Source organism: Stenotrophomonas maltophilia, from assembly GCF_013464915.1.
Classification (GTDB): Bacteria; Pseudomonadota; Gammaproteobacteria; order Xanthomonadales; family Xanthomonadaceae; genus Stenotrophomonas; species Stenotrophomonas maltophilia_AT.
Genome location: NZ_RAVT01000011.1, coordinates 1 through 54,391, shown reverse-complemented (window position 1 = coordinate 54,391; position 54,391 = coordinate 1). Strand labels below are relative to the sequence as shown.

The 54,391-nt window shown below is 65.0% G+C and carries 66 protein-coding genes and 6 tRNA genes (1 of these 72 cut by a window edge); 57 read left to right on the top strand and 15 right to left on the bottom strand.

The window, feature by feature from the left end; all coding sequences use genetic code 11:
• From clpX to D7T59_RS04020, 6 genes are all read right to left on the bottom strand, one after another.
• Positions 1–972 carry the 5' portion of an ATP-dependent Clp protease ATP-binding subunit ClpX gene (gene clpX, locus D7T59_RS04045; protein WP_004154600.1) on the bottom strand. 318 nt of this gene lie to the left of the window's left edge, so 972 of the gene's 1,290 nt are visible here — the first part of the coding sequence; it begins with the start codon at positions 970–972; its stop codon lies beyond the left edge, outside the window.
• Between the two features lie 126 nt (positions 973–1,098).
• On the bottom strand, positions 1,099–1,725 hold the full coding sequence (clpP, locus tag D7T59_RS04040) for an ATP-dependent Clp endopeptidase proteolytic subunit ClpP (protein ID WP_004146318.1): 627 nt from the start codon (positions 1,723–1,725) through the stop codon (positions 1,099–1,101).
• 76 nt (positions 1,726–1,801) lie between these two features.
• The gene (gene tig / locus D7T59_RS04035) at positions 1,802–3,097 is read right to left on the bottom strand and encodes a trigger factor (protein ID WP_106550097.1); all 1,296 of its coding nucleotides are present in this window, start codon (positions 3,095–3,097) and stop codon (positions 1,802–1,804) included.
• A 189-nt stretch (positions 3,098–3,286) separates the two neighbouring features.
• A tRNA-Leu gene (locus D7T59_RS04030) sits at positions 3,287–3,371 on the bottom strand.
• A gap of 318 nt (positions 3,372–3,689) precedes the next feature.
• Positions 3,690–3,765, bottom strand: a tRNA-Lys gene (locus D7T59_RS04025).
• 196 nt (positions 3,766–3,961) lie between these two features.
• Positions 3,962–4,037: transfer RNA gene (locus D7T59_RS04020), tRNA-Lys, on the bottom strand.
• A gap of 444 nt (positions 4,038–4,481) precedes the next feature.
• Here D7T59_RS04020 and D7T59_RS04015 point away from each other — a divergent pair.
• From D7T59_RS04015 to D7T59_RS03920, 21 genes are all read left to right on the top strand, one after another.
• Positions 4,482–6,917: a DNA-directed RNA polymerase gene (locus D7T59_RS04015; RefSeq protein WP_005412423.1), complete on the top strand. Its 2,436-nt coding sequence runs from the start codon at positions 4,482–4,484 to the stop codon at positions 6,915–6,917.
• 44 nt (positions 6,918–6,961) lie between these two features.
• On the top strand, positions 6,962–7,105 hold the full coding sequence (locus D7T59_RS04010) for a hypothetical protein (RefSeq protein WP_005412422.1): 144 nt from the start codon (positions 6,962–6,964) through the stop codon (positions 7,103–7,105).
• Positions 7,098–7,382, top strand: a complete 285-nt coding sequence (locus D7T59_RS04005) for a hypothetical protein (protein WP_049397849.1) — start codon at positions 7,098–7,100, stop codon at positions 7,380–7,382. The genes D7T59_RS04010 and D7T59_RS04005 overlap by 8 nt, the downstream gene beginning before the upstream one ends.
• Positions 7,382–7,540: a hypothetical protein gene (locus tag D7T59_RS04000; protein WP_154267700.1), complete on the top strand. Its 159-nt coding sequence runs from the start codon at positions 7,382–7,384 to the stop codon at positions 7,538–7,540. The genes D7T59_RS04005 and D7T59_RS04000 overlap by 1 nt, the downstream gene beginning before the upstream one ends.
• Positions 7,540–8,205, top strand: a complete 666-nt coding sequence (locus D7T59_RS03995) for a hypothetical protein (RefSeq protein ID WP_004154595.1) — start codon at positions 7,540–7,542, stop codon at positions 8,203–8,205. The genes D7T59_RS04000 and D7T59_RS03995 overlap by 1 nt, the downstream gene beginning before the upstream one ends.
• Positions 8,189–8,626 (top strand): RusA family crossover junction endodeoxyribonuclease, encoded by a 438-nt coding sequence (locus D7T59_RS03990; RefSeq protein ID WP_160314062.1) that lies wholly within the window; start codon positions 8,189–8,191, stop codon positions 8,624–8,626. The genes D7T59_RS03995 and D7T59_RS03990 overlap by 17 nt, the downstream gene beginning before the upstream one ends.
• Complete coding sequence (locus D7T59_RS03985; RefSeq protein WP_004154593.1) at positions 8,627–8,989, top strand: N-acetylmuramoyl-L-alanine amidase; 363 nt, start codon at positions 8,627–8,629, stop codon at positions 8,987–8,989.
• An 11-nt stretch (positions 8,990–9,000) separates the two neighbouring features.
• The gene (locus D7T59_RS03980) at positions 9,001–9,387 is read left to right on the top strand and encodes a helix-turn-helix domain-containing protein (RefSeq protein WP_004154592.1); all 387 of its coding nucleotides are present in this window, start codon (positions 9,001–9,003) and stop codon (positions 9,385–9,387) included.
• On the top strand, positions 9,384–9,563 hold the full coding sequence (locus tag D7T59_RS03975; protein ID WP_049434079.1) for a hypothetical protein: 180 nt from the start codon (positions 9,384–9,386) through the stop codon (positions 9,561–9,563). The genes D7T59_RS03980 and D7T59_RS03975 overlap by 4 nt, the downstream gene beginning before the upstream one ends.
• Positions 9,564–9,714: 151 nt before the next feature.
• Positions 9,715–11,181, top strand: coding sequence for a toprim domain-containing protein (locus tag D7T59_RS03970; RefSeq protein ID WP_005412418.1), 1,467 nt, complete (start codon positions 9,715–9,717; stop codon positions 11,179–11,181).
• 165 nt (positions 11,182–11,346) lie between these two features.
• The gene (locus D7T59_RS03965; RefSeq protein WP_005412417.1) at positions 11,347–11,595 is read left to right on the top strand and encodes a hypothetical protein; all 249 of its coding nucleotides are present in this window, start codon (positions 11,347–11,349) and stop codon (positions 11,593–11,595) included.
• Positions 11,596–11,605: 10 nt separating this feature from the next.
• The gene (locus D7T59_RS03960; protein WP_049434078.1) at positions 11,606–12,256 is read left to right on the top strand and encodes a Gabija anti-defense Gad2 family protein; all 651 of its coding nucleotides are present in this window, start codon (positions 11,606–11,608) and stop codon (positions 12,254–12,256) included.
• A gap of 12 nt (positions 12,257–12,268) precedes the next feature.
• Positions 12,269–14,143: a DNA polymerase gene (locus D7T59_RS03955; protein WP_180851852.1), complete on the top strand. Its 1,875-nt coding sequence runs from the start codon at positions 12,269–12,271 to the stop codon at positions 14,141–14,143.
• The gene (locus D7T59_RS03950; protein WP_050483582.1) at positions 14,125–14,463 is read left to right on the top strand and encodes a hypothetical protein; all 339 of its coding nucleotides are present in this window, start codon (positions 14,125–14,127) and stop codon (positions 14,461–14,463) included. The genes D7T59_RS03955 and D7T59_RS03950 overlap by 19 nt, the downstream gene beginning before the upstream one ends.
• Positions 14,460–14,825, top strand: a complete 366-nt coding sequence (locus tag D7T59_RS03945; RefSeq protein WP_005412414.1) for a hypothetical protein — start codon at positions 14,460–14,462, stop codon at positions 14,823–14,825. Before D7T59_RS03950 ends, D7T59_RS03945 begins: the two co-directional genes overlap by 4 nt.
• Before the next feature lie 28 nt (positions 14,826–14,853).
• Positions 14,854–14,979, top strand: coding sequence for a hypothetical protein (locus tag D7T59_RS21235; protein ID WP_258013034.1), 126 nt, complete (start codon positions 14,854–14,856; stop codon positions 14,977–14,979).
• Positions 14,976–15,224: a hypothetical protein gene (locus tag D7T59_RS03940; RefSeq protein ID WP_004154585.1), complete on the top strand. Its 249-nt coding sequence runs from the start codon at positions 14,976–14,978 to the stop codon at positions 15,222–15,224. Before D7T59_RS21235 ends, D7T59_RS03940 begins: the two co-directional genes overlap by 4 nt.
• Positions 15,221–15,511, top strand: coding sequence for a hypothetical protein (locus D7T59_RS03935; protein WP_049434075.1), 291 nt, complete (start codon positions 15,221–15,223; stop codon positions 15,509–15,511). Before D7T59_RS03940 ends, D7T59_RS03935 begins: the two co-directional genes overlap by 4 nt.
• Positions 15,508–15,657, top strand: a complete 150-nt coding sequence (locus tag D7T59_RS03930) for a hypothetical protein (RefSeq protein WP_160314061.1) — start codon at positions 15,508–15,510, stop codon at positions 15,655–15,657. Before D7T59_RS03935 ends, D7T59_RS03930 begins: the two co-directional genes overlap by 4 nt.
• A complete protein-coding gene (locus D7T59_RS03925; RefSeq protein ID WP_004154583.1) occupies positions 15,654–16,487 on the top strand; it encodes a hypothetical protein in 834 nt (277 codons plus the stop codon). The genes D7T59_RS03930 and D7T59_RS03925 overlap by 4 nt, the downstream gene beginning before the upstream one ends.
• Positions 16,475–16,681 (top strand): hypothetical protein, encoded by a 207-nt coding sequence (locus tag D7T59_RS03920; protein ID WP_049397854.1) that lies wholly within the window; start codon positions 16,475–16,477, stop codon positions 16,679–16,681. The genes D7T59_RS03925 and D7T59_RS03920 overlap by 13 nt, the downstream gene beginning before the upstream one ends.
• 3 nt (positions 16,682–16,684) lie before the next feature.
• Here D7T59_RS03920 and D7T59_RS03915 read toward each other — a convergent pair whose 3' ends face one another.
• Entirely contained in the window at positions 16,685–17,002 is a 318-nt protein-coding gene (locus D7T59_RS03915) for a hypothetical protein (protein WP_150359514.1), read from the bottom strand.
• A 95-nt stretch (positions 17,003–17,097) separates the two neighbouring features.
• Here D7T59_RS03915 and D7T59_RS03910 point away from each other — a divergent pair, with 95 nt between their 5' ends.
• The 23 genes from D7T59_RS03910 (at position 17,098) to D7T59_RS03800 (ending at position 40,097) form a co-directional block, all read left to right on the top strand.
• The gene (locus tag D7T59_RS03910; RefSeq protein ID WP_049434072.1) at positions 17,098–17,634 is read left to right on the top strand and encodes a deoxynucleotide monophosphate kinase family protein; all 537 of its coding nucleotides are present in this window, start codon (positions 17,098–17,100) and stop codon (positions 17,632–17,634) included.
• A 64-nt stretch (positions 17,635–17,698) separates the two neighbouring features.
• Positions 17,699–17,878, top strand: a complete 180-nt coding sequence (locus tag D7T59_RS03905; protein WP_049434071.1) for a hypothetical protein — start codon at positions 17,699–17,701, stop codon at positions 17,876–17,878.
• A 20-nt stretch (positions 17,879–17,898) separates the two neighbouring features.
• Positions 17,899–18,051, top strand: a complete 153-nt coding sequence (locus tag D7T59_RS03900) for a hypothetical protein (protein ID WP_005412406.1) — start codon at positions 17,899–17,901, stop codon at positions 18,049–18,051.
• Positions 18,044–19,600, top strand: coding sequence for a portal protein (locus D7T59_RS03895; RefSeq protein ID WP_005412405.1), 1,557 nt, complete (start codon positions 18,044–18,046; stop codon positions 19,598–19,600). The genes D7T59_RS03900 and D7T59_RS03895 overlap by 8 nt, the downstream gene beginning before the upstream one ends.
• Positions 19,601–19,616: 16 nt before the next feature.
• A complete protein-coding gene (locus D7T59_RS03890; protein ID WP_004154577.1) occupies positions 19,617–19,760 on the top strand; it encodes a hypothetical protein in 144 nt (47 codons plus the stop codon).
• Positions 19,760–20,545 carry a capsid assembly protein gene (locus D7T59_RS03885; protein ID WP_005412404.1) on the top strand — a complete coding sequence of 262 codons (786 nt, stop codon included), beginning with the start codon at positions 19,760–19,762 and terminating at the stop codon, positions 20,543–20,545. The genes D7T59_RS03890 and D7T59_RS03885 overlap by 1 nt, the downstream gene beginning before the upstream one ends.
• Positions 20,546–20,571: 26 nt before the next feature.
• Complete coding sequence (locus tag D7T59_RS03880; RefSeq protein WP_005412403.1) at positions 20,572–21,525, top strand: major capsid protein; 954 nt, start codon at positions 20,572–20,574, stop codon at positions 21,523–21,525.
• Between the two features lie 99 nt (positions 21,526–21,624).
• Positions 21,625–22,215, top strand: coding sequence for a hypothetical protein (locus D7T59_RS03875; RefSeq protein WP_005412402.1), 591 nt, complete (start codon positions 21,625–21,627; stop codon positions 22,213–22,215).
• Complete coding sequence (locus D7T59_RS03870; protein ID WP_143565846.1) at positions 22,203–24,347, top strand: phage nozzle protein; 2,145 nt, start codon at positions 22,203–22,205, stop codon at positions 24,345–24,347. The genes D7T59_RS03875 and D7T59_RS03870 overlap by 13 nt, the downstream gene beginning before the upstream one ends.
• Positions 24,344–24,817: a hypothetical protein gene (locus D7T59_RS03865; protein ID WP_005412400.1), complete on the top strand. Its 474-nt coding sequence runs from the start codon at positions 24,344–24,346 to the stop codon at positions 24,815–24,817. Before D7T59_RS03870 ends, D7T59_RS03865 begins: the two co-directional genes overlap by 4 nt.
• Before the next feature lie 32 nt (positions 24,818–24,849).
• Positions 24,850–25,248, top strand: coding sequence for a virion core protein, T7 gp14 family (locus tag D7T59_RS03860; RefSeq protein WP_032961812.1), 399 nt, complete (start codon positions 24,850–24,852; stop codon positions 25,246–25,248).
• A 3-nt stretch (positions 25,249–25,251) separates the two neighbouring features.
• Positions 25,252–27,426: a hypothetical protein gene (locus tag D7T59_RS03855; RefSeq protein WP_180851850.1), complete on the top strand. Its 2,175-nt coding sequence runs from the start codon at positions 25,252–25,254 to the stop codon at positions 27,424–27,426.
• 6 nt (positions 27,427–27,432) lie between these two features.
• Complete coding sequence (locus D7T59_RS03850) at positions 27,433–30,597, top strand: hypothetical protein (protein ID WP_180851848.1); 3,165 nt, start codon at positions 27,433–27,435, stop codon at positions 30,595–30,597.
• A 39-nt stretch (positions 30,598–30,636) separates the two neighbouring features.
• Entirely contained in the window at positions 30,637–33,174 is a 2,538-nt protein-coding gene (locus D7T59_RS03845; RefSeq protein ID WP_005412396.1) for a phage tail fiber domain-containing protein, read from the top strand.
• Between the two features lie 25 nt (positions 33,175–33,199).
• On the top strand, positions 33,200–36,004 hold the full coding sequence (locus D7T59_RS03840) for a tail fiber domain-containing protein (RefSeq protein WP_180851846.1): 2,805 nt from the start codon (positions 33,200–33,202) through the stop codon (positions 36,002–36,004).
• A complete protein-coding gene (locus D7T59_RS03835; protein WP_180851844.1) occupies positions 36,004–36,237 on the top strand; it encodes a hypothetical protein in 234 nt (77 codons plus the stop codon). The genes D7T59_RS03840 and D7T59_RS03835 overlap by 1 nt, the downstream gene beginning before the upstream one ends.
• 278 nt (positions 36,238–36,515) lie before the next feature.
• On the top strand, positions 36,516–36,785 hold the full coding sequence (locus tag D7T59_RS03830; protein WP_005412393.1) for a phage holin family protein: 270 nt from the start codon (positions 36,516–36,518) through the stop codon (positions 36,783–36,785).
• Positions 36,782–37,027, top strand: coding sequence for a hypothetical protein (locus D7T59_RS03825; protein ID WP_032961803.1), 246 nt, complete (start codon positions 36,782–36,784; stop codon positions 37,025–37,027). Before D7T59_RS03830 ends, D7T59_RS03825 begins: the two co-directional genes overlap by 4 nt.
• Before the next feature lie 8 nt (positions 37,028–37,035).
• On the top strand, positions 37,036–38,700 hold the full coding sequence (gene terL, locus D7T59_RS03820; RefSeq protein WP_223846474.1) for a phage terminase large subunit: 1,665 nt from the start codon (positions 37,036–37,038) through the stop codon (positions 38,698–38,700).
• Between the two features lie 8 nt (positions 38,701–38,708).
• On the top strand, positions 38,709–38,900 hold the full coding sequence (locus D7T59_RS03815) for an LPXTG cell wall anchor domain-containing protein (protein ID WP_049434054.1): 192 nt from the start codon (positions 38,709–38,711) through the stop codon (positions 38,898–38,900).
• Positions 38,897–39,343 carry a lysozyme gene (locus tag D7T59_RS03810; RefSeq protein ID WP_049397868.1) on the top strand — a complete coding sequence of 149 codons (447 nt, stop codon included), beginning with the start codon at positions 38,897–38,899 and terminating at the stop codon, positions 39,341–39,343. The genes D7T59_RS03815 and D7T59_RS03810 overlap by 4 nt, the downstream gene beginning before the upstream one ends.
• Positions 39,340–39,648 (top strand): hypothetical protein, encoded by a 309-nt coding sequence (locus D7T59_RS03805; protein ID WP_049397869.1) that lies wholly within the window; start codon positions 39,340–39,342, stop codon positions 39,646–39,648. The genes D7T59_RS03810 and D7T59_RS03805 overlap by 4 nt, the downstream gene beginning before the upstream one ends.
• Entirely contained in the window at positions 39,645–40,097 is a 453-nt protein-coding gene (locus D7T59_RS03800) for a hypothetical protein (protein WP_004154560.1), read from the top strand. The genes D7T59_RS03805 and D7T59_RS03800 overlap by 4 nt, the downstream gene beginning before the upstream one ends.
• A gap of 21 nt (positions 40,098–40,118) precedes the next feature.
• Here D7T59_RS03800 and D7T59_RS03795 read toward each other — a convergent pair whose 3' ends face one another.
• Positions 40,119–40,505, bottom strand: a complete 387-nt coding sequence (locus D7T59_RS03795; RefSeq protein ID WP_049397870.1) for a response regulator — start codon at positions 40,503–40,505, stop codon at positions 40,119–40,121.
• A gap of 1,914 nt (positions 40,506–42,419) precedes the next feature.
• Here D7T59_RS03795 and D7T59_RS03790 point away from each other — a divergent pair.
• From D7T59_RS03790 to D7T59_RS03740, 11 genes are all read left to right on the top strand, one after another.
• Complete coding sequence (locus D7T59_RS03790) at positions 42,420–42,581, top strand: hypothetical protein (RefSeq protein ID WP_154267699.1); 162 nt, start codon at positions 42,420–42,422, stop codon at positions 42,579–42,581.
• Between the two features lie 68 nt (positions 42,582–42,649).
• Positions 42,650–42,820: a hypothetical protein gene (locus D7T59_RS03785; RefSeq protein ID WP_004154558.1), complete on the top strand. Its 171-nt coding sequence runs from the start codon at positions 42,650–42,652 to the stop codon at positions 42,818–42,820.
• Between the two features lie 64 nt (positions 42,821–42,884).
• On the top strand, positions 42,885–43,484 hold the full coding sequence (locus D7T59_RS03780) for a DNA polymerase III subunit beta family protein (RefSeq protein WP_005412385.1): 600 nt from the start codon (positions 42,885–42,887) through the stop codon (positions 43,482–43,484).
• A 52-nt stretch (positions 43,485–43,536) separates the two neighbouring features.
• Complete coding sequence (locus D7T59_RS03775; protein WP_005412384.1) at positions 43,537–43,860, top strand: hypothetical protein; 324 nt, start codon at positions 43,537–43,539, stop codon at positions 43,858–43,860.
• The gene (locus D7T59_RS03770; protein ID WP_005412383.1) at positions 43,860–44,300 is read left to right on the top strand and encodes a hypothetical protein; all 441 of its coding nucleotides are present in this window, start codon (positions 43,860–43,862) and stop codon (positions 44,298–44,300) included. Before D7T59_RS03775 ends, D7T59_RS03770 begins: the two co-directional genes overlap by 1 nt.
• A complete protein-coding gene (locus tag D7T59_RS03765) occupies positions 44,297–44,479 on the top strand; it encodes a hypothetical protein (protein ID WP_032961794.1) in 183 nt (60 codons plus the stop codon). Before D7T59_RS03770 ends, D7T59_RS03765 begins: the two co-directional genes overlap by 4 nt.
• A complete protein-coding gene (locus D7T59_RS03760; RefSeq protein WP_032961791.1) occupies positions 44,476–44,736 on the top strand; it encodes a hypothetical protein in 261 nt (86 codons plus the stop codon). Before D7T59_RS03765 ends, D7T59_RS03760 begins: the two co-directional genes overlap by 4 nt.
• Before the next feature lie 63 nt (positions 44,737–44,799).
• A complete protein-coding gene (locus tag D7T59_RS03755; RefSeq protein ID WP_180851842.1) occupies positions 44,800–45,420 on the top strand; it encodes an antirestriction protein ArdA in 621 nt (206 codons plus the stop codon).
• 241 nt (positions 45,421–45,661) lie between these two features.
• Positions 45,662–45,802, top strand: coding sequence for a hypothetical protein (locus D7T59_RS03750; RefSeq protein ID WP_005412379.1), 141 nt, complete (start codon positions 45,662–45,664; stop codon positions 45,800–45,802).
• Between the two features lie 739 nt (positions 45,803–46,541).
• Complete coding sequence (locus D7T59_RS03745) at positions 46,542–46,916, top strand: helix-turn-helix domain-containing protein (RefSeq protein WP_005412378.1); 375 nt, start codon at positions 46,542–46,544, stop codon at positions 46,914–46,916.
• 65 nt (positions 46,917–46,981) lie between these two features.
• Complete coding sequence (locus D7T59_RS03740) at positions 46,982–48,220, top strand: tyrosine-type recombinase/integrase (RefSeq protein WP_180851841.1); 1,239 nt, start codon at positions 46,982–46,984, stop codon at positions 48,218–48,220.
• 62 nt (positions 48,221–48,282) lie between these two features.
• Here the strand turns inward: D7T59_RS03740 and D7T59_RS03735 are convergent.
• From D7T59_RS03735 to D7T59_RS03725, 3 genes are all read right to left on the bottom strand, one after another.
• Positions 48,283–48,359: transfer RNA gene (locus tag D7T59_RS03735), tRNA-His, on the bottom strand.
• A gap of 175 nt (positions 48,360–48,534) precedes the next feature.
• Positions 48,535–48,611, bottom strand: a tRNA-Arg gene (locus D7T59_RS03730).
• A gap of 39 nt (positions 48,612–48,650) precedes the next feature.
• Positions 48,651–48,727 (bottom strand) — tRNA-Pro (locus D7T59_RS03725).
• A gap of 181 nt (positions 48,728–48,908) precedes the next feature.
• On the opposite strand from D7T59_RS03725, the gene D7T59_RS03720 reads away from it, so the two are divergent.
• The gene (locus tag D7T59_RS03720) at positions 48,909–49,667 is read left to right on the top strand and encodes a Bax inhibitor-1/YccA family protein (protein WP_164137471.1); all 759 of its coding nucleotides are present in this window, start codon (positions 48,909–48,911) and stop codon (positions 49,665–49,667) included.
• Between the two features lie 69 nt (positions 49,668–49,736).
• A complete protein-coding gene (locus tag D7T59_RS03715) occupies positions 49,737–50,357 on the top strand; it encodes a flavin reductase family protein (protein WP_180851839.1) in 621 nt (206 codons plus the stop codon).
• A 3-nt stretch (positions 50,358–50,360) separates the two neighbouring features.
• Here D7T59_RS03715 and D7T59_RS03710 read toward each other — a convergent pair whose 3' ends face one another.
• The 4 genes from D7T59_RS03710 to D7T59_RS03695 all read right to left on the bottom strand — a co-directional run bounded on the left by D7T59_RS03710 (position 50,361) and on the right by D7T59_RS03695 (position 54,101).
• Complete coding sequence (locus D7T59_RS03710; RefSeq protein ID WP_180851838.1) at positions 50,361–51,122, bottom strand: sulfite exporter TauE/SafE family protein; 762 nt, start codon at positions 51,120–51,122, stop codon at positions 50,361–50,363.
• A 25-nt stretch (positions 51,123–51,147) separates the two neighbouring features.
• Positions 51,148–52,056: a LysR family transcriptional regulator gene (locus D7T59_RS03705; protein WP_180851837.1), complete on the bottom strand. Its 909-nt coding sequence runs from the start codon at positions 52,054–52,056 to the stop codon at positions 51,148–51,150.
• Positions 52,057–52,109: 53 nt separating this feature from the next.
• The gene (locus tag D7T59_RS03700) at positions 52,110–52,853 is read right to left on the bottom strand and encodes a cysteine hydrolase family protein (protein ID WP_180851835.1); all 744 of its coding nucleotides are present in this window, start codon (positions 52,851–52,853) and stop codon (positions 52,110–52,112) included.
• Between the two features lie 243 nt (positions 52,854–53,096).
• Entirely contained in the window at positions 53,097–54,101 is a 1,005-nt protein-coding gene (locus tag D7T59_RS03695; protein ID WP_164137476.1) for an isocitrate dehydrogenase, read from the bottom strand.
• Between the last annotated feature and the right edge of the window lie 290 nt (positions 54,102–54,391).

Genomic DNA, 54,391 nt, shown 5'->3' with positions numbered 1-54,391 from the left:
CAGGGCCGGCTCGTCCAGCTCCTCCAGGGTCGCCACCACCGGCAGGCGGCCGACGAACTCGGGGATCAGGCCGAACTTGATCAGGTCTTCCGGCTCGACTTCGGCCAGCACCTTGCCCACTTCCTGCTTGCGCTCGCTGCTCTTGACCTTGGCGCCGAAGCCGATGCTGCCGACGTCGGTGGAACGGGCCTGGATCACCTTGTCCAGCCCGGCGAACGCGCCGCCGCAGATGAACAGGATGTTCTTGGTGTCCACCTGCAGGAATTCCTGCTGCGGATGCTTGCGGCCGCCCTGCGGCGGAACGCTGGCCACGGTGCCTTCGATCAGCTTCAGCAGGGCCTGCTGCACGCCTTCGCCGGACACATCGCGGGTGATCGACGGGTTCTCGCTCTTGCGCGAGATCTTGTCGATTTCATCGATGTAGACGATGCCCTGCTGCGCCTTCTCGACGTCGTAGTCGCACTTCTGCAGCAGCTTCTGGATGATGTTCTCCACGTCCTCGCCCACGTAACCGGCTTCGGTCAGCGTGGTGGCGTCGGCCATGGTGAACGGCACGTTGAGCAGGCGGGCCAGGGTCTCGGCCAGCAGGGTCTTGCCCGAACCGGTCGGGCCGACCAGCAGGATGTTCGACTTCGCCAGTTCGACGTCGTCGTTCTTCTGCCGGCTCTCGATGCGCTTGTAGTGGTTGTACACGGCCACGGCCAGGGTGCGCTTGGCGCGGTTCTGGCCGATCACGTACTGGTCGAGCACCTCGAGGATCTCGCGCGGCTTCGGCAGCGAACTGCGCGCCGACTGCGCCTTTTCCTCAAGCTCCTCGCGGATGATGTCGTTGCACAGCTCCACGCATTCATCACAGATGAACACGCTCGGACCCGCAATCAGCTTGCGCACTTCATGCTGGCTCTTGCCGCAGAAAGAGCAGTAGAGGATCTTGCCGGTGTCCGTGGAACGACCTTGGCGGTCTTCGCTCATGCTTCGCTTACCCAGTTACCCCACCCGCTGAACGGGGGTTCGATTCGAGAATAGCACAGGGCCGAGGGGACACCAGTCCCGCCCGACCCTGCAGGAACGGGGCCTCCATGGCCCCGTGAAGGCCGGTCAGCCGGCCTGGATCGACTCATCCGGACGACGCTCCAGGACCTGGTCGACCAGACCGTAGGCCTGCGCCTCGAAGGCGCTCTTGAAGTTGTCGCGCTCGGTGTCGCGGGCGATCGTCTCCAGCGACTGACCGGTGTGCTTGGCCAGCACCTCGTTCAGGCGCGAACGCAGGGTCAGGATCTCACGCGCATGGATGTCGATGTCGGTGGCCTGGCCCTGGTAGCCGCCCAGCGGCTGATGGATCATCACGCGCGAGTTCGGCAGCGCATAGCGCTTGCCGGCCTCGCCCGCGGCCAGCAGCAGGGCGCCCATCGAGGCGGCCTGGCCGATGCAGGTGGTGCTCACATTCGGCTTGATGTACTGCATGGTGTCGTAGATCGCCATGCCGGCGGTGACCACGCCACCCGGCGAGTTGATGTAGATGTTGATGTCCTTTTCCGGGTTTTCCGATTCCAGGAACAGCAACTGCGCCACCACCACGTTGGCCATGTGATCGTCGATCGGGCCCACGAGGAAGATCAGGCGCTCCTTCAACAGGCGCGAATAGATGTCGTAGGCACGCTCGCCGCGGCTGGTCTGCTCGACCACCATCGGAACCAGGTTCAGGGCTTTGGTTCGGTTGTCCATTACGTGAGGTACCTATCTTGGGGGGCAACAACCCCGCGCCGGCAAAGGCGCGGGGCATCCGGTGATCCGCCCGGGCTTACTGGCGGATCGCGTCCTGGAACGACAGCTTCTCTTCGGTGTGCTGGGCACGCTCGGCGATCCAGTCGATCACCTGCTCTTCCATCACACGGTTCTGCAGGCCAGACATCAGCTGGGGATCGTTGCGGTACATCTCAATGACCTGCTCCGGCTCTTCGTAGGTCGAAGCGATCAGACGCATCGTTTCGTTCAGGCGCTTGGCTTCCAGGCGCAGGTCGTTGATGCGGGCCACTTCACCGACCAGCAGGCCGACCAGCACGCGCTTGGCGGCGGCGTCCTTGAAGCCTTCGTGGGCATCGGCCGGGATCTCGCCGACGTTCTGGCCGTTGCGGCGGATCTGCTCGACCTGCTGGGCCAGCATGGCGCGGGCTTCGTTCTCGACCAGGCGCGGCGGCATTTCCACCGAGGCGTAGGCGGCGATCAGCTGCTCGCCGACTTCGCGGCGCAGGCGGTTCATCAGGGCGCCCTTCAGCTCGCGCTCCAGGTTGGCGCGGATGTCGCTGCGGAACTGCTCCACATCGCCGCCCTTCACGCCGAAGCTCTTGATGAAGGCTTCGTCGACCGCCGGCACGACCGGCTCGGACACTTCGGCAACCTTGACGGTGACCTGCACGGTCTTGCCGGCCAGCACCGGCACGCGCCAGTCAGCCGGGAATTCGACGTCCAGGGTCTTCTCTTCGCCCTTGGCCAGGCCGACCAGGCCCTTTTCGATGGTTTCGAACATCATGCCCTGGCCAAGCACGATCGAACCCTTCTCGGTGCCCTCGGCCGGCAGGCGCTCTTCACCGGCCTGCGACCAGGTTTCCACCGCGACCAGGTCACCGTCCTGCGCGCCACGGCTGACCGGGGCCCAGGTGCGACGCTGGTTCTGCAGGTTCTCGATCATCTGGTCGATGTCGGCGTCGGTGATTTCGGCGCTGTGGCGCACGACGGTCAGCTTGCTGACGTCGATGTCGCCGAAGTCCGGCACCACTTCCACGGTGGCCACGAAGGAGAACTCACCCTCGTCGCCCTTGTCGATGCGCGGGCTGCCGACGATGCGCAGGTCGTGCTCGCGCACGGCGGCGTCGAAGGTTTCGCGCAGCAGGCCGTCCAGCGCCTCGCCACGGACCTGCGCGCCGAAGCGCTGCTCGATCACCTTGGCCGGCACCTTGCCCGGGCGGAAGCCCTTGATGCGGGTGGTACGGGCGATTTCGCCCAGGCGGCCGACGATGTGGCTCTGCAGACGCTCTTCCGGCAGCGAGAAGCTCAGGCGGCGTTCCAGGTTGCCGGTGGATTCGATCGAAGCTTGCATGTTGACTCCTGCCACCGGTGGCCCAGGCCCCCGGCTCGATGATTGGGATGAAACGGTTGTAAGGACACGACGTCTGGGACGCGCCTGCTTGCCGCAGCCCTTTAGTTTCGCCCAATTCGGCCTGCACTGCCAGCGCGTGCCGGTCAAGGGGGCGCAGATGGCCCGATCAGGGCGGGGACAGGCCGGCACTGGTGCGAAAGGGGGGACTCGAACCCCCACGCCTTGCGGCACTGGAACCTAAATCCAGGGCGTCTACCAATTCCGCCACTTTCGCGTGGCCGGCACAGGCGTTCATTGTCGCAGGCGATGCAGGGAAGCGAAAGGCCTGCACAAAGCTGAACATGAAAACTCGTGCACAACCAGCGCTTCAGGACCACTCCGGCGGGTGTGCGTCCCTCCGCGACCGCGGTGGTTCGGTGCTGCAGCCAGCCCGGGACGGCGCCGCATCGCCCCCCTGACCAGCCGCAGAATCCACCATGCGGATTCCGCTGATTTCAGTAGTGCTTCAGTTGATCCACGCCATGCGTGGATGAAGGCCGGGGCGACGCACAGGCAAGAAAAAAGCCACTTGGCGAACCAAGTGGCTTTCGTCTGGTGGGCTGTCAAGGATTCGAACCTTGGACCTATTGATTAAGAGTCAACTGCTCTACCAACTGAGCTAACAGCCCGAAATCGGGGCGCGAATTATGACCTGATCCGCTCGGTGGGTGCAAGCACTTTTTTCAACATCGTTGAAACCAGCACTGCTTCCCGCTGCCGCTGCAGAACACCGCCAGGCGGAATTCTTCAGCGCGTGATCCATCGAAACGATGGGGTCACACTTATAAGAAAAAAGCCACCTGGCATACCAGGTGGCTTCCGTCTTGGTGGGCCGTCAAGGATTCGAACCTTGGACCTATTGATTAAGAGTCAACTGCTCTACCAACTGAGCTAACGGCCCGTGAAACTCAGACGCACATTGTAGCGTGCATTCTGTTTATTGCAATACCGTTTCGGCTGCGCCGATGCGGTTGAATCAGTGGGGTGGCTGAGGGGATTCGAACCCCCGACCACCGGAATCACAATCTGATTCCGCTGATCTTGAACCCCAGCAAGTGCAAGCACTTACGAGACGCACATCGTAACAGGTGACATCACGGGTGACAACTAGGTGACGCCTAGTGCCGTCACAGGTGACGCGAGGTGACGCCGAATAAAGTGGTCATCTTCGGCGGACCTCTCCTAGGACAACCATTCAGAACTACTCATTGCTGTTCACCACCGAGGACTACTACAGTTCCACATAGGTCCACCCAGGACCAACAACCGAACCACTCAGGACCGTACCGGGCAGCCCCCGGTGCGGTCCTCCCGTTTTGACTTTTGCATCCCCCGAGGGCAAACGATGACGACTTGGCAAGAGAACGACCTGCACGCCGCCCAGCTCGAACTGGAGAAGGAAAGCACCAGCCTGGGCATTGCCCGCTACGAGAAGATCAGGGAGCAGCGCCAGGAGGCCGAGACCGGCCCCGGCCGCAAGCTGGTCATGGAGAGCATCGACGCCACCGCCGCCGCGATCATGGCGTTCGTGGCCGAAGCCGACACCGGCAAGCCGGGCAAGCGCCACGCCGCCCTCAAGTTCATCCGCCACCTGAACCCCCACGCCCTCGCCTATCTGACCAGCTTCACCTGCGTCAACGCGCTGGTCGCCGATCACCGCAAGGCGGTGTCCGTGGCGATCACCCTGGGCCACGAGGTAGCCAACGAGATCAACTTCTCCCTGCTCCGCGAGAAGCACCCCGGCCTGTACCGGGTGGTCCAGGAGCAGCTCAAGAAGTCCACCTCGGCCCGGCACTCCACCGCCGTCATGCGGCACGTCATCGCCGACGCCGAGTTCGCCCCCGAGGACGACAAGCGCCTCTACCTGTCCGACAAGGACGCGCTGCTGGTGGGCATGAAGCTCATCGAGCTGTTCGTCGAGGCGACCGGGCTGGTCGAGCTGGTCACCGTGGCCGAGCGTGGCAAGCGCCACCTGCTCATCGCCGGGAATCAGAAGGTGCTCGACTGGCTGACCAAGGCCCACGACAGCGCCGCCCTGTACCAGCCGGTGCTGATGCCGATGGTCGTCCCGCCCCGTCCGTGGACCACGCCCCGCGACGGCGGCTACCTGACCGACATCGGCGGCCGGGCTGACCTCGTGCGTACCCGCAACCGCGCCTACAAGCGCGAGCTGGCGCTGGTCGATATGCCCAACGTCTACCAGGCCCTCAACGCCATCCAGGCAACCGCCTGGAAGGTGAACGTGCCCGTCCTGGAGGTCATGCGCGAGCTGTGGAACGCAGGCGGCGGTGTCGCCGGGCTGCCGGAGCGCGAGCTGATGGACCTGCCGAGCCGCCCTGCCCTGCTGGAGACCGACCCGGACTACTTCAAGGAGCACCACGCCGACGAGTTCAAGGAATGGAAGCGCGACCGCGCCAAGGTCTACGAGGCCAACGCGCGCAGCGTGTCCACCCGCCTCGCCGCCGCGCAGAAGATCGCCCTTGCGGAGAAGTTCGCCGAGTACCCCGCGATCTACTTCCCGCACAACCTCGACTTCCGCGGCCGGTGCTACCCCCTGCCCCCGACGCTGACCCCGCAGGGTGATGATGCGGCCAAGGGCCTGCTGACGTTCGCCCAAGGCGTGCCGCTCGGCGAGGACGGTGCCTACTGGCTCGCCATCCACGTCGCCAACTGCTTCGGCGTGGACAAGGTGTCGTTCGAGGAGCGCGTGGCCTGGGTGCGCGAGCACGAGGAGCAGATTCTCGACAGCGCCCTCGATCCGCTGGACGGCCAACGCTTCTGGATGGACGCCGACAGCCCGTTCTGCGCGCTGGCCGCGTGCTTCGAGTGGCTCGGCTACAGCCTCAACGGCCGCGATCACGTCTCCCATCTGCCCATCGCGCTCGACGGCTCCTGCAACGGCCTCCAGAACTTCTCGGCCATGCTCCGCGACTCCGTGGGCGGCGCAGCCACCAACCTGATCCCGCAGCCGAAGCCCGCCGACATCTATTCGCGCGTGAAGGACGTGGCCCAGGAGAAGCTGCGCGCCCGTGCCGAGAGCGGCGACCCGCTGGCGATCAAGCTGGACGGCCAGCTCACCCGTGACATCGTGAAGCAGCCGGTGATGACGCTGCCCTACGGCGTCACGAAGTCGGGCATGCGCGCCCAGGTGCTCTCCAAGTTCAAGAAGCTGGGCATGGAGGACGATTGGGAGACCGCCGAGTACCTGGCGACCCTGCTGTGGGAGTGCATTGGCGAGGTGGTGATCGCAGCCCGCGCGGCGATGGACTGGCTGCGTGACGCCTCCAAGGTCGCCTCGTCGGCCGACCTGCCGGTGAGCTGGACGACCCCTGCCGGCTTCCCGGTCCTCCAGGAGTACCGCGAGGAGGAAGGCGTCCGCATCCGGCCGCACGTCGGAGGCCGCGAGGTGAATTTAGTGGTCAACATCGGCGGTACTAAGCTCGACCGTCGCAGGCAGACCCTCGGGATCAGCCCGAACTTCGTCCACTCCTGCGACGCCAGCCACATGATGCTGACCACCTGCCTCGCGGCAGAGAACGGCATCGAGTCGTTCGCAATGATCCACGACTCCTACGGTACGCACGCAGGCCAGGCAGCAATCCTCGCCGCCGCACTCCGACAGGCGTTCGTCGATCAGTACAGCGGCGACGTACTGGCCGACTTCCGACAGCAACTCGTCGAGCAGCTCCCGCCAGAAGCGGCAGAGAAACTCCCACCCCTCCCGCCGCATGGCGACCTGGACCTCAGCCTGGTGCTGGAGTCGCGCTATTTCTTTGCCTAGTCCATCCCCCTTTGGCAATTGATACCCCAAACGAGAACATCCACATGAGCATCAACTACCAGCACGCACTGAACACCTACGTTGCTCAGGACCACTTCGGTGTGGTCCTCGGCATCTACAACCCGGCCGAACACGGCACGGTCGAGGAGTTCAAGCACCGCATGACGGAGCTGCACGCAGGTGCGTGATCGCGTCATCGACGGACTGCACTCACGTTCTGCCGAGAGCGCCGCACGCGGCGCTTTCGTCGTGATCGACAGCGTGCAGTCCCTCGGCCACCCGGCCGATCAGGTGATCGGCTTGGCGTGTGCCTTCAAGAACTTCTGCGAAGTGCTCAGCCTCGATCCGATGGAAGTGCTGCGGGTCGTCTCGCGCATGGAGCAGGACTGCCGCTACCGGCAGGTCAACACCCTCAACGCCGTGCGCCGCTACGCGGAGCGCGAGCTGAAACCGCACTACCCGTGATGCGTGACCCGATCACCGACGCCTTCATCGACGAGGCGCTCATCGGCTTCGACATCGACGAAGCCTTCGGCATTTCCGCCGACACCCCGCTGACCGCCGCCGCTGACCTGTGGCGCGCGGGCATCTATCTCCCGACCAACTACGAGACCGACAACTGATGGCAACCAAGAAGCGCGAACGATTCGTCTCCCCCAAGGGCACCGCAGTGTGGCCGCGCCTGAACGAACCGGACACCAAGTTCAAGCCGGAAGGCGAATACACCGTGAGCCTGGCGTTCGACCCGAACGACAAGGACTTCAAGGCGCTGGCGAAGAAGCTGGAAACCCGGCGCGACGAGCTGTTCCAGGAGTTCCTGAGCGAGAACCCGAAGAAGAAGAAGGGTGCCGAAGTGGCCCCGGTGTTCACCGAAGAAACCGACGAGAACGGCGATGACACCGGCCGCGTGCTGGTGAAGTTCAAGATGAAGGCCAGCGGCGTCAGCAAGCGCACCGGCAAGAAGTTCACCATGCGCCCGGACATCTTCGACGCCCGCGGCAAGAAGATCGACAACCCGCCGCAGATCGGCGGCGGCAGCGAACTCAAGGTCTCCTACGAGATCGGCGGCTCGTTCGTCGAATCGGCCAAGAAGTTCTACCTGACCTGCTACATGGTCGCCGTCCAGGTGATCGAGCTGGTCGAGTTCGGCCAGCGCAACGCCAAGGACTACGGCTTCGGCGAGGAGGACGGCTACGAGGCCGCCGACAGCGCGCCGTTCAGCGACAGCGATGACGACTCGGACGACGACAGCGACTCCGACGACGAGGGCGATGACGGCGACTACTGATCCGCTGTCGGTCATCGTGGACACCGCGAGGGGGGCCGAGCATTTGGCCTCCCTCACGTTCCCGTTTGACCCGGTGCCCGCCTCGCGCCCGAAGGTTTCGCGCTGGGGCGTCTACTACGGCAAGACCTACAAGACCTGGAAGGAAGCCGCAGAGAAGCATCTGCCAGCCGGTGACCTGGACCTGTCGCCGACCGATCCGGTTTTAGTGGTCATCATCGCGGTATGCAAACGCGCCAAGACCTCGAAGGCCGCGTTTCCCAAGGGCGACGTGGACAACCTCGCCAAGGGGCCGATGGACGTTGTGACCAAAGCCACCGGCTATTGGGCCGACGACAAGCAAGTCATGTGGCTGCTCTCCGGTAAGCGCTGGGCGCAGCCGGACGAAGAACCACGCACCGAAGTCCACCTCTACAAACTCTAAGTGCGCCTCAAACCTCTGGAATCGGTAGAGGCGCTGTTCGTCCTCGCCAGCATGACCCGCCCCGAGCAGGTCACGACCGGCGAAGAACTCGCACGCCTGCACCGCTCGCAGGGCTACTCGAAGATCGCCGTCCACTTCGTCATCGAACGTGACGGCTCGATCTACGACGGTCGCCCGCTGAATCAGCCCGGCGCTCTCGCCGGTAAGCACAACCAATCCGCATACCAAGTCTGCCTCCTGGGCGGCGTCAACGACGCCATGCAGCCCGAGGACAACTTCACCGAAGCCCAACACGCCGCGCTGCGACGCCTGCTCGCCGCCTACGGCAAGCCCGTCGTGTGGGCACCTGACTTCCCTCGATAGGAGAACCCAACGTGAAACCGCTGCCCCCGCAAACCCAGGTCGTCCTGGATCACCTGCGTCGCCACTCGCACCTGACCTCGTGGCAGGCCGAAGGCGTCTACCGCATCCGCCGCCTTGCCTCGCGCGTCGATGAGCTGCGCGCTGCTGGCTTCGAGATCGAAACGCAGACCTGCGAGGACGCCTCGGGGCAGCGGTACACGCGCTATCGCCTGTCGCGCCGTCAGCGCCGCAGCAAGGCTCCGCTCCTGGAAGCGCGCCGCGCTCCGAAGCAGTACCGCGTCGATGCGCTGCTCCAGCTGTATCGCAACTACTGCACCGACGAGCTGGGCCTCGACGCCAACGATGCGACCGAAGAAGTCGCCGCATTCACCAAGTTCCTGCTGGAGAAGAACGCATGACCAACACTGCCACCACCGTCATTCCGTCCGCGATGCGCCTGGCTTTCGAGCGCGCATGGGCGAGCGCCGACAAGCCCTTCCGCGGCCTGGGCCGCACCGTCAAGGGTGCGCTGAATCGTCGCCTCGGCATTTCCTACCGCAAGCGCATGTGGTCCGTGGAGCGTGCAAAGCGCTGACTCCGAATACCTCCACAAAGAGCCGTGCCCGAACTGCGGCAGCAAGGACAACCTTGCGCGCTACAGCGACGGGCACGGCTACTGCTTCGGCTGCGGTCACTACGAGCCAGCCGAAGGCGAGGAGGTCTCTCAACCCACCAGCAGGAAAACCATGAGCGACTTTGCGAAGGGTGAACCGCAAGCCCTGGCGAAGCGCGGTATCACTGAGGAAGCATGCCGTAAGTACGGCTACTGGATCGGCAAGGACAAGCACGGCAAGACCGTGCAGATCGCCAACTACAAGCGCGATGGCGGCATCGTCGCGCAGAAGCTCCGCTACCCCGACAAGAAGTTCTCGTTCATCGGCGACTCGAAGGCGTGCGGGCTGTTCGGCCAGCACCTCTACGAACCGGGGCGACGCCTCGTCATCACCGAAGGCGAGATCGACGCGCTCTCCGTGGCGCAGGCACTCGGCCTCCGCTGGCCGGTGGTGTCCGTCCCGAACGGGGCGCAAGGCGCAGCCAAGTCCATCAAGCGCGAGCTGGAGTGGGTCAACGGCTTCGACGAGGTTGTGCTCATGTTCGATATGGACGAACCGGGCCAGGCCGCCGCGCAGGAAGTGGCGCTGCTGCTGACTCCCGGCAAGGCCAAGATCGCACAGCTCCCAGCGAAAGACCCGAACGAGCTGCTCCAGCGTGGCGACGCCGAGGCGATCACTCGCGCCATCTACGAAGCGCAGACCAAGCGCCCCGATGGCGTGGTGACGTTCGGCTCCCTCAAGGAGAAGGCACTCAAGCCGGTCTCGATGGGCATGCCCTGGCACGACCCGCGCCTCACCGCGCTGACCTACGGCAAGCGGTACGGCGAGGTCTACACCTTCGGCGCAGGCACCGGCATCGGCAAGACCGACTGGCTGATGGAGGAAGCAGCCTTCATCGCGCAGGAAACCGGCGACCGTGTTGGCCTGTTCTTCCTAGAGCAGCAGCCGGTCGAGACGGCGAAGCGCATGGCAGGCAAGGTTGCAGGCCGCCGCTTCCACGTTCCCGATGGGAGCTGGACGCAGGAGGAACTGGAAGCCGCGTTCGAGATTCTCGACAAGGGCCAGGTGTTCATCTACGACCACTTCGGCTCGTCCGAGTGGGACGTGATCGAAGCCAAGATGGCCCACATGGTCGTCGCCGAGGGCGTCAAGCACATCGTCCTCGACAACCTCACGTCGTTCGCGGCCGGTGCCGAGGACGAGCGGAAGATGCTGGAGGACACGATGGCGAAGATCGCGCAGTTCGCGCAGCGCCACCTCATCTGCATCTACCTGGTCTCGCACCTCGCCACGCCGGAAGGCAAGCCCCACGAGGAAGGCGGGCGCGTGATGCTCCGTCACTTCAAGGGCAGCCGCGCCATCGGCTTCTGGACGCACTTCGCCTTCGGCCTGGAGCGCAACACGCAGGCCGAGAACGAGGCCGAGCGCAACTGCACGACCTTCCGCGTCCTCAAGGATCGCTTCACCGGCCAGTCGAACGGCCAGGTTCTCTACTACAGCTACGACCACGCATCCGGCCGTCTGCTCAATGCAGATGCTCCGGGCGAATACGGCGACTTCGCCGACGAGTCATCCGATGTATCCACCTCCGACTACTGACGGCCGCTCGGTCGTCGGCTTCATCCCAGCTGATGCTCCGCTCTCCTTCGCTGAGAGCCTCGTTCTCCCCTACCAACTCCCGCGCTCCGACCAAGCCTGCCGTGTCATGTACGGCAAGCCAGGGCGGCGCGTGGTCATCCACATCAAAGCCGAGGAACTACCCCAATGAAAGAGATCGTCGCCATCGCAATCGACCTGCTGACCGCCCCGTTCCGCAAGGACACCGTGACCGACGTGGTGAAGGTGCTGGAGGGCCAGGTGGACAAGCTGTTCAAGATCAGCGCCGACCGCATCGCCACCGCCTCGACGCTGCGCGACAAGGCCGATGTCCTGCACTCGCAGGCCGACGAGCACGAGGAAGAAGCCGAGCGCGCACTGCGCGTCGCCGAGCGCTTCACCAACCTGATCCGCTAAGGGACCAACCATGACTGCCGAGCAACACGCTCGGTCCCTGTTCGACGTGTTGCCGGCCGAAGTCCGCCACCTGGTCATCCTGGGTGGCGGAAGCCTGCGCGCGTTCTACGACGGGACCGAAATCAAGGACATCGACTGCTTCTTCGTGTCACTTGCGAGCTACACCTACGTGGCCGCGTACCTGAGCGGCCGTAGCGACTGGACCAGCGAAGCCGCTCCGAACGGTATCCGCAACTTCCGCTCGCCCGAGGGTCACCTCGTGAGCCTGATCGGCTTCGAGTTCGGCACGCCGCACGAGCACTGCGCCCGCTTCGATCTGCGGTGCTGCGCCCATGTCGCCATCTACGAACCCAGCACCGACGAGGTGGTGGTCGTATCCCTCGAAGGCGCGGTTGCCGACGCATCGGAGAAGCTGCTGTTCGTGCTGAACAACAACGGCACCGAGCGCACCATCCGCCGCATCACGCACTACGTCGAGGACTACGGCTACACGCTGCATCCCGACCAGCCCGAGCAGGACGAACTGTTCGAGGACGACGACTTCTCCGGCCACGCGCCGCAGGGCGTCCACACGCCGCCGAAGGCCCCCGAGCCGGAGTACATCCTCCGCGCCCGCCGCCGCGTCCGCGCAATCCCCGTAACCAACCACGGCTACCCGTAAGGAGGACCGCCGTTGATCCTCGTATTCGACTGCGAGACCAATGGCCTCCTCGACGAACTTGACACGATCCACTGCATTTCCCTCCAAGAGGTAGATGAGACCGGCGCACCGCGCGGTCCCATCCTGTCCGCCAACGATCACGGCACGGGCGAAATGACAGTCCGTCAGGCCGTCGAGAGGCTCAAGAAGGCCAAGCGCGTTGTCGGCCACAACATCGCCGGATTCGACATTCCGGCTATCGCCAAGGTGTTCCCGGACTTCAAGGTCCAGGCGTACTTCGACACGCTGCTGATGTCCACGCTGGTCTACCCGGACCTCAAGGACCGCGACTTCAAGGCCCGCAAGAAGCAGGGAGCGAACCCGGTGTTGCCGGGCAAGCTGATCGGCCGTCACTCCCTCGAAGCGTGGGGCTACCGCCTCGGCCGCTGGAAAGGCGACTACGCGGCGCAGATGGCCGCACGCGGCCTCGACCCCTGGGCAGAGTGGTCTCAGGAAATGGACGACTACTGCGACCAGGACGTTGCGGTCACGCAAGCGCTGTTCGCGTTGTTGATGAGCAAGGGCCTCCCCACCGAGGCCATCGAGCTGGAGCAGGCCGTCGCGCCGATCCTCTCGCGTCAGCAGCGCTACGGCTACCTGTTCGATCAGGAGAAGGCGCGTGAGCTGGAGTGCATCCTCGTGTCCCGGCGCACTGCGCTGGAGGCCGAGCTGCGCAAGGTCATTCCGCCGTGGAAGGTGGTGAAGCGCAAGTTCGTACCGAAGCGCGACGACAAGCGCCGCGGTTACGTCAAGGGCGTGGAGGTCACGACCTACAAGGACGTGGTGTTCAACCCGGCAAGCCGCCAGCACATCGCTGACCGCTTGACTGCAATGTACGGCTGGCAGCCCCAGGAGTTCACCGAGAAGGGCCAGCCGAAGATCGACGAAGAAGTCCTGGGCGCGCTCAAGTTCCCGATCATCCCGCTCCTGCTGGAGCACTTCATCGTCAACAAGCGCCTCGGCCAGCTCGCCGAAGGCGACGAGGCGTGGCTCAAGGCCATCAAGAAGGACGGCCGCATCCACGGCAGCGTGAATCAGAACGCAGCGGTGACCGGCCGCATGACGCACTCGAAGCCGAACATCGCTCAGGTGCCGAAGGTCCAGCACTCGAAGGAGAAGGGAATCCTCAAGGGCCAGGAAGGCGGCTACGGATTCGAGTGCCGCTCGTTGTTCTGCGTCCCAACAGGGAAGCTCCAGGTCGGCGCGGACGCCTCGGGATTGGAGCTGCGCTGCCTGGCGCACTTCATGGCAAAGCACGACGGCGGCGAGTACGCCAAGGTCATCCTCGAAGGCGACATCCACTCCGTCAACCAATCGGCGGCAGGACTGCCCACCCGCGACAACGCCAAGACCTTCATCTACGCCTTCCTCTACGGGGCAGGCGACGCGAAGCTCGGCTCCATCGTGGGTAAGGGTCGCCAGGCCGGGGCGAAGCTCCGCTCGAAGTTCCTGGCCGGGCTGCCTGCGCTGGAGAAGCTGGTACGCGGGGTCAAGAAGCGCGCGGCCGAGAAGGGATACCTGATCGGTCTCGATGGCCGGAAGCTGCACATCCGCAGCGACCACGCCGCGCTCAACACCCTGCTCCAGTCGGCCGGTGCGCTGGTGATGAAGAAAGCCCTGGTGATCCTCGACGCCGACCTGCAAGCCGCAAGGTTGGTGCCGGGCGTCCACTACGAGTTCCTCGCCAACGTCCATGACGAGTGGCAGATCGAAGTGGACGAGGACAAGGCCGAGTTCGTGGGCAAGACCGCACAGGCTGCCATCCGCAAGGCTGGCGAATACTTCGGCTTCCGCTGTCCGCTCGATGGCGAGTTCAAGATCGGAAGGAATTGGGCCGAGACGCACTGACCCGCGGCAAGCGGGACATTGCACTCGCCCTGGTGCGCCAAGCGAAACGCCGGGCAGCAAGGAAGGGACTGCCGTTCGACCTCACGTCGGACGACATCGTGGTCCCCGACTTCTGCCCGGCGCTGGGCATCCCGCTGTACCGCGCTGTCGGGCGCAAGGCCCAAGGCCCCAACTCACCCACGCTCGACCGCATCGAACCTGACCTCGGCTACGTCCGGGGCAACGTGCGCGTGATCTCCGCACGCGCGAATCAGATCAAGTCCGACGCGACTCCCTCGGAGCTTCTGCGAGTCGCCTGTTACGTCCAAGAGAACCGATGAACCCAACCAACATCCTGCGCGCCCTCGCGGCGCTGCTGGTCGTTGCCGCGCTCGCGGCTGGCGGCTTCGCAGCCTGGAAGTACACCGCAATGGCCCAGCGCGTGACGGAGCTGGAGGAGTCGGCAAAGGAACTGGCCGACCTCAAGCAGACCGTCGAGACCCTCAACCGCGAAGCCGTGCGCCGCTCTGCCTTCGATGCAGCGCTGCGGAACGCCCGCGCCACCACCAACCGCTCTGTGGAGATTGCAGCAAATGCTGACCCGGAAACTGGCGATTACCTGTCTCGCCGCATTCCTGACGAGCTGCGCCGCGCACACCTCGAAAGTCGTGCCGGAGCAGTTCCTCCAGCCGACCGTCATTGAGGGCACGCACTCCTCACTCGACGCCGTGATGGCTGACCCGACCACCACCACCTACGACCTCTACCGCTTCGGCGGCAACGCCGAGGACGGCCTCCTGCGCTGCAACGCCGACAAGGCGAGCGCCCTGGAAGTCCTCAAGGAATCGAACCGATGAACGAGAATCAGCTTCGCGTGCATTTCATTGGCGGCCCCGCTGACGGCGATGTCCGCTTGATCGCTCCGTGTACTACCTACCGCGTGGCTGTGCTCGAACACCAGCCCGAGGTTCACGCCTACAACGCCAAGTGCCCGTGCTGCACGGAGCGCATGCTGCGCCCCGTGGAGTGGAACACCGCGATCTACTTCATCCGCCGCGTTGGCGAGAAGTGCTGGGTCGCCGTACACGAGAGCATGGCATGAAGCGCGCACTTCTGATCCTGGCGCTGTGCGCTGGCCTCGCTGCGTGCGACATGAAGCCTTGGCCGCCACGCGCCGATTACGGCTCGTGCCTGAAAGGACACACCGAGAGTGGCCTGATGCTGATCCCAAACAGCAATGGCGGATTCTCGTACATCCCCACCAGCGATTACGTCTGCGACGAGTACGAGTACCCGCTCGGCGACGGCCCGGAGTACCAGGCCGGAATGAAGCGCTACGCCGCCGAGCTACAGGCGTGGTATGAGCGTCACCCGGAGAAGCGGCCATGACTTCCTACGTGACCTATCGGCCACCGCATGCGGCCGGTTCCTGGGTCATCGGCGGCAACTTCTTCGTGCAGGTCAAGGAGCGTCCGAACTGGCTGCACCGCTGGTTCGCGCTGGCGTTCCTGGGATGGCAGTGGGTGGACGCATGAACAAGCGCGGCCCCCTGCTGCTGATCGACGCCGACGTGCTGCGCTACCAGCTCGCGTTCTCGAACACCGCGAACATCGACTGGAACGGCGACGGCAACAAGGTCGAAGCGATCCAGCCCGAGCGCGCGAAGGCGAAGCTGGAGGACTACATCGACGAGATCGTCGAGAAGTTCGGCGCGCGTGATTACCTGCTGGCCCTGTCCTGCAAGAAGCACAACTTCCGCAAGGACATCGACCCGACCTACAAGCTCAACCGCGCCAGCAAGGACAAGCCTGCCCTGTGGTACGTGCTCGACGAGTTCGTATACGACGAGTTCGGCGACAAGATCGTGGAGATCGAGAACCTGGAAGGTGACGACGTGCTGGGCCTGCTGGCCTCGCACCCGAATCCGAAGCGCGCGCCAGGTAGCCGCATCGTCGTGTCCATCGACAAGGACATGCAGACGATCCCCGGCATCCGTCTCTACAACCCCAACCGTCCCGACGTGGGCGTCCGGCCGATCTCGGCTCACGACGCTGACCTGTTCTGGATGAAGCAGGTGCTCACGGGCGACCAGGTGGACAACTACCCCGGCTTCCCCGGCATCGGCCACAAGGGCGCGGACGAGCTGCTCATGCCAATCCACGAGGCGTACCGCGATGCGTCCGTCGAGGAGCACCTCGGCGCGCTGTGGAACACCGTCGTCACCACCTACACCACCCGCATCCCCCGCGGCGGCACCGAGCCGCTGTCGAAGCACGATGCGATCCGCCAAGCACGCCTCGCGCGAATCCTGCGCTACGGCGACTACAACCCCAAGACCAAGGAAGTGAAGCTGTGGAAACCCTGATCCTGTTCATCACCATCGTCGCCGTGCTGGCCGTGCTGTTCGCCTTCGTCGCCTACGGCGCTGCCTGGCTGTGGTGGCGCAGCCTCAACACCCTCGAACGTGCCATGTACCGCGACGCCGCCAGTATCAAGCTGTGGCCCGCTGCTGTCGGCGCTGTCGGCGTTGCTTGGCTGGTCGCACGCTCGCTCGCGTGACGATTAGCCCCGCTTGGCCCTAGCGTTCTCCCAATCAGCAATTAATTCGTCCCGGACGTGATCCGCTGCAACCGGACGCACAACCTTGTCATGCAAAAACACTGTGACTGTCGGTTTGCCGTCAGCGGTCTCCCCGCCGACCACCTTGAGATTTACCAGCGACTGCACCCTATTGACGAGATTGTCGTGGTCTTGCTGAGCCTTAGCGGGAGGGGAATGCTCGTAACTCGCCTCAGCGGCTACGAAGCCGTAAATCCTGTCTGCGTAGTTCTGTTGCGTGTGCGTTACTTGTTCGTATTCGGCGTACTCGATCCCGTCCATAAGCGGCTCCTTTTCTGACCGCTGAGTATGCGGCATTAACATCCCTGTTGGTAACTGGCCCGCTTCGTGCGGGCCTTTCCTTTTCTGGAGTCCCCATGAAGATCATCGGAATTACCGGCCGCGCCCGTAGCGGCAAAGACACCCTGGCCGAGTTCCTGGTCAGCGACCACGGCTTCGTGAAGCTGTCCTTCGCGGCCCCGATCCGCGCCTTCGTGGCGGACATCACCGGCCTGCCGGTGTCCGCGATGGAGGACGGCCCGCTCAAGGAGGAGCCGCTCGACTGGCTCAACGGGCAGACCCCGCGCCGCCTGATGCAGACCGTGGGCACCGAGTGGGGCCGCGAAATGATCGACCGCGACCTGTGGGTCAAGGTGGTCGCGCAGAAGATCCGTCAGGCCCGCCGCGACGGCGCTGCTGGCGTCGTGGTGTCGGACGTTCGCTTCGACAACGAAGCGCAGTTCATCCGTGAGTGGGGCGGCCAGGTGGTCCAGGTGCTCCGCGACAGCGCGGCCCCGGTCTCGGCGCATGCCTCCGAGGCAGGCGTCCACGGCGACCTGATCGACACCGTGCTCGACAACAACGGCCCGATCCACCGCCTGCGGATGGTCGCGGAATCGCTGGCCCGACTCTAAGGGTTTAGTGGTCATCATCGGGGGAAACGACAGTTTCCCCACCTATTCATAACCCAGGAGTTCTATGCAAATCCCTCTGCACTCCTACGACCTGATCGACCTCCTGGACGAACTGCACCCCGAAGTGATCTACGACCCCGCCCAGCCGAAGGAGGAGTTCCTGCTCCGGCAGGGCGAGCGTCGCCTGATCCTGCGGCTCAAGGCGCTGCGGAAGGTCGAGCAGATGGATCACCGCGCCCGCTAACCATGTGCAGCAAGCCCAACATGCCGGACCAGCAGGAGAAAGACCCGATCCTGCTGACCCGCCAGGACACCCAGCCGACCGGCCACGCGGCCGATCAGCGGCGTAAGTCCAAGGTCCGCCTGGACCTGAACAACGCAACGCAGTACCAAGGACTGACCATCCCGAATGGCTGACGCCAAGCAGACCTCGGCCGAGAAGCAGACGGCCGCGAAGCGCTACGGCGATCTCAAGTCCAACCGCAAAGAAGCCGAGACGCGCGCCAAGCGCTGCGCCAAGGTCACCCTGCCCCGCCTGTGGGTGGACGAGGGCGCGAAATCGCGCACCCCCGGTTCCGCCTACATCGACACCGGCCCGAAGTGCGTCAACGCCCTGGCCTCGAAGATCGTGCTGGCCTGGCTCCCGCCGAACGCCTCGGTATTCAAGCTCGCGCCTGACCAGGCCGTCGCCGAGAACATCGCCGAGCAGGCTGGCGTGGAGACCTCCGAACTGGAGGCCGCGCTGGTGGACGTGGAGCGGGTCATCGTCAACGACCTGGAGACCAGCGGCGTTCGCCCGGTCCTCAGCGAGGCGGCCAAGCACGCCATCGTCCTCGGCAACTTCCTGCTCTACGACCCCGACGAGGGCAAGCCCAAGCTGTACCCGCTGACCTCCTACGTGACCGACCGCGATGGCCTGGGCAACGTGCTGGAGATCATCACGCTCGACAAGATCGCCCCGGCCATGCTGCCGGACTCGATCCGCGCGGCGGTGATGCAGAAGCTCGCCCAGGAACGCGACGAAAAGACCAAGAACGACGACGTGAACCTCTACACCTGGGTGCGTCGCTCGGAAGATGGCAAGGAGTGGGAAGTGGTCCAGGAGGTCGAGGGCGTCGAAGTCCCCGAGACCGTGGGCACCTACCCCATCGACGCCTGCCCGTGGATTCCCCTGTGCGCGCCGCCGTCCCTCGTGGACGACTACGGCGAGGGCTTGGTCTACGACTACGTGGGCGCGTTCGAGTCGCTGGAGGCGCTGCGCAAGGCGATCCGTAAGGGTGCCGCCGCGCTGGCGAAGATCATCATGTTCCTCAAGCCGACCTCGACGATCCGCGAGCGCCAGCTCACCGAGGCCGAGTCCGGCGCGGTGCTGCGTGGCGAGGCCAGCGACGTGACCACGCTCCAGCTCCAGAAAGCCTACGACCTGAACTTCGTGCGTCAGGAGGCCGAAGGGCTGGCGAACTCGCTGGAGCTGATCTTCGGCGTGAAGTCCGCCGTGCAGCGCCCCGGCGAGCGCGTGACCGCCTACGAAATCCGGGTGCTCACCCAGGAACTCGACGACGCCCTCAGCGGCTTCATGGCGATGTCGGGCGAGCAGCTCTTGCTGCCGCTGATCCGCCGCCGCCTGCACAAGCTCCAGAAGCAGGGTCGCCTGCCCGAGCTGCCGCAGGAACTCATCAAGCCGCGCATCACCGTTGGCATCGCCGCCCTCGGCCGCGGCCACGACCTGAACAAGCTGATCGAGTTCGGTCAGGCAGTGGATGCGCTTGTCGGCGCAGAGGAGAAGGCGCGCCGCCTCAACAGTGGCGAGGCGATCTCCCGACTGGCCGCCGCTTCCGACATTTCCACCAAGGGCCTGATCCGCTCCGACGACGAGCTTGCTGCCGAGCAGCAGGACGCCTCGGCGCAGGAGGCGATGGTCCGTGCCGCTCCGAATATCGCCTCAGCGATGACCCAAACCCCGTAACCCCGAGAAGGACGCAATGTCGAACGAAACCACCGAGAAGCCCGCCAAGCCGACCAAGGAAGCCCCGAAGGCTCCGAGCGTCGAGCGTAAGGGCAAGGCCGAGATCACCCGCAAGACGAACGGCCTGGTCATCGTCAACTACAAGCCCGAGGACAAGTAATGTCGCAGCCGGGCAAGTCCGAAGTGACCGTCAGCCTTGACGGCATCAACGGCCAGCCGACCCCAGGTCAGCAGCCGCCGCAGAACTCCCAGGACACCCAGCAGCCCGCACCGGGCGCGCAGGGTGGCACCGATGGCGAGCGCCTGTTCGGCGGCAAGTACAAGACCGTGGAGGAGCTGGAAGCCGCCTACGCACAACTGAGCACGCCAGCCGACGACAAGGGTGGCAAGGGCGGCCCCGCGACCATCGACGACGCCACCGCGGATGACGCGCGTGACGCCTTGGCGCGGGCTGGCCTGAACCTGGACGACTTCGCCACCGAGTTCAACTCGAACGGCTCGCTGTCCGAGGAGAGCTACAAGAAGCTCCAGGACGCGGGCTATCCGAAGGAGCTGGTGGACGTGTACGTCGATGGCCTGCGCGCTCGCGTGCAGACCTACGAGAACGCCGTCTACTCGCCCGCAGGTGGCAAGGCCGGTTACGACGGCCTGGTCCAGTGGGCTAAGACCAACCTGAGCGCCGAGCAGAAGCGGGCGTTCAACGAAGCGGTGCAGTCCGGCGACGCCGGCCGCGCAGCGCTGGCAGTCCAGGGCCTCGTCGCCCTCCGTGGCGGCAACGGCCGCCTTCTGAATGGCAAGACCGCATCGAACGCCGATGCAGGCCCCAAGCCGTTCCAGTCGCAGGCGCAGGTCGTCGAAGCGATGCGCGATGTGCGCTACCACCGTGATCCGGCTTACCGCGCGGAAGTCTCCGCCCGCCTGGCCGTGTCGCCGCTGTTCAAGTAATCCACTCAACCTCAAGCAAGGACTAAATGTCGGACGCAATCCCCTCCCGCCTGGGTCAAGCCCAGGCCAACGGCGACGCCTGGGCGCTGTTCAAGCAGAACTACACTGCTGAAACCATCACCAGCTTCGTCGAGAACTACAAGCTGGACGGCCGCGTGTCGGTGCGCAACATCGAGAGCGGCAAGTCCGCCTCGTTCCCGAACGTCGGCACCATCGGCTCCGAGTACCATGTGCCGGGCACCGAGATCAAGGGCCTGGTGGTCGAGCACAACGAGACCATCATCACCCTCGATCCGATGCTGATCTCGCACGCCTTCATCGCCAACATCGACGAGGCGATGAACCACTACGACGTGCGTTCCGAGTACACCCGTCAGCAGGGTGCGGAGCTGGCGCTCAAGCGCATGCAGAACGAGCTGCGCTGCGCGATCCTGGCCGCTCGTACCACCGAAGGCAAGGTCGAAGGCCAGCCGGGTGGTGCCATCATCAAGGCCGCCACGATGGCCTCCGATCCGACCGTGCTGGCCGATGCGTTCCGCAACGCCCGCATGCTGTTCGACGAGAAGCTGCTGCCGGACAACCCGCAGGAGTTCACTGGCGCACTGGCCCCGGCTCAGTGGTATCTGCTGACCGAGAACAAGGACTTGATCGACCGCGACATCAACGCGGAATCGAACGGCTCCTACGGCCAGGCGATCATTTCCTCGGTCGCCCGCATCCCGCTGGTGAAGATCAACGCGATGCCGCGTGTCGATGAGTCGGCCCTGGCCTCGATCCCGGCCAAGTACCGCGGCAACTTCGCGGACACCGTGGGCGTGATCTTCCACCGCTCGGCGGTCGGCACCCTCAAGCTGCTGGACCTGTCCCTGGAGGACGTGTACCAGGGCGAGAAGCAGGGCACCCTGATGCTGGCGAAGTACGCGCTGGGTCACGGCATCCTGGCTCCGCGCGGTGCCATCGAGCTGTCGAAGGCCCCGTAAGCAATACCGCGCCGTTGGGCAAATCCCGCGGCGCTTCAATCTCTCTCCATCTACGGGGGACATCCACATGGGTGTCCCCCGTTTTTTTGCCCCGAATCCATGAACCTCGAACTCACTCCGACCACGGAACTCGAAGCCGTCAATGTGCTGCTCGGTGCTATCGGCGAAGCGCCGATCAGCGACCTCGAAGCGCTCGGCAACCTGTACGCCTCGCAGGCGCGCGACACCCTCCGCGCGGTGAGCCGCGAGGTCCAAACCGCTGGCTGGTGGTTCAACACCAGCGAGTCGTTCACCTTCACGCTCAACGCGGAAGGCAAGGTGCTGCCGCCGCAGTCGATCCTCAAGCTCGTCCCCGCACGCGGAAGCGAGCCGCTGGTGATCCGAGGCACGCGCCTCATCAACCCGCTCACCCTCGCCGACACGTTCTCGTCGGCCCCCACCGCCGACTTCGTGACCTGGTTCCTCGCCTACGAGGAGCTGCCCGAGTCGGCCCGCCGCTACATCGCCGTGCGCGCTGCGCGTCTGTTCCAGACGAGCGTGCTGGGTAGCGACCAGCTCTACGTGTTCACCGAGAAGCACGAGGAGGAGGCATACCTCATCTTCGCGCAGGAGCACGCCGACTTCACCTACGCCCGCGGCCACAACTTCCTCAGTGGCTCGACGGACGTGTCTGATATTTGGGACCGCTGATGCCGCTAATCACGGGGGACTATCCCTCGTTCCTGGGAGGCGAGTCGCAGCAGGACGATACCGTCCGCTCGCCGAACCAGCTCACCAAGGCGATCAACGCCTGGCTGCATGCCGCAATGGGCGCTGGCAAGCGCCCGCCCGCCGAGTTCGTTGCTGGCCTTGGCGTCACCCTCGATCACGACTGTGCCTTCCACTCCATCGTCCGCGATGAGAACGAGCGCTACATCGTCGCCGTGGGTCACCGCAGCATCCGCGTGTTCGACCACGAGACCGGCAAGGAATACACCGTCAACGCCACGGGCGACGCGCTCAACTACCTGGACACCCAGGGACAGCGTGCGTGGTCGTGCTTCGCGCTGGCGACGTTCTCCGACACCACCTTCATCGTCAACCGGCTGGTAGACGTGAAGCAGAGCGATGAGCTGTCGCCCGGTTCGCTGTACGGATCGGCGCAAACGATGTCCGACCTGCCGAAGCCCGGCGACAAAGGCTCGGCCGTTGTGCCGACCGGCGCGATCTACAACATCATCGGCTCGTCCGAATCGCAATTCGACGACTACTACGTCCAGAAGCAGTCCTCCTCGGTCTACCTGGAGGTCGCCCGGCCGGGCATCAAGCACCGCTTCGATGCCAAGACGATGCCGCACATCCTCAAGCGCATCCCCGATCCAGTGCATGCGGACGGCTTTTGGTTCTCCTTCGGTGGACCGGAGTGGACCGCGCGCCTCGCGGGTGACGAGCAAAGCAACCCGTTCCCGTCCATCGACGGCCAGCGCATCCGCGAGGTGTTCAAGCACCGGGACCGCCTAGGCTTCCTGGCCGGGGAGAACGTGCTGATGTCCGAGGTCTCCGATCCGTTCAACCTCTGGCGCACTTCGGTGACCCAGGTGCTCGACGCCGACCCCATCGACGTGAGCGTCAGCGGGTCTAACGGCGTCACCACGCTCTACCACGCAGTCCCGTTCCAGTCGGCCCTGTTCCTTGCCGCTGCGGGCGGCCAGTTCCTCCTGACCGCCGAGCCGTACCTGGCCGCCAAGAACGTCAAGAGCGATCCGGTCAACAGCTACAGCAGCTCGCCGTACATCCGGCCGAAGCTGATGGGCGAGTCGCTGTACTTCACCGAGGACAGCGGCGCATACGCCAGCGTGCGCGAATACTTCATCGACGACCTGTCGGTGACCGGCGACGCCGCCGACGTGACGGCGCATGTGCCCAAGCTGATGCCGGGCCGCATGCGAGCGATGGCGAGCGCAAGTGGTGCCGACTGCGTGTTCTTCGCTCCTGACGAGCCGACCGACGCGCAGCTCTACGTCTACTTCGTCCGCTGGATCGGCGACGAGAAGCAGCAGTCCGCATGGACGCGCTGGTCAATCTCCGGCGTCGGTCGCATCGTCCACATGCACGCCATCAACGACGTGCTGTACGCCGTCGCGGAAGCCCCAGGCGGCGGCTGCGAGCTGCTCAAGTTCCGCATGGTGCTCAACCAGCACGACACGGATGCCACGGGCGACTACAACTTCCTGCTCGACCGCATGCTGGTGGTGCAGCCCACCTATCAGCAGTTCGGCAACGAGACCTGGATCGACCTGCCCTACATCGTGCCCGATGGCATGACGGTCACCGTCCTCAAGACGGACGACTGGCAAGACCCCGGCGCGTACCTGGACATCACCAAGGCGCGCTGGGACAACGCCCGCACCCGCCTTGCGCTCCCCGGTAACCACACCGAGGGCCGCGTGGTCGTCGGCATGGACTACGAGCACCGCCTCACCCTGACCAAGCCCATCGTTCGCGGTGGGCAGAACCAGGCCGTGCTGGTGGGCCGCACGCAGGTGCGTGACATCGAGGTCGCCTACAAGGATGGCGCGTACTTCGAGCTGGAGGTCGAGCAGCACGGCAATGGCCGCGTCGAGACCTACGTGGCGTCGCACTCCGGTGCGTACACCGCGCGCGTCCTCAACGACTCGGTGTTCCGCACCAGCGCCCCGACGTTCCACTCCGGCTCTCGCCGGTTCCCCGTGCTGGGCGACGCCAACAGCGTCCGCATGCACCTCGTCAACCGCCTGCCGTTCCAGTGCTGGTTCCAGTCAGCACAGTGGCGCGGCATGTTCGTCTCCCGCAGCCGAGTATGACCCTGACCTATCGAAGCCCCACCGCCAGCGACATCCTCCACGTCGCCGAGAACATGCGGCAGGAGGACATCCTGGAGGTGGCGGCTTCGCATGGTCACACCCCGCTCCAGGCGCTCGCATTTGCAGTGACCGCGAGCGACCGCAGTTTCGCCGCGATGCACGACGGTTCCCCCGTGTGCATCTTCGGCTTCAGCCAGCACGCCGAGGGTATCGCCTCGGTTTGGCTGCTGGGCACCGACGCCCTGGTGGCTCCCACGTTCTGCCGCACGTTCCTCCGAGAAGCTCGGCGGATCAGCGACGAGTGGTCGGCCACCTTCGGCACCATCTTCAACTTCGTCGATGTCCACGCCGTCACCACGCGGCGATGGCTCGGCTGGCTTGGCTTCCGCGAGAGCGGCGTCGAGTCCGCCTACGGCTTCGCCAAGACACCCTTCGTCCGAGTAACCAAGACCCCATGTGCAACCCCGTAGCAGTCCAGGTCGGTATCGCCGCAGTCAGCGCGATGGCGACCATGTACGGCCAGGATCAGAACAACAAGGCCATCGAGGAAGCCGCGGAGCGTCAGCAGGAGCAGATCAACGACCAGGCCGCCGAGCGCACCCAACAGCGCATGGAGGAGGCCCGCGCACTGCGATCCGCGATGCGCGCCTCCGCAGCAGAAGCGGCAGTGTCCGGCAACTCGGTCGAGCTGCTGGCGAACGACATCATGGCCCAGGCTGGCCGTGACGTGGCCCTCATCGAGAAGAACCGCAGGAACGGAGTCGTCGAAAGCGGCTCCGAAGCACGCGCTCGTATCCGCACCGGCAATGCCGAGGCGCTGGGCGGCGTGATGCAGTCAGGCGCGAATGCCTACAGCAACATCCAAACCTACAAGCGCTATTCCATTCCCGGAGACGAGTAACCCGTGGCTCGCACGAAACCCCAAGAGATCATCCGCCGCGCGCAGGTGCCGCAGCGTCTCGCCGAGCGCCCCGTTCTGGCGGTGCAGGCTGACCAAGCGTCCTCCGCTGGTGCCGGTGTCCTCTCTCGCACCGCCGCTGCGGTGCTGACGCGCGTCTCGGATTCCGTCAACTCGCAGATGATCTCAAACAGCCGCGAGCAGTACAGCGCCGCGGCGACCCAACGTATGCAGGAGGACGCCGAGGGTACGCCCCGGCAGGCCAAGGACTTCGTTGCCCAGCAGTCGGAGTCATGGCGTCGCGGCTACCTCAAGGCAGACGGCATCATCCGCGTCCGCGACTGGCAGATCGAAGCGGCCAAAGAGATCGCCAAGGCCGAACCCGGCACCGACATCGAGCCGCTCATCAAGGAGCGGATGGCTGCGCTGACGCAGAACCCCGAGTTCCAAGACCCGCAGGTCCGCAAGGCCCTGATGCCGGTCGCCATGCGCGCCGCGCAGCAGGTCCGCCAGCAGTGGCAGGCCGACTCGATGCGGGAAATGCTGGTCCGGCAGAAGGAGTCGCTGACCGCGATCATCCGCGACGGCATCAAGGGCGGCACGTTCCTCACTTCCGAGGGCATGAACGGCCTGTACGCGATGCTGGACCAGGAGGAGTACGCCTATCTCAACAAGCGCGACGTGGACGAACTCTACGTCGAGGCCGCCAAGGAGGAGCTGGCCGCAGGCAACCGCGATCCTCAGTCGATCCTGGCGTTCCTGGAGCAGGACCGCGGCGACGGCCAGCCCGGCTTGATGAACACCGAGCACGGCGACGAGCTGCGCGCGGCGGCTGCCGCTGGTGCCCGCGTGATCGCACACCGCGAGGACGAGGCACGCAAGCAGGCGATGGCCGAGGCAGAGTGGACGCTCCAGGGCCTCGCGGATCGCGGCCAGCTCACCCACAAGACCATCGACACCTGGGCCAGTAAATTCGGCCTGAGCGGTGGCGACCTCCAGTCCTTCAAGCGATACTGGAACAACCAGCAGGAGCAGACGCTTCGCCGCTGGGAGCAGGAAGCGAAGGAGCGCGCCCGAGAGGAGCGCATCCGCAAGCTGGTAGCCGGGGGCAATCCCTACGAGATCAGCGACGCCGACCTCAAGAAGCAGGCCGGTAAGGAGTGGGAGGAAACCCCGCAGGCCGCACGCGGCCAGGTGCTCCAGAAGTGGGCACGGCAGGGCATCGTCATCCCCCAGCTCGAACGCATCCTCAAGCGCGCTGACCCGGCGTTCCAGGAGAACTTCCAGAACGCCGCGACGCTGTACGAACAGCTCCGCAAGGTCTCGCCCAAGTACGCCGATACGGTCGCTGGCGGCGAGGCTGCCGCAATGCTGGACCAGTACCTCTACGACACCCGGCGCAGCGGTCAGTCTCACCAGGAGGCCGCTCGCGTCCTGACGCAACCGAAGCGGGAAGTCGAGGAGGCCCGCTCGGTCATCAACGACACCTGGAAGTCCGGCATCAAGGACTACCTGGAGATCGACGGCAAGCCGCGTGACCCGCGTGAGCTGCACCGCATCCGCCAGGAAGCCGAGCGCATCGCCTCGCGTGGCGGAGTGTCCGGCGAAGCTGCCATCCGTGCAGCGGTCGGTCAGATCGACGCCCAGCGCACGACCGTCAACGGCCGCCGCGTGCCAAACATCGGCATGCCGCAGGGTGCCGAGCCAGCGGTAGACGAGCTGATCCAGACGGTCGCGCGCAAGCTCGGCCGCGACCCGGATGAGCTGTCGGCCCTGCCCAATCCCCGCAATCCGGGGCAGTGGCAGATCGTCGGCCCCGACAACTGGCTGATCCCTGACCCGGACACCGGCCGCGCCATCGGTTTCGACCCGCGTGCCATCGCGGCACAGCACCAGCGCTGGAAGGGAGACCTTGCGGAATCCCAGGCGCGTCGTCGGGTCGAGCAGCGCACCACCTGGGCGGACCAGTCCCGGAACATCCGCGACCTGCGCTCGCAGTCGGCGACCACGGAAGTCCCTGCGGCCATCGCCAAGCGCGACGCCAGCGCCGCCGAGGCTCCCGCCTTCGAGCTGCCCAAGTTCGACCTCACCAAGCCGCTGGTTCCCAACGCGGGCACCAAGCAAACCACCACCACCCCGGCAGTCCCCGAGGACTTCCTGGAGTACCTGACGAGGAAGTAAGACCGCATGTTTGAATCCCTACCCGGCGCAGACGAGAACATCGTCAAGCCGGCAACCCAGCAGCCCATCGTGCAAGCCGTGCGCGAGCGCAAGGAGCAGCGAGAGGCCGCGGAGCGCCGGAAGGATCAGACGACCGTATGGGACGGATGGGGCGCTGCCCAGGCAAAGGGCGGCATCGGCTTCATCGACCGCTTCATCACCGAGCTGGGCTACGAGCCGCAGCAGGGCTATCGCATTCCCGCAGACGCGCGCAAGCGCTGGGAGTCGATGGGCCTGCGCCCGGAGCAGTGGGAGCTGTTCGGCCGGGCCACGTCCGACGAGCACCTCTCCTATCTGGAATCCGTGGCCTTTATGAATCAGATGGCGGACGACGACCTGGCGCAGTTCGGCCTGGGCGGACAGATCGCCCTCGGCTTCACCGACCCGGTGGCAACCGGCCTCGATCTCGCCACGGGCGGCCTGGGGTACGCAGCCAAGGCCGGACGCCTCGCCAACGCGGTGCGTTCCGGTCTACAGGCTGCGGGCACCTCCGCGCTGATGTCGGCCGCAACCTCCACCTACGACCCCGAGCAGACGCTCGCGGATGGCGTGCAGAGCGCCGCCCTGTCGTTCGCGTTCGGTGGTGCCCTCGGCGCTCGCCGGGGTGCCCTGTTCGACGGCGAGGTGAAGCCTGACGTGGTGAAGCGGCTGGCCGGTGACGACTCGCTGTCCGCCGCCCGCGTGGCAGGCACCGCCGCCAACGACCTCACGCCAGGCGTCCTCCCGCTGCGCAACGAGAGCGCATTCGAGCAGGAGTTCACCGACAAGGCGCTGGTCAACGCGCACATCACGCCCCACTTCGCCACCGTCCGCCGCGACCTTGCTGCCCGCATGGGTAGCGCCAAGTCGCCGCTGGTGCGCGAGGCGGGCCGCCTGCTGTTCCGCGATGGCGTCGGCTACACCGATCGCTCCGTCGCGGTCCAGGAGTCCACCAGCGAGTTCGCCAAGCGCCACCTGGCCGTCATGGAGACGGAATGGCGGAGCGGAGTGAACGCCGCATGGGACGCCTACAAGCAACGGACAGGCACCCATTGGTGGAACTTCTCCGAGCGCGCAAAGTTCAACGAGGAGGTCGGCCGTGCCGTGCGCGGTGCGCCTGACGTATCACCGGAAGCCGCCAAGGCGGCCGGCAGCGTCGCCAAGGCGATGCGCGATGCGCTCAAGCTGGCGCAGGACAGCAACCTCGACGGCTTCGCCAACGTGGCGCAGAACGGCAGCTACCTGCCGCGCTACTGGAGTGGCAAGGGCTTCAAGCGCCTGTTCGGCGAGATGCAGCTTCACCAGGACGACGTGATCGAGCAGCTCATCAAGCCCGCCATGCGTCGCGCCTGGGAGGCCACCACCGACGAAGGCGACGAGATCGACGACGAGCTGCTCGGGGCGGTTGCACGCTCCTACCTCAAGCGCGCCCAAGCGAACTTCGAGGGCGACGGGATGGACCTGCTGGTCCGCCCGCTGGACAGCGATTCGGTCGAGGAGATCGGCAACATGCTGACCGAGGCGGGCGTCTCGCCCGTGCGGTCGCAAGAGCTACTGTCCAAGCTGGAGCGCAAGACCTACGAGTCGGGCAAGCTCGACCGCGCGAAGAAGCGCATCGACCTCGACGAGACCTACTCCACCACCATCCGCAACGAGGCTGGCGAGGACGTGCAGGTCTCGATGGCCGACCTGTTCGACAACGACGTGGACTCGGTGATGACCCGCTACATGCGCGAGATCACCGGCTGGTCGGCGCTGTCGTCGAAGGCTGGCATCAAGAACCGCGCACAGCTCGACCGCTTCGTGTCGAAGCTCAAGAGCGACGTCCGCAAGTCCGGCGACGACGTGAAGGACATCGAGCGCCTGATCGACATCGGCCTCAAGTCCACCTTCGGCCGCAGCACCGAACTCGATCCCGCCAGCCGAGGCGCACGCTACGCGCGGTTCCTGCGCAACTGGAACTTCGCCCGCGTGATGAACCAGGTCGGCTTCTCGCTGTTCGCCGAGCTTGGCCCGACCATCGCGCATGCCGGTCTCCGCAACTTCTGGAACTCCGTGGGTGCCGCCCGCGACTTCCTGGTGCGCGGCGCTGACGGCAAGCTGTCCTCGCAGGAGGCGCGCGTCATGGAGCGGCTGTTCGCACCCGGCACCGACTGGCTGCGCAACCCGCCGTTCCTGCGCCTGGACGAGGATGCGCTAGTGCCGCAGACGTTCAACGTCAAGCACGGCGAGAAGATCGACAACGCGATGAACATGGCGACGCACGTCACCTCGGTCGCATCCGGCATGGCCCCGATCAACACGATGCTCCAACGCATCGCCGGTCGCGCCACGCTGCTGCGGCTGCTGGACATGGCGAACGCCAAGAAGCTGTCGGACGCCGAAGTGGCCCGCCTGCGCACCTGGGGCCTCGACGAGAAGGCCCAGGCCGACGTGTTCGGCTACCTCAAAGGCAAGCGGCAGATCGAGCAGATCGACCCGGACAAGCTGCCGTTCCAGACGCGCGAGCGCATGGCGGCCTTCCTGTTCCGCGTGACGCGACACCAGGTTCTCGAAGGTGACGCCTCGGACAGCATCGAGCTGATGCACTCCACCACCGGCCGCATCGTCACGCAGTTCCGCAGCTTCATGGTCAACAGCTACACCCGCCACTTCCTGAACTCCGTCCACCACTACGACGACTGGCGCACCTACGCGATGGTCGTGCTGTCCACTTCGGCAGCAGGCATGGGCTGGGCGGCTCGCACGTACATCAACACTGCGGGCAACCCCGAACAGCGGAAGAAGCAGCTGACGCAGGAGAACTTCTACAAGAACGCTGTCGCGCAATCGAGCTGGTCGAACGTGATCCCCGCGGTCACCGACGCCGTGTGGGCGGACGCCTTGGGTAACGACCCGGTGTTCGCCAACAACCGCTCGACCGGCCTGGAGAACGGCGTGATGGGCATCCCGTCCATCGACCTGTTCAACAAGGTCTACGGCAGCACGCGGATGATCGGTTCGGCCATCCGCGACGATGAGGAGATCACCGAGAAGCAGATGCGCGACTTCTGGAAGATTTGGTGGTTCAACAACATGACGGGCGTCCGCAACATCGCGGATCAAGCCCTACAGCAGTTCCCTGACCGCAAGGACGGGACTGATCGACCGTAACCAGGAGGCCCTTCGGGGCCTCCACCTTTTTGAGGACGCATGATCGAACTATCGCGCGGCCTTTCCTTCGTGCTCTACACCTACGAGGGAGGCCCTACGCGGTTCACCGTGCCGTTCCCGTACATCGCCCGCGAACACATCCGGGCGTTCGTCGGTGAACCGGACGCGGCCCGCGCTGTCTCCGTGTCGTGGGTGGACGCCAGCACCATCGAGATTCCGTCGCAGGATGGCGTGCTCGACGCACCCTACACTGTGACCATCCGGCGATTCACGCCGATTGACGCCCTCCTGGTCAACTACAAGGAAGGCGCAAACCTCCCGGCGCGCGACTTGTCCAAGTCGTTCCGCCAACTGCTGTACGCACACCAGGAACTCGCCGAGTTCGGTGGTGGCAGCGGCCTCCCCGGTGGCGGCCCCGGTAACCCCGGTGGCGACCCGGACCTCAACGCAATCATCGAGCAGCTCCTCCGCTCGCCAGCACTGCAAGACCTGCTGACCCGCATCGACCTTATCGACGTGAACGCCGAGGCGATCCTGGAGGAAATCATGCGCTCGCACGAGTTCTTCGACGTGCAGCGCGACTATGGCGACAAGATCAGCACGGCCACCCACGAGATCGGACTGCTGACCGAAGGCAACAAGGTCATCGCGCAGCAGATCATCGACCTGTTCGCGCGGGTGGACTACGGCGAGCAAAGTAGCCAGGCACGATTCCTGGAGGTCAATCGCGCCATCGCTGACGAGCGCTCCGCGCGCGTCGAGGCGATCACCGAGCTGCAAGGCCAGGTGGTCGAGAACGGCAAGACGATCTCCGCAGCGCTCAACCAGCGCATCGACGAGGTGGAGAGCACCACCGAAGCGGCGCGTGCGGCCACCGAGCAGCGCCTCGGCGCAGAGATCGAGGACAGCGCGGCGCAGGTCCGCACCGCGGTCATGGCCGAGGTTGACGCAACCAAGGCCCGCGTGTCCGACGTTGAGACGGCAGTAGTCCGCCACGGCGAGAACATCGCTGGCCTGGCCGAGACCACCGAAGCCCTGACGGACGCCGAGGGTGCCAACACGGCATTCCGACAGCAGATGGCGGCCAGCTACGGCGCGAACGTGCCGCAGGGGATTGCCAATGAGATCGACGGCCAGGTGTCGGCGGTTTCGGCCGCCTTCGAGCAGCGCATCGACACCGAAGCGTCCGCGCGCGAAGCCCTGGCTTCCCAGGTATCCACGCTGGAGACCAGCACCGCGCCGACGATCTTCTCGGACGCGCAGCCCTCCCCGCCCGCTGGCGGCTTCAAGGTTCCGACCTTTTGGGTCAAGACCGTGCAGACCGGCGCGTACCTGACGCAGATTTGGGATGGCACCGGCTGGCGCAAGGCCGACCTGGATGTCACCTCTCCGACCGGCGCGCTGGTGCAGCAGCTCAACACCACCAAGATCACCGCCGAGCAGGCACAGGCCATCGCGGCCACGCAGGTCCAGGCGTTCAAGGACGGCGACTTCGCCACCATCCGGCAGGAGTTCAACGTGGTCGCCGGGCAGCACTCCGGCATGTACGGTCAGTGGCAGGCCAACTACTCGGTCAAGATCAACGCGGGCACCATCAACGGCGTCCCCGTGGTCGCCGGTATCGCCCTCTCCGCCAACCCGCAGACCGGCAGCGACTTCATCGTCACCGCGGATCGCTTCGCCTTCGTCCACCCGCAGTACACCTCGGGCGGCACCTTGGCGAGCATCAAGTATCCGTTCGTGATCGGCACTGTCGGCGGCCAGTCCACCGTGGGCATCCAGGGTGCGCTGGTGGTGGACGGGACGATCACTGCGGACAAGATCAGGGTGAACTCCCTGGCCGCGCTCACGGCAAACGCAGGCACGATCAACGGCGGCACGTTCAAGACCCACACCCTCGACGGCAACGGCAACATCGTCAACGCTGCCGAGTTCCGCGTGGAAATCTCCAACCTCGGCGACTGGCCCCTGTGGGTCGGCTCCGGCGCGAAGAACGCCAACAACGCGGTGTTCTACGTGGACCGCAACGGCGGCGCGTTCTTCCGAGGCCGCGTCAATGCTCCCAACATCGTTGGGCAGTTCCAGTCGGCGACCGGCGTGTGGTGGACCGGGGCAACGAGCCTCTGCTACCAGGCGGGCAACAACTTCATCCCGCTCGGCGATTGGGTGGCGATCCACGAGTTCTGGCTCGGCGCTCCGGTGCTGGCTGGCGAGGGTCATACGCCCTCCGTGTCGGTGACCGTCACCGCGAACACGCGCGTCTACGGGCTGCACGTCATCTTGGAGGAGCTGCGCGACTCTGTGTGGGTCGTCATCGCCTCGCACGAGCCGCCGATGTACCGCGCGTTGATTCAGCAGATGGGCGGCGACGGCAACACCTTCACCGCGTCCAACTTCTACACCTACGAGCAGTCGGTGACGCTCTCGGCGTCCGGCGCATGGACAGGCGGTGCCCGCGCATTCCGCGTGCGGTGCCGCGCATCCAGCCCGCCTCCGCAGGTCCACGGCTACGACGCCCCGGCCTACCCGAACTACCTCATCACGTCGATTGGCGGCTTCGCCTTCGGCATCCGATAACCCTCAGAGAGAATCCAAGCACCGCATGAGCACTACCCCCGGCTACGTCTCCAACGCCGAGCTGGCCTCGCGCCTCTCGACGCTGGTAGACCGCTGGAACCGGCGCGAGAATCAGATGATCGCGCTGCTGACTCAGGAGGAAGGCACCGTCGTCGTGACGGACGGCCTGGGCAACAACCACACCCTCCCCTCGTTCCCGCAGCTCCAGAAGGACGTGGCCGGGCTGACCGACGAGCTGACCGGCTCGGTCGTGCAGGTGCGCGACCTGGTGTCCGTGGCAACCGGCATGGCGAACGCCGCACAGGCGTCCGCAGATGACGCCTCCGGCTTCGCCGACGCTGCCGAAGCATCCGCCGTGCGCGCTGCGGAATCCGCTGCGAGCATCGACGACGACGTGCAGGCCACCGCCGACGCGGCGACCTTCGCTGCTGCCAAGGCGGCCGAGGCTGCCGACAGCGCCACCGAGGCGGCAAGCTCCGCAGTGGACGCCGCCGCTTCGGCGACGGCCTCGGCCACCTCGGCGCTGGCTTCGGCTGGCTCTGCAAGCCAGGCGGGCACGTCGGCCACCGCAGCGGGTCAGGCGCGTTCGGACGCGCAGGCAGCGGCGACTGCTGCCGCCACGTCACGGGATCAGGCGCAGACTATCCTGGGCTATGCGACCGACGCGGCCGACCGCGCGGAAGCTGACGCCACCGCTGCCGCCGCATCGGCTGCCGCAGCCGCCGACAGCGCGACCGCCGCAGCGACCTCGGTCACCCAGGCAACCACCCAGGCCAACCGGGCGGAAGCCCAGGCGTCCGCTGCGGCGACCAAGGCTGGCGAGGCTGCTGGCTCGGCGACCACCGCGGCCGGTCATGCCTCCGCTGCGTCCGGCTCGGCGTCGGCTGCCTCGACCTCGGCGCAGACCGCATCGTCGGCCAAGACCGCTGCCGAGGCTGCCCGCGACAAGGCGAACCTGTACGCGAACGCCCCGCAGGGCACCGAGGTGTCGCCTGGCGAGTTCTCGGCGAAGCATTGGGCCGCCCAGGCGCAGGCTGCCGTCACCGGCTCGCTGGTCTACATGGGATCGTGGGATGCCAGCACTGGTGCGTTCCCGGCCAACCCGGTGAAGGGTCACTTCTACAAGGTGGTCGGCGAAGGCACTGTGGGCGACATCCACTGGCGCGTCGGCGACCAGGCGCTCTACGGCGCTACCTGGGAGAAGATCGACAACACCGATCAGGTAACCAGCGTCGCCGGGAAGCAGGGCGACGTGACCCTCGTGGCTGGCGACATCGGCGGGCTGGGCGCGCTGGCGACCCGCAACGACGTGGACTTCAACACCCACGTCACCGGCAAGCCGACGACCTACCCGCCGAGCACCCACACGCACACCAAGGCGCAGGTCGGCCTCGACAAGGTGGACAACACCGCCGACCTCGATAAGCCGATCAGCACCGCGACGCAGACGGCGCTCGACGGCAAGGCGGCGGCGTCCCACTCGCACACCATCGCCAACGTGACCGGCCTCCAGTCCGCGCTCGACGGCAAAGCGGCGGCGTCCCACTCGCACACCATCGCAAACGTAACCGGGCTGCAAGCGGCGCTCGACGGGAAGTCGGCAATCGGCCACACGCATACCGCTGCTGAGATCGCCAACGTCGTCAACGTGACCGACGATCAGTCCATCGGTGGCGTCAAGACGTTCGCCTCCGGGCAGATTCGTGCGCAGGGATTTGGCGGCGAGGCCACGTCCGGCGTCATGTACCTTGGGTCGTTGGATCGCTATGTCTACGTGCCGCCAGCTGCGAACTCGCTGGAGTTCCGATTCGGCGATGGTACGGGTGGCGTCGCGTCCCTCAACGCTGGCGGCACCGTCTGGACCTCAGCGAACTTCAACCCGGCAGGGAAGGCTGACTCGGGTCACACGCACACCATCGCCAATGTCAGCGGCCTACAGTCCGCACTCGACGGTAAGGCGAGCCTGGGCGGCGCGACCTTCACGGGACAGGTCACTCTGTCCTCCGCCTCCCCCCTGCGATTGACCGGCATGGGCGCAGCGGGAACCGTCTACATCCACGGAACCAACGGAGCAGGCGACGACGTGGCAAGCATTGCGCGAGCCAACGCCAACAGCTCCTACAACCTCTATTGGAACGGAATGGCCTGGGTCACCAGCCGTCTGACGGTCGGCGATCAAATTTACCTCAACGCTGGCTGGTTCCGTTCTCAGCAGGCTGGCACCGGCTGGTACTCGGAAGCGCACGGCGGTGGCATCTGGATGCAGGACAACAGCTGGGTGCGTACCTACGGCGGTAAGGGCTTCCTCGTCGCTGGCCCTGGAGGCAGCGGTGGCGACATTCGACTGGAGAGCTACTCGCCCACCATCACCTGCTACGACACCGACAACGGAACTACCCACTGGCTCCACTGCAACGACAACAACCACGGCTTCCTCGCAAGCAACTCGTTCGCATGGTGCGCCTACCGCGACGGCAGCAACAATTGGGTCGCCACGGGCAACATCGTCGCCTATGCGTCCGATGCGCGTCTCAAGAAGAACATCGTGGACGCCTCGGCCTCCAAGGTGGCCGACTTCTTCGACCGCTTCCGTGTACGCGAGTTCGATTGGGACGCCGAAGCTATCGCCGAGTTGAATCCCACGTTCCACCCGAGTGCGGAGCATGAGGTCGGCGGCATCGCGCAGGAGGCCGAGGAGGTCTACTCGTTGATGGTCGCCACGCACGCAAACGGCATCAAGACGATCCAGTGGGAGAAGGCTGTTCCCTTCCTGATCGCTGAGGTGCAGGCGCTGCGTAAGCGCGTCGCGGACCTTGGGGGAGGTGCCTGATGGCCCTCCCCGGCTCCGGCCCTATCTCCTGGGAAATGATCCGCGCCGAGTTTGGCGGCGGCTACCCGATCTACGCGGACCAGTATTACCGAGGACGTGGATTGGTGCCCGACGTTCCGGCCAACTACGGCGTCCCCACGAGCGGCCCGATCTACGCCTCGCAGTTCTACAACGCGGTCAAGGCGACGCCGTTCCAAGCATCGCTGTCGCCGAGCTACCTGATGGGTAACTGACCTCAGTCCACCAACGGCACGGTCAGCGAGTCGTTCAGCGTTTATTGCTCGGGCGGCACCGGCAACTACTCCGTGGTCTCCCGCTCCGTCACAGGCGGCGCGTCGATCTCCGGCAGCGGCCTCGGCGGCACTGTGACCGCCTCGGGGCGGAACACCTCCCGCATGGGGCAGTTCACTGTCGTCGTCACCGATGGCGTCACGCAGATCACCCTGACCGGCAACTACGAGTACAGCTTCGGTCGTCCGCTCTAACGCATCCACCACCTACAAGAGACCTAATGCACGATGAAGTGAAGCTGGTCGGCGCTCTCGCGGGCGTCGGCCTCATCGTGGGCATCGCAAAGATGCTCACGTCGAACGATCCGATCACCTGGAAGCAGGCGCTCGGCCGCGCAATCCTCTCTGGCGCTACCGGCCTTGCCGCTGGTGCCATCGTCATTTTCATCCCCGGCGTCTCCTTCGTCGCCCAGGTCGCGCTCGCGTGCATCCTGGCGTCGCTCGGCACGTCCGCGCTGGAGACCGTACTGAACCGCGTCGTCAACAAGTGACCGCCCCCAAGGATGCCTTGGAGCGACTGCACGCCGCAGTCGCGGACAAGCTCGCCGACACCATCGACTCGATGGAGTCGGACGCGAAGGGCCTGGCCTCGATCCTCAACGTGGCCCGGCAGTTTCTCAAGGACAACGGCATCGACGTTGCGGCCACGCCGCCCGGCTCACCGCTGGGCAAGCTGGCCGACAAGGTGTCCGAGTTCCCGTTCGATCCCGCTGAGGATGGGCGGCTGAACTGATGGAGGGCATGACGAGCCTCCACGTTCGTCACCCTTTCGAGGACTTCCGCAACTTCGCCTGGTACGTCTGGAAGGAGCTGGGGCTACCAAGCCCCACTCCGATCCAGTACGACATCTGCGAGTTCCTGAAAACCGGCCCGCGCCGTCGCGTCATCATGGCGTACCGCGGCGTCGGCAAGTCCTGGGTGACGGCCGCCTACGTCTGCTGGCTCCTCTGGAAAGACCCCCAGCACAAGATCATGGTGGTATCGGCATCGAAGGAACGCGCCGATGCGTTCTCGGTGTTCGTCAAGCGCCTGATCGAAACCCTGCCTGAGCTGCAACACCTGCGCCCGCGTCCCGACCAGCGCAACTCGAACCTGGCGTTCGATGTCGGCCCCGCGCAGCCCGATCAGTCGCCCTCGGTGAAGTCGGTCGGTATCAACGGCCAGCTCACCGGCTCCCGCGCCGACACCATCATCGCGGACGACATCGAAGTCCCGAAGAACTCCATGACCGTCGTGCAGCGCGAGAAGCTCGCCGAGCTGGTCAAGGAGTTCGATGCGGTGCTCAAGCCGGGCGGCGAGATCATCTACCTCGGCACTCCGCAGACCGAGGAGTCGCTCTACAACAAGCTGCCCGAGCGCGGCTACGTCATCCGCATCTGGCCTGCGCGCTACCCGAAGGACACCAAGCACCGCCAGGTGTACGGCGACCGCCTCGCGCCGATGATCGCCGATGCGTTCGACGCGAACCCCAAGCTCGCCTGGAAGAACTGCGAGAGCGTCCGCTTCTCCGATGAGGACTTGATGGAGCGCGAGGCGTCCTACGGACGCTCCGGCTTCATGCTCCAGTTCATGCTCGATGCGTCGCTGTCCGACGCCGAGAAGTACCCGCTCAAGCTGTCCGACCTGATCGTGATGGACGTGGACCGCGAGGTCGCTCCGATCCGCGTGGTCTACAGCAGCGGCCCGGAGTACATCGTCAGCGACATCCCGTCCGTGGGCTTCACCGGCGACCGCCTGTACCGGCCCATGTACCTCGCCTCGGAAATGGAGGAGTTCACCGGCAAGGTGCTCGCCATCGACCCCTCGGGCCGAGGCGGCGACGAAACCGGCTACGCGGTCGTCGGCATGCTTCGCGGCATGCTCTACGCGCGCCGTGCTGGTGCGACCAAGGGCGGCTACGACGACGACACGCTGGAGACCCTGGCGCACATCGCGCGCGCCGAGAAGGTCTCCGCAGTCCTCATTGAGGCCAACTTCGGCGACGGCATGTTCGCCAAGATGCTCTCCGGCGTCCTGGCGCGCGTGTACCCGTGCTCCATCGAGGAGGTGAAGCACTATGGCACCTCGAAGGAGAACCGAATCATCGACGTGCTGGAGCCGGTACTGAACCAGCATCGCCTGGTGGTCGATGCCTCGATCATCCGCGCCGATCAGAAGTCCGAGCAGAAGTACCAGCTGTTCTACCAGCTGACGCGCATCACGCGCGACCGCGGCGCACTGCGCCACGACGACCGCCTCGAAGCGCTGGCGATGGCCGTGAAGTATTGGGCCGACCAGCTCTCCCGAGACGTGTCCAAGGAGGAGCAGCGCTACCTGGAGGAGCTGCTCGACCGCGAGTACGCCTCCTTCATCCAGTCCGTGACCGGCCGCGTGCCGTCACCCGACAACTACCTCGACATCCTGTAGGAGACCCAATGTCCAACACGCTCGCTGCGTGGCTGATGGCGCTCGCCGCCGCTGCCCTGCTGTACCTGTTCCTGCGCCGCAAGAACGACGACGACAACGACGGCCCGAGCGCACCCGCGCCGGTAACGCCGTGCGACTGCAACCACGCTCCCTGCTGCCACACCCAGGGCGGCCAGTCGAACCCTTACGCCCCGGTGTGAGCCAGGCTGTCCAGCTCGCGCGCCCTCTGACGATGAAGTCGGAGGGTCTGCGCCTGGTGGCCTACCTGTGCCCCGCAGACAAGTGGACCATCGGCTACGGCCACACCGGCAGTGACGTGAAGCCCGGCCTCCGCATCACCGAGGAACGCGCTGTGGAGCTGCTGGAGGCTGACCTCTCCAAGGCCGCTACGGTCGTCCGTCGATACGTGCGCGTGCCCCTCAGCGCGCCGCAGGAAGCCGCTCTGATCGACTTCGTGTTCAACCTCGGCGAGGGCAACTTCGCCAGCTCCACCCTGCTCCGCGTGCTCAACGCGGGCGACTACGCGGCGGTGCCCGCACAGCTCCGCCGATGGACCAAGGGTCGCGTCAAGGGCGTGCTGACGGACCTGCCCGGCCTCATCGACCGCCGCGAGGCGGAAGTCAAACTCTGGAACTCCAAGTGACCATCAAGACCATCTACAACCGCGCCAGCGAGCGCCTGGTGCGCGCCTACGAGCGCGCCAAGGGGTACGTAGCGCTGCGCATTGCCCTCGCCTCGCAGTGGCTCCCGGAGCGCCTGCGCGAGACCTCCCGTCGCACCTACACCGGCTGGCTGTTCGTCGCCGTGTTCCTGGCGCTGCCCTACGTCGTCCTCGGCGGCCTGTGGGAGCACTTGCGGAATGCCGCGGAGCGCCTGTGGGATGACGTGAGCGACATCGAGTGGGCTGCGTTCACCCCGAGCTACTGGCGGGAGCACATCAAGCAGTGACCACGCTGGCCTTTGACGGCCGGCTCGTTGCTATCGACTCGCAGGTCACCGCTGGTGATCTGCGGTACGAGGAGGAGAAGTTCTACCGCACCACCGACACCACCGGGCGCGACCTGGTGGTGTTCGGCGCGGGCACCACTTCCCACATCCAGCGAGCCGTGCGCGAGCTGTCGGAGGGATTCGACGAACTGACCAAGGGCGAGTACACGATCCTCGTGGTCGGCCTGCGGGACAACCCGGTGGCCTTCTACCACGACGGTCTCCCTCTCGACCTCCGGCGCGACTTCCTCGTCGCCGGTAGTGGTGGTGCGATTGCCCTGGCCGCCATGAAGGCAGGCCACAACGCGACCGAAGCAGTCCTCATGGCCTGCTCGACGGACCTCTACAGCGGTCCACCGGTGCAGACCTACGACACTTTCAACAAGCGCTTCCTTAGAAAACGGACATGACTTAACGGCGCAAGGATGCGCCTAAACTGGAATCCCCATCTGACGCGTCCGTTCCAAGGCCCCCATGAGATCGTTTATGCGATACGGCTTTTGAAGAAAGGTAGCCCATTGGTGAATGGTGGGCAGTTGAGGATTGGGAAGCCCCGTGGCAAACATGTAGGGTATTCGATTCGACAAGAGACAGTCAGCGACCGACATGGAGCCACCATCCTCGATATGAATATCTAAGATTGCCGCGTGGAACACTTTTGCCGCCAGTTGGTCTAAAGCTTGCGCGGAGGAAGCAACAACCTCGACCTCATAGCCGAAATTCACCAGGATTTCCTGCAACATCTCTGACAGGTCGGGGTCATCTTCTAAGACCAGTAGCGACCCCAAGCAACCCTTACCGTTTACCCGCGAAGCCATCTGACACCTCCCATGCGTAGCGGCCCGTACCCTATAACTATTGAAGGGGAATATCGCGCTGATGATTTGCAGCGTCCTGAACTGTTCAGCTAGAGAGTCAAGTCGTCTTCCTTGAACCACCACATTACAGCCAAGGCGACGAACCATACGATCAAGGGTATTCCGACAAGGAACTGGAGTAACAGGTCTCTCATGTACTCGCATCCCGCCGACTCAGTAAGCGCGGAATCAAGGATACGCACCTGCTGCTCCACAACGCTTGGGGCGGTGTTATCGTCGTTAATAAGTCCGCGGCTTCTTTCCGCCACGGCGTCCGCATCTCGCATCTTTACATGTTGATACAGAGCCGGTACTCCCACAAGGATTACACAAGCCAGCGTGATCGAAGCCGCGAACCGGGTGAGGATGCTATTGAGCGATGCCATGTGGTCTTGATGAGCTGTCTAGGGCAAACGCCAAGTCTACCGGACCACACAGACCGTCATCTCCTAGGGGGCTTGACAGAGCTGTTATCATTAGATAGACCTAAGTATTACTATAGTGGGACTGTAGAGTTCTATTCATTGGTATTCACCACCAAGTAGAACTACAGTCCTCCTATGCACTCTTGGGGTGTTCCTCTGTCCTCCTTGGGTGCCACTGCGGCGGAACTCCCATGCACCGACTTCTCCTGATCCTGCTCATCGCGGGCGTCACGCCCATCAACCCGCTCCTGGCGATCCTCGCGTACAACCGAGGGATGACCTGGGCTGTGCCTGTGTGCGTCCTATGGGGACTTGGGTCGCTCGCCTGGTTCGCTGTCGTGGCAACGCGGAAGCGCTCCGGTGTGACTGAGGCTCCCTCCTCGCGCGACTGAGGGGGTCGAAACGTTTGCGGCAAATTTCCGAAGGGGTATCCAACTACTTGGAACCGCGCGATCCCCCCCCGTAGGGGGTCGCCCCCTGTAGCGCAAAGGCACGATGCGCCCCCCCTTCGCGTCACCTGCGGCGTCACCACCTCGGCTAACCTGCTGATTCCAAAGGTGAACCACCGGATTAGGTATCCAGTGCCTAGGCAATCCCATGCGATACCTGGGCAACCTGCGGACATCCGCGCTCAAACGTTCGCGCCCCTGTCTGTCCCTATCTGTCTTTTTGCCCTGACCGCCACGCGTCCACCTCGGCACCACCTCGGCACACCTGCCTACCACCTCGGCGCACCCTGCCCCAGCCTATGCCCACCTGCCGCCCACCACGGCCAGCCAATGCGCCGCCACGGCCCACGCAAGGCCCGCCACGGGCATCCCTACCGCCCCGCCTATAGAAGCTCCCCACGCGCGCGCTAGGCGCTCCCTGCGACCATCCAAAAATAGTTGCCATCGGGGTATTGACAGCCATGCGGGGATTGATCTAATCTATACCCGTCGCCAGCAGCACGGCGGCAGCGGAAAAGGCGGCGACAGACGTGCGACCGATGGATCGACAGCACCTAGAGCTTATCCCGCCAGCACTGAGGACTAGCCCCAAAGGCCCCTGAGCGCACCGCAGGTAACGTCCGGCTCAATCCTCCCACTACCGGGAGTGATTGACAAACCGGGAACAAACGGGCATAATGCCCACCATCGAACAACGGTCGCAGGGTGCGGTCGGGACAGTAGGAAAGGGGCAGGCAGGAGCGCCGCCCACGGCAGAACGCGGGGAGCTGGGAACACTAGCCGCGCCGGGAAGTGTAAGGGCCGATGAAGGCCGCCACGGATACCGGGTCACCGCCAGAAAGAGCGGGGCCATCTGTACGGGATTCCTAGGCGAGCTGGAGGCGCTCCCGGAAGCTGGCGACGGTCAGATTCCATGCCTTACAAGCATGAGTCTGACCGCCAAAGCGTCCCTACCGTTGTGATGGGGCGTTTTGGTGGTCCGATTCACTGGAGAGCAACCCATGACGATGATCCCGTTTGATATGACCGCCCGCGACTACTACGTGGCCGGTTGCATCCGCCGCGGCATCCGCGAGCACCGCGCCCGACTCAACGAGCGGGAGCGCCAGGCACACAAGAACCGCACCCAAGTTGCGCCTTGTCCATCCCCCGTTGTCATCTGATCCCCTTTCGTCAACCCGGTTTTCCACACCCCGCCGACGTGTGACGGCGGGTCTTTTTTGGAGCTACCATGAGCACCAATGGACCACTGGAGGACTTGCAAGTGCGCAAGCTCACCGCTGAGATTCGCAAGATCAACCGCGAGAGCGACAAGCTGATGATGGAGACCCGGTGGTATCCGCTGGTGGTCGCCACGGCCTTTGTGGCTGGCATCGTCACGCTGACCAAGCTGTTCCTCTAACAGCGCCCTACCCCAATCCCCCGAAGCCGCCGCAAGGCGGCTTTTTTGTTGCCCGGAGAAAGCTATGAACAAAATTCCTTCCGCCCTGATCGCCGCCGCTCTGCATGTGGCCCCCAAGAATGACGTTCGCTTCTACTTGAATGGCGTGCTGATTGAGTCGCACGCCGATGGTGCGATCATCGTTGCTACAGACGGCCACCGCATGCTTGTGGTGCGTACCAGCCTGCCGTGGGACATTGGCAAGATCATCGTGCCGCGCAATGCGTGCGAGCTGGTCGCCAAGATGAAGGGCGATGTCTATTTCAGCGCCGTGGGCGATGCCAGCCGGTTCAAGGCGGAGCGCGGAGGCCAGGCCATTGAGTTTGCTGCCGTTGATGGAACCTACCCGGACTGGCGTGCTGCGGTGTCCAAGCCGAACGAACTCAAGCTGTCCGGATTCGCGCCTGCCGTCCTCGAAGGCGTAGTGAAGGCGGCCGGTGTAATTTGCAAGGCATTCGGCGGCAAGGCCACTTCACTGATTCCGGTGACTGGCGGCGACGTGGCGGCCATGTTCGGTATTGGCGGCATCACCGATCCGAGCATCAGGTGCGCGTCTTTGATCGTCATGCCAATGCGCGACTCGTCATACCCGGAAGCCCTGTGCAGCGACGCGCTCCGCGCTTAACCCGAACCCATCAGCCGCCGCAAGGCGGCTTTTTTGTTGCCCGGAGAAAGCCATGAACCTCGACAACTACGCCCCCGAGAGCGCGAAGCGCATAGCCGTGGCGCTGGTGGATGCCGCCCTCGCCGCTGGTTACTCGCTCGGCGTCTACGACGGCGAAGAAACCACGGTGCGGCACAGCCGCGACCGGCAAGAAGTGTTGGAGGCCCTCGCCTCTACCGACCACGATCACCTGCGGTTCTACCGCCCGGACGCAACAAAGGCGGGGTTTGTGCTCCTGATTTGGGAGAACGGGGACGACGCCGCGAGCGACTGGAGCGACAACGACGAGACCAACGCGCTGGTGATGCCGGTGCTGCGCGGGCTGGGGGTGCTGTGATGGAACTGCGCACCTACGGAACCCGCAACGTGTTCCTGGCACAGCCGGGGCGCTATCACGAACAACTGGCGGCGACCGCGATGACGCCGCAGCAAGCCGAGGAGTTCGCCACCGTGGTCAACCGCGCAATCAGGGATACCGACTTCGACCCCATCGACCTCGCGCAGCTGGCGAGCGGGTGGACGTGGCCCGAGCCGATGAGCACCGCGCCGCTGGGCATTGAGGACTCCGAATTTCTTGTCGAGGTGGCGCGCATGCTGCACCGCCTCTGGCAGGAGGTCGGCGAGCAGTGGAGCGGCGTTTGGGCCTACGACATCGCCGACCCGCTGGGCGGGTGGCTGTCGAGGAACGGCATCAACCACGAGACCGCCGATGGCGTGGCCCGCGCCGAGCAGCAGGCCCGCGCATGGATCGCCGAGGGCATGGGAGCCGCGCGATGAGCTACCGCGAGGAGGACATCTTGTTCGAGACCGAAAAGGCATGGGTGCTGCGCAAGGGGCCGAACCATTTTGAGGTCTACAAAATCGGCCTCACCCACTCGACACGCCACGGCATTTTTCACAACATCCCCGGCGCACTGGATCGCGCCATCGAACACGCAAAGGGCCTGTCGCAATGAGCAATGACAACGAGCTGGCTGTACCTGCCGGTGACAAGCTGGTCACCCTGGGCGACCGATCGGTCTCCTACGGTCCCCGCCAAGAGTTCGACGGGAGCGTCGAGCCTTGCGCACCGATGGCCGCGCAGTTTTGGGGCGTCTACCGCTGGGCCGGTAAGGACCGCTGGTGGTGGATTGCCGACGTGGCCGACGAGGACACCGCCCGCGCAGTGGCCGCCGCCTACCTGCTGAACGTCAAGCCCGATTGGGCGCACTGACCGATAACCACCCCTGATCCCGAGGCCCGCCTAGTGCGGGCCTTCGCATTTCTGGAGCACACCATGCAAATATACGTTGCCTGCCTTGCCTCATATAACGCTGGCGTCCTGCACGGCGAGTGGATCAACTTGGAGGGACGCGACGCCGACGACGTGCGCGATGAGATTGCCCGCATCCTGCGCGAGTCGCCGCACCCGAACGTGACCGTTGATTGCCCGGATTGCGGCGGTACTGGAACCACATACGTCCCCCGAGTATTCGGCGGGGCGGAATGCACGGCGTGTGGCGGAAGCGGCAAGGTCGCCAGCGCCGAGGAGTGGGCCGTCCACGACTACGACGACGTGTTCGGGGATACCTGGGGCGAGCACCCCGACCTGGACAAGCTGTGCGCATTGCAAGAGCGGCTGGACGAGTTGCACAACGACACCGAACGCGCCGCCTACACGGCCTTCTGCGACCACGATGGCCTCGACGATGTGACCGTGGAGCAGTTCCACGAAGCCTACGCGGGCCAGTTCGATAGCTGGGCCGACTTTGCCGAGAACTATGTGGACGAATCGAGGCTTCTTCACGACGTGCCCGACGCCCTCTCCCGCTACTTCGACTACGAGAGCTATGGCCGCGACATTCGGCTCAACGGTGACGCGTTTGAGGTGAGCGGCTTCTACTTCTGGAGCCGCTAACGCCGCTTCCGCAAGACCCTGCGCCAATACAGGTATGTGCGATGCGCCGGCACCGAGCTAGTCCACACCCATACGACTAGGTGAAGGGCCGTAATGGCGACTTCTACGCGGGGGTCAATCATCGAATGGTCCTTGGGGTCGGGAGTGGCGATCACGCCCTTCAGCCCTAATCATAAGGCCAATCTCGATATTTGGCACTCATTGTTCCATTTGTAGCACTTGCATAACAGGAGACTTACATATGCGTAACGCAGATTTCACCGCAAACTCGACCCTGGTGATCGTCAACGTGGCCCTCCGCGTCCACCAGTTCGGCCCGTTCTTGGTATTCGAGCGGGAGGTTTTGGTCCTGCATGAACGGACCTACGAGGTGCCCGAATGATTCGGACCATCAATTTCGACCATAACGAGAAGCGCGGCGCTCTCCGCGCGATGCTCGGCCTACTCAACGAGCGCGTCCAGTTCTCGGTCGTCCCCGAGGACTGTGGCTGGCGGGTGTCGTATCCGGTCCCACCCGCGGCCCCAACGGAGACCCCGCGGCCATGACTTCACTGCACCAGTCGGGATCAATCTCTCCCGTGGTACTTGATTCCTACGGACGCGCCATCATTGTGGCCTGTAGTCTGCCCGACGGCAGCGTCATGCTGTCGGGCTGCGCATCCGCAGACGACCAGGGGGGCGTTCTCAGTCTATGAGTACGGTGAGACGGACAATAGCCAGCGCGGTAGTCCGCGTAGGGCAAGGACTGTTTTTTGCATCCGTGGTCGGGGCCATTGTGACCCTGGCGGCGATGCTGGCACTACCGTTCTTAAAACACTGAAACGTAAGACCTTTTTGTGGAGCGCAGCCGGGGGTGGCGGCGCATTACAACGCCGTGAGCAGGGGACAGGACGGCCCCTTCGCAGGGCAGAAGTACCTGGACCTGTTCGTGAAAGCCTTTGGATATGAGATCGGAATCGACCCCTCCCCCACGCCCTGGCAGCGTGGTTTCTGGATGGACAAAATTGGCAAGAATGCCATCAACATTGGCTTGGGCCTTGTAATCCTTACATTGCGGCTCCAAGATAGACCCTGATGGTTTCCCAAGGGGGAACCATCCCCTTACGGAAAATGAGCGCACCATGAATCTCTCGCAGAAAGAACTGACGGCCATTCTCACAACCGCACTGTCAGCCTTCCGGGAAGAGATCGACGAGGACATCACCGCCACCCGCATCCTCACCCTACTCGCCGTTGTGGACGAGCCGGGCATTCAGCAGGTGGACCTTGAGCGCGTCCTCGGCGGACTCTCTCCCTCCGCAGTGAGCCGCAATGTGCTCGACCTGTCGTCTATCAAGCGTAACCGCGAGCCGGGGCCTGACTTCCTGGAGCAGCGCCCTGATCCCGCCTACCGCAAGCGCAACCTGATCTTCCCGACGACCAAGGCGCTGCACTGGCTGGCTTCGCTCGCAGAACGTGTCAACCGCAAGGTGACGGCGCGCGTCGCAGCCGCCTAACCCCCAACACCCCGTTGTGCCCCGAGGCCCGCCTAGTGCGGGCCTTTTCATTTTTGGAGATACACATGGCCCTTCGCCTCAAAGGGACCGCGCCCAAGCCGGGTGCGCCCGATAAGCGCTACTACATGCTCGACGTGCAGGAGGGATACCGGCGCGTGCGCTTGTCCACCGGCACCCGCGACCGCGTGGCAGCCGAGCGCAAGGAGCAGGCGGTCCTCGACGCCCTGCGCGACGACCCCGACGTTTCCGAGGACGTGCTGCGCGAACTCATCCGGGGCAAGTCCCGGTCGGCGCAGATGGCCGTGGCGAAAGCCAAGGCCCGGCAGCGCACCCTCAAGGACGCGATGGATGACGCCCTGGACGACCGCAACTTTTGGGGCAAGCTCAAGTCCATCGAGACCGTCCGCACCAACTGCAAGATCGTCCAGGGCTTCCTGGGCGAGGACACGCCCATCAACGACATCACCCAGGCCGCAGTGGACGCGATGGTGACCAAGATGGAGGCCGAGGGAGCTGCTCCGGCGACCATCAACCGCAAGATGCACGCCCTGATGGCCGTCCTGCGCCGCGAGGCGAAGGCCGGGCGCATGCTGGCCGCCATCCCGGAGTACCGGCCGAGCGACGAGCGCGACAACGCGCGCCAGTTCACCCTGACCATTGAGGACGAGGAGCTGATCCTCTCCCGCGTGCTCGCGTGGGACATCCTGCCCGACCCCGAGTACGGCGGTCGGCCGCGGACGCGCGACGGTAAGGACTACCACGACCTGTTCGTGTTCCTGGCCGACGTGGGCTGCCGCCTGAGCCAGGCATTCAACCTGCGCTGGAGCGACCTGGTGGGAACCCCGCCGACCGCCGTTCGCTTCTGGCGTCACGGGGAACTGAAAGGCGGCCGGCAGCGCACCATCCCGTTGACCTCCCGCGCCTCGGAAGTGGTCCAGCGGCGGCGCAGGGCGGCAGGCAAGGAGCAGACCGGCCCCTTCTCCACGCTCAACAAGACCCGCGCCAACAAGCTCTGGAATCGTGCGCGAAAGGGGACGCATCTCGCCAAGGAGAAGGAGTGCGTGATCCACTCGCTGCGGCACACCTGCGCCACCCGGCTGCTGCTGGCGACCGGCAACATCAAGCTCGTGCAGGAGTGGCTGGGGCATCGGGACATCCGCACCACGTCGGAGACCTACGCGAAGGTGCTGGCCGAACAGGCGCTCATCGGCAAGTCTGCGCTGGAGCAATTGCGGGCTGCGCCGCAGGTGACGCCCACAGGTGACGTTCCGAGACGGGGATTGATTGCCAACGAGGGATTGTAGTACCAAAACTGACCGTCGCCAGCTTACTTTTCAGTAACTTAGCGACGGTAGTAAGAAAACAGTGGGGTGGCTGAGGGGATTCGAACCCCCGACCACCGGAATCACAATCCGGTACTCTAACCAACTGAGCTACAGCCACCACTGAAACTTTTGTTCCCTCGCCGATATCAGCTGGCGCTGGAACCTCAAACCTTTGCCTGGGGACTGTCACCGAAGTTCCGGTCCGCCGAAGCGAGTCCGATATTCTGGTGGAGTCTTTACGCTTTTGCAAGCACTTCTTCACATCCGCCGATGCGATCCCAGTGCCTCGCCGATGGCGCGCCCGACAGGAATCGAACCTGTAACCGCCGGCTTAGAAGGCCGGTGCTCTATCCAGTTGAGCTACGGGCGCCCGAACCGGAACGGCGTCCAATCCGACGTGATGTGGGATTGGTCGGGGTAGAGGGATTCGAACCCCCGACATCCTGCTCCCAAAGCAGGCGCGCTACCAGACTGCGCTATACCCCGGTCTTGCAATCCCCTCGGGCACAGGCCCGGGGAGCTGGTCATTGTGGCCAAGCGCATCATGAACTGTCAACGCGGGCGACCCGCACCCGAAGCCTGACACGGCACCACGTGCAACCATCGGCTATGCTCCCGGTCATCGGCCGGATGGCCGTCCAGCCCCTCATTCGCACGGAGAACACGCATGCGCAGCGGCAACCCGGCTCTTTCCGAGTCGACCTTCCTCGACCTCGCCAGTGGCTCGGTGGTGACCAGCCCCGACCAGGCCATGACCCTCAACGGCACCGTCAACAAGACCGGTTTCCTGCTGCTGCTGACAGTGTTGACGGCGGCCTTCGCCTGGAACCAGTCGATCGACGAATACGACCAGGTCATGGACGTGGCCAGGCTGTACGCCATGGGCGGCGCGATCGGCGGCCTGGTGCTGGCACTGGTCACCGTCTTCAAGAAGGAATGGTCCCCGGTCACCGCGCCGATGTACGCGCTGGTCGAGGGGCTTTTCCTCGGCGCCATCTCGGCCGTCTTCAACGCCAAGTTCCCAGGCATCGTGTTCCAGGCGGTGCTGCTGACCTTCGGCACCCTGTTCGCGCTGCTGATCGCCTACCGCAGCGGCGTGATCAAGGCCACCGAGAACTTCAAGATGGGCGTGGTCGCGGCAACCGGCGGTATCGCCCTGCTCTACCTGGCCTCGTTCGTGCTCGGCTTCTTCAACATCGACGTGCCGGTGATCCACGATTCCAGCTGGCTGGGTATCGCCTTCAGCCTGTTCGTGGTGGTCGTCGCCGCGCTGAACCTGGTGCTGGATTTCGACTTCATCGAAACCGGCGTGGCCCAGCGCGCGCCGAAGTACATGGAGTGGTATGGCGCATTCGGCCTGATGGTGACCCTGGTCTGGCTGTATGTGGAGTTCCTGCGCCTGCTGTCGAAGATCCAGCAGCGCTGAACCCCACCAGGTCGTAAACGACAAGCCGTGGTCCGCGAGGATCACGGCTTTTTTTTGGAACCCTGCCCCATGTCCTGCACCTTCCACAGCTACCGCCCGGCCGACGGCCACCGCCTGCCGCACGACCCGTTCAACGCCATCATCGGCCCACGCCCGATCGGCTGGATTTCCAGCTGCGACGCCGAAGGAACATTGAACCTGGCGCCGTACAGCTTCTTCAATGCGTTCAACTACACCCCGCCGATCATCGGTTTCTCCAGCCAGGGCCGCAAAGACTCGCTGCGCAACATCGAAGCGACCGGTGAGTTCGTCTGGAACCTGGCGACCTTCGACCTGGCCGAAGCGATGAACGAAAGCTGTCGTGCAGTCGGGCCGGAGGTCGACGAGTTCGCCCTGGCCGGGCTGATGCCACTGGCCTCCACGCAGGTCGCCCCACCCCGCGTGGCTCAGAGCCCGGTGAGCATGGAGTGCCGCTGCACCCAGATCGTGCGCCTGCGCGATGCTGCCGGGCAGGACACCAACGGCTGGCTGGTGCTGGGCGAAGTGGTCGCGGTGCACATCGACGCCCGTCTGCTGGTCGATGGCATCTACGACACCGCTGCCGCGGCGCCGATCCTGCGCGGCGGCGGCCCCGCCGATTACTTCCGCATCGGCGCCGGACAACGCTTCCGCATGTCCCGCCCGGCCTGAGCCTCAGGCTGCCGGCGCGCGCGCCAGCAGCGCCGGCAGCGACGAGGCCAGCAATGCGATGCCGGATGCGGTCAGCAGGCTCAGCACGACCTGCCGGAAGCGCGCCTCGCTGATACCGATGTAGACCCGCGCGCCCAGCAGGGTCGGCACCAGCATGGCCGGCGCCACGATGGCGAAGTACGGCAGCATCTGCCGCTCCACCAGGCCGCTGCCGACATAGGTGGCCATGGTCACCGCCAGCATGGCCAGGTTGAAGTTCTGGATGACCGCGCGCTGCTCGTCCTTGCCGAAGCCGCGCAGCGTGCTCCACAACGTCGGCACCGGCCCGGCGAAGCCACCGATGCCGCTGAGCACGCCACCGGCCATGCCGGCAATGGCGTCACCCACGCGCCCTCCGATGGTGATCGGCGGCAACGAGCGCGCCATCAGCATCACCGGGCACCACAGCGCCAGGAAGCCGCCCAGCAAAGCCTTGAACCAGTCCATGTCCAGCTGCGGCAGCACCATCACGCCCAGCGGAATGCCGGCCAGCCCACCCAGCACGAAGGGCAGCAGCAGGCGCAGGTTGAAGCCGCGGCGCACGGTGAACACCGCCACCAGCTGGCCGACCAGCGCGCCGAACACCGACAGTGCGGCCGCCAGTCGCGGCTCCAGCCCCCATGCCCAGAACGACATCGCCACCATGCCGAAGGCGAAACCCGACAGCCCCTGCACGAATCCGGCGACGATCGCGCCGAGCGCGACCAGCAGATACACCGACTCCATCACCACCTCGGTTGCAGCCGCGCGACTACCCTGCCGCGCCCACCTGTGCAGCGTAGTGCGCTGCGAGGTGCTCGACCAGCGCACGCACCTTGGGGGCCAGCGCACGCGCATGTGGATACAGCGCGAAGTAGCGTCGCTGCCCCGCATGCCAGGCCGGCAGCACACGGATCAAACGGCCGGCACGCAGGTCTTCCTGCACGGTCAGTGCGGTGAACAGGCTGATGCCCATTCCCGCCAGCGCGGCGGCATACAGCGCCGGCGTGGCATCTACGCGCAGGCGCTGGCCAGCCTCGATGTTCATGCAGGCACCACGCGGCCCCTGCAGCTGCCAGGGCAGCATCGACGGCGTGGGACTGAAGCCCAGCAGCGTGTGCTGCGCAAGGTCGGCCGCCTGCCGCGGCAGGCCGTGCCGGGCCAGATAGGATGGCGCGGCCACCAGGATGCGCGGGCAGCTGGCCAGTTCACGTGCGACCAGCTGGCTGTCCGGCAATGAAGCCGCAATGCGCAGGGCCAGGTCGAAACCACCGCCCACGACATCGACCAGCTGATCATCAGCCGACAGGTCCAGCGAGACCTGCGGGTAACGCTGCAGGAACGAGGGCATCCAGTGCGGCAACTCCTGGCTGGCCACCACCTGCGGCACGCTGATCCGCACTGAGCCACTGGGCTGGGCCTGTCCTGCACGCGCGCGGTCATCCGCCTCCTGCAGACGATCGAGCAGCGCACCGGCCTCCCGGTAGTAATCGCGTCCGGCTTCGGTCAGTGACAGCCGGCGGCTGTTTCGATCGAGCAGGCGCACCTGCAGGTGGTCTTCCAGTTGCCGCAGCTGCCGTGACATCGCCGAGTGGGTCGTGCCCAGGCGTTCGGCCGCAGCGGTGAAGCTGCCTGCGTCGACGATGGCGCGCAGCGCACGCAGGGCGGCGAAATGATCCATCAACGGGCAACTCCACCTGGCGGGGCCCACGGCATGCGGGCCCCGCCAGCTTATCAAGCGCCGTCGGCGGCCTTGCGCACTGGCAGCGCCAGGATTGCATCGGCACTCAGAACGTCACCGAAGGTGTCCTCGATCTGCGCCAGCGAGGCCTCGTGCAGCACGCGATGATCCATGCGCTGGCCGCCAGCCAGATCCAGATCACGACTGGCTGTCGCATCGGACGACACGATCACCCGGTAACCACGCGGTGCAGCGGCGGCATCGCGGGCGGCACCGGCCACGCAGGCATGGGTCTGCAGGCCGGTCACGATCAGCGTATCGACGCCGGCGTCCTTCAGCACGGCGTCCAGCACGGCAGCCGAGGCGCCTGCGAACACGCTCACGTTGTCCTTCTGCACCACGGTCTCGCCCTGGCGCGGCTGCAGGTCGTGATGGAAGGCGGCGTTGACGCTGCCCTGTGCGAACAACGGCGCGCCGGCCGGCAGCACGTGCTGCACGTGGATCACGCGGATGCCATGGGCGTCGGCGAACTGCACCACGCGCTTGGCCTGGCGCAGCGCGGCCACGCCGCCAGGGATGACCATGCGGCCTCCGGCAAAGCCCGGTGCGGCGCTGGCATCGAAATATTCGTTCTGGAAGTCGATCACCAGTACGGCGGTCTTCGCTGCATCCAGCGAGGCGGCGACAGGCGCGCCGGCCATGTGGCGGATGGTGGGATGGGACGGTTCGGCAGCCGCGACCGGGGCGGTGGCGGCCATGCCGATCAGGCTGGCCAGGCCGAAGGCGGAGAGGTTCATGGGAGGGCTCCTGTGCGGTGGATGTGGGGCACAGGATGCGGAGCGCAAGACGCACGAACCAGCCGCCTTGAATCACATGTTCTGTGCAAATTGCGCACAGACCACACCCGATAGAGCCTCCCATGGGTGGCTGCGCGCCACCAGCACCCGTCATCCACGCATGGCGTGGATCTACCCCGACGTAAACGCAACGGGGCGCCCGAAGGCGCCCCGCTGTCGATCCAACCGAGGTCGACCGGCCGCTTACAGGCGGCTGGCGATGGCCTGGGCAAAGCTCATGGTGGTACCGGTGCCGCCGAGGTCGCCGGTCAGCGAATCCTTGGCTTCCATCGTGGCGACGATGGCCTTGCGCAGGCGCTCGGCGTTTTCCGGCTGGCCGACGTGGTCCAGCATCTGCGCGGCTGCCAGCAGCAGCGCGCACGGATTGGCCTTGCCCTGGCCGGCGATGTCCGGCGCGGTGCCGTGCACGGCTTCGAAGATCGCCGCGTCCTTGCCGATGTTGGCACCCGGGGCCAGGCCCAGGCCGCCGACCAGACCAGCGCACAGATCGGAGATGATGTCGCCGAACAGGTTGGTGGTCACGATCACATCGAACTGTTCCGGACGCATCACCAGCTGCATGCAGCAGTTGTCGACGATCATTTCCTGGAACTCGATGTCCGGGTACTGCGCGGCCACTTCACGAGCGACATTCAGGAACAGGCCCGAGGTCGACTTGATGATGTTGGCCTTGTGGACGGCGGTGACCTTCTTGCGGCCAACGCTGCGGGCCAGCTCGAAGGCGTAGCGCACGATGCGCTCGGAGCCCTTGCGGGTGATGCGGGTGCCGGAGAAGGCGGTCTCGCCGTCGGCCGACACCTCCTGGCCTTCGGCCAGGTACGCACCCTCGGTGTTCTCACGAACGGTGATCAGGTCGACGTTGTCGAAACGCGACTTGGTGTTCGGGAAGGTGTGGGCCGGACGCACGTTGGCGTACAGGTCGAAGTGACGGCGCAGGCTGACGTTGATCGAGGTGAAGCCACCGCCGACCGGGGTGGTCAGCGGGCTCTTCAGCGCGACCTTGTTGCGCGCGATCGATTCCAGGGTCACCGCCGGCATCAGGTCGCCGTGCTTTTCCAGGGCCACCAGGCCGGCGTCGGCGTCTTCGTACTCCAGGCCAGCGTTCAGCTGGTCGAGCACGAACAGGGTGGCGTCCATGATTTCCGGGCCAATGCCGTCGCCGCGGATGACCGTAATTTTCTGCGTCATTGATCGATGTTCCGAACAGGGGGAAAAACGCCGTCCGGACGTGCCCGGAAACGCCGGCGCAAAGGAAGTTTCACCGGCAATTATGCCTGAGCCGGGGCCGAGGTCCCAAATAGACCATGGTCCCAGTGCCCGGCCCAGGCAGAATTGCCCGCGCATCCCACCTTATCCCCGCGCCTGTCGGCGCGCCCCCTTGAGCAAACCGCTCTGCGGTTTGCCCGCGCATCCCACCTTATCCCCGCGCCTGTCGGCGCGCCCCCWTGAGCAAACCGCTCTGCGGTTTGCCCGCGCAT

Bases quoted from the DNA above. Each gene is read 5' to 3' on its own strand.
- clpP (WP_004146318.1), bottom strand. From the start codon at position 1,725: ATGGACAACCGAACCAAAGCCCTGAACCTGGTTCCGATGGTGGTCGAG.
- tig (WP_106550097.1), bottom strand. From the start codon at position 3,097: ATGCAAGCTTCGATCGAATCCACCGGCAACCTGGAACGCCGCCTGAGC.
- D7T59_RS04015 (WP_005412423.1), top strand. From the start codon at position 4,482: ATGACGACTTGGCAAGAGAACGACCTGCACGCCGCCCAGCTCGAACTG.
- D7T59_RS04010 (WP_005412422.1), top strand. From the start codon at position 6,962: ATGAGCATCAACTACCAGCACGCACTGAACACCTACGTTGCTCAGGAC.
- D7T59_RS04000 (WP_154267700.1), top strand. From the start codon at position 7,382: ATGCGTGACCCGATCACCGACGCCTTCATCGACGAGGCGCTCATCGGC.
- D7T59_RS03995 (WP_004154595.1), top strand. From the start codon at position 7,540: ATGGCAACCAAGAAGCGCGAACGATTCGTCTCCCCCAAGGGCACCGCA.
- D7T59_RS03990 (WP_160314062.1), top strand. From the start codon at position 8,189: ATGACGGCGACTACTGATCCGCTGTCGGTCATCGTGGACACCGCGAGG.
- D7T59_RS03975 (WP_049434079.1), top strand. From the start codon at position 9,384: ATGACCAACACTGCCACCACCGTCATTCCGTCCGCGATGCGCCTGGCT.
- D7T59_RS03970 (WP_005412418.1), top strand. From the start codon at position 9,715: ATGAGCGACTTTGCGAAGGGTGAACCGCAAGCCCTGGCGAAGCGCGGT.
- D7T59_RS03965 (WP_005412417.1), top strand. From the start codon at position 11,347: ATGAAAGAGATCGTCGCCATCGCAATCGACCTGCTGACCGCCCCGTTC.
- D7T59_RS03960 (WP_049434078.1), top strand. From the start codon at position 11,606: ATGACTGCCGAGCAACACGCTCGGTCCCTGTTCGACGTGTTGCCGGCC.
- D7T59_RS03945 (WP_005412414.1), top strand. From the start codon at position 14,460: ATGAACCCAACCAACATCCTGCGCGCCCTCGCGGCGCTGCTGGTCGTT.
- D7T59_RS21235 (WP_258013034.1), top strand. From the start codon at position 14,854: ATGGCTGACCCGACCACCACCACCTACGACCTCTACCGCTTCGGCGGC.
- D7T59_RS03940 (WP_004154585.1), top strand. From the start codon at position 14,976: ATGAACGAGAATCAGCTTCGCGTGCATTTCATTGGCGGCCCCGCTGAC.
- D7T59_RS03935 (WP_049434075.1), top strand. From the start codon at position 15,221: ATGAAGCGCGCACTTCTGATCCTGGCGCTGTGCGCTGGCCTCGCTGCG.
- D7T59_RS03930 (WP_160314061.1), top strand. From the start codon at position 15,508: ATGACTTCCTACGTGACCTATCGGCCACCGCATGCGGCCGGTTCCTGG.
- D7T59_RS03925 (WP_004154583.1), top strand. From the start codon at position 15,654: ATGAACAAGCGCGGCCCCCTGCTGCTGATCGACGCCGACGTGCTGCGC.
- D7T59_RS03915 (WP_150359514.1), bottom strand. From the start codon at position 17,002: ATGGACGGGATCGAGTACGCCGAATACGAACAAGTAACGCACACGCAA.
- D7T59_RS03910 (WP_049434072.1), top strand. From the start codon at position 17,098: ATGAAGATCATCGGAATTACCGGCCGCGCCCGTAGCGGCAAAGACACC.
- D7T59_RS03905 (WP_049434071.1), top strand. From the start codon at position 17,699: ATGCAAATCCCTCTGCACTCCTACGACCTGATCGACCTCCTGGACGAA.
- D7T59_RS03900 (WP_005412406.1), top strand. From the start codon at position 17,899: ATGCCGGACCAGCAGGAGAAAGACCCGATCCTGCTGACCCGCCAGGAC.
- D7T59_RS03895 (WP_005412405.1), top strand. From the start codon at position 18,044: ATGGCTGACGCCAAGCAGACCTCGGCCGAGAAGCAGACGGCCGCGAAG.
- D7T59_RS03890 (WP_004154577.1), top strand. From the start codon at position 19,617: ATGTCGAACGAAACCACCGAGAAGCCCGCCAAGCCGACCAAGGAAGCC.
- D7T59_RS03885 (WP_005412404.1), top strand. From the start codon at position 19,760: ATGTCGCAGCCGGGCAAGTCCGAAGTGACCGTCAGCCTTGACGGCATC.
- D7T59_RS03880 (WP_005412403.1), top strand. From the start codon at position 20,572: ATGTCGGACGCAATCCCCTCCCGCCTGGGTCAAGCCCAGGCCAACGGC.
- D7T59_RS03875 (WP_005412402.1), top strand. From the start codon at position 21,625: ATGAACCTCGAACTCACTCCGACCACGGAACTCGAAGCCGTCAATGTG.
- D7T59_RS03865 (WP_005412400.1), top strand. From the start codon at position 24,344: ATGACCCTGACCTATCGAAGCCCCACCGCCAGCGACATCCTCCACGTC.
- D7T59_RS03860 (WP_032961812.1), top strand. From the start codon at position 24,850: ATGGCGACCATGTACGGCCAGGATCAGAACAACAAGGCCATCGAGGAA.
- D7T59_RS03850 (WP_180851848.1), top strand. From the start codon at position 27,433: ATGTTTGAATCCCTACCCGGCGCAGACGAGAACATCGTCAAGCCGGCA.
- D7T59_RS03845 (WP_005412396.1), top strand. From the start codon at position 30,637: ATGATCGAACTATCGCGCGGCCTTTCCTTCGTGCTCTACACCTACGAG.
- D7T59_RS03840 (WP_180851846.1), top strand. From the start codon at position 33,200: ATGAGCACTACCCCCGGCTACGTCTCCAACGCCGAGCTGGCCTCGCGC.
- D7T59_RS03835 (WP_180851844.1), top strand. From the start codon at position 36,004: ATGGCCCTCCCCGGCTCCGGCCCTATCTCCTGGGAAATGATCCGCGCC.
- D7T59_RS03830 (WP_005412393.1), top strand. From the start codon at position 36,516: ATGCACGATGAAGTGAAGCTGGTCGGCGCTCTCGCGGGCGTCGGCCTC.
- terL (WP_223846474.1), top strand. From the start codon at position 37,036: ATGACGAGCCTCCACGTTCGTCACCCTTTCGAGGACTTCCGCAACTTC.
- D7T59_RS03815 (WP_049434054.1), top strand. From the start codon at position 38,709: ATGTCCAACACGCTCGCTGCGTGGCTGATGGCGCTCGCCGCCGCTGCC.
- D7T59_RS03795 (WP_049397870.1), bottom strand. From the start codon at position 40,505: ATGGCTTCGCGGGTAAACGGTAAGGGTTGCTTGGGGTCGCTACTGGTC.
- D7T59_RS03790 (WP_154267699.1), top strand. From the start codon at position 42,420: ATGACGATGATCCCGTTTGATATGACCGCCCGCGACTACTACGTGGCC.
- D7T59_RS03785 (WP_004154558.1), top strand. From the start codon at position 42,650: ATGAGCACCAATGGACCACTGGAGGACTTGCAAGTGCGCAAGCTCACC.
- D7T59_RS03780 (WP_005412385.1), top strand. From the start codon at position 42,885: ATGAACAAAATTCCTTCCGCCCTGATCGCCGCCGCTCTGCATGTGGCC.
- D7T59_RS03775 (WP_005412384.1), top strand. From the start codon at position 43,537: ATGAACCTCGACAACTACGCCCCCGAGAGCGCGAAGCGCATAGCCGTG.
- D7T59_RS03770 (WP_005412383.1), top strand. From the start codon at position 43,860: ATGGAACTGCGCACCTACGGAACCCGCAACGTGTTCCTGGCACAGCCG.
- D7T59_RS03765 (WP_032961794.1), top strand. From the start codon at position 44,297: ATGAGCTACCGCGAGGAGGACATCTTGTTCGAGACCGAAAAGGCATGG.
- D7T59_RS03760 (WP_032961791.1), top strand. From the start codon at position 44,476: ATGAGCAATGACAACGAGCTGGCTGTACCTGCCGGTGACAAGCTGGTC.
- D7T59_RS03755 (WP_180851842.1), top strand. From the start codon at position 44,800: ATGCAAATATACGTTGCCTGCCTTGCCTCATATAACGCTGGCGTCCTG.
- D7T59_RS03750 (WP_005412379.1), top strand. From the start codon at position 45,662: ATGCGTAACGCAGATTTCACCGCAAACTCGACCCTGGTGATCGTCAAC.
- D7T59_RS03745 (WP_005412378.1), top strand. From the start codon at position 46,542: ATGAATCTCTCGCAGAAAGAACTGACGGCCATTCTCACAACCGCACTG.
- D7T59_RS03740 (WP_180851841.1), top strand. From the start codon at position 46,982: ATGGCCCTTCGCCTCAAAGGGACCGCGCCCAAGCCGGGTGCGCCCGAT.
- D7T59_RS03720 (WP_164137471.1), top strand. From the start codon at position 48,909: ATGCGCAGCGGCAACCCGGCTCTTTCCGAGTCGACCTTCCTCGACCTC.
- D7T59_RS03715 (WP_180851839.1), top strand. From the start codon at position 49,737: ATGTCCTGCACCTTCCACAGCTACCGCCCGGCCGACGGCCACCGCCTG.
- D7T59_RS03710 (WP_180851838.1), bottom strand. From the start codon at position 51,122: ATGGAGTCGGTGTATCTGCTGGTCGCGCTCGGCGCGATCGTCGCCGGA.
- D7T59_RS03705 (WP_180851837.1), bottom strand. From the start codon at position 52,056: ATGGATCATTTCGCCGCCCTGCGTGCGCTGCGCGCCATCGTCGACGCA.
- D7T59_RS03700 (WP_180851835.1), bottom strand. From the start codon at position 52,853: ATGAACCTCTCCGCCTTCGGCCTGGCCAGCCTGATCGGCATGGCCGCC.
- D7T59_RS03695 (WP_164137476.1), bottom strand. From the start codon at position 54,101: ATGACGCAGAAAATTACGGTCATCCGCGGCGACGGCATTGGCCCGGAA.